Here is a 57,671-nt window from a genome sequence, read left to right as displayed (position 1 = left end):
ATAATAACATTGATATTACCAGAACGGTAGGATGGTTTACTACGTTATATCCCACATATATTGCTCTAAAACATCCTGAAAATAATATAAACCAATTAATTGAAGTAAAAGAAACTTTGCACAGAATACCTAATAAAGGCGTTGGATTTGGAATATTGAAGTACGTCCTGAAAAGTATAAAAATGGATTCTCCACAAATAACTTATAACTATTTAGGCACTTTTGGAAATGAAATTAATGATCAAAAAGGAGAAAATAACTTTGAATATTCTAATCAATATAAAGGACAAATTGTGTCTCCAAATATGATAAGACATTCATTACTTGATGTATCCGGATTGATTGCAAACGGAAAACTAACGATTGATATCGGGTATGATAAAAACCAGTTTTTTGAAGAAACAATCGAAAAATTGATTACCAGTTATAAAAAGCACTTGGAAAAGTTAGTTTTAGATCTTTCGTCTAATCAAGAAAAGGAATTAACGCCGGTAGATCTTACCTATAATAAATTGAGTATGGAGCAATTAAAAAAATTACAAGAATCATTATTTAATAATAACTGATTGAAACTCTATATAAATCATAAATAAAATAAAAATAAAAAGCAGAATAATGATAGAAAATATTTACAAACTAACTCCATTGCAATCCGGTATATATTATCATTGGATAACTTCAAATGATAATTCACTTTATTTTCAGCAAATGAGCTATAGAATTAATGTAGAGATTGTTGATCTTCTAAAGTTAGAAGAAAGTTTTAAAATGATAATTGACAGATATCAAATATTACGAACCGTTTTTACAAGAGAAATAGAAGATCAATTGCTTCAGATTGTTAAAAAAACTGGAGAATATGATGTAGAATACCTGGATTTTACAGAAAAAAATGCTCTTGATCTGGCTGATTTTAAGATAGCAGACAGAAATAAAGGTTTTAATTTAGAAAAAGGTCCTTTGATGCGCTTAAAAATCATCAAACTAGAAGAAGGCATTTTTGAATTTATATGGAGTTATCATCACATTTTAATGGATGGATGGTGCCATAGTCTTATCACAAAAGATTTTTTTAAGATATACAATGCGTTATTAAACGGCACTGAGATAGACTTGGGTGAGGTAGCCCAATATTCTAATTATATTGTTTGGCTTGAAAGTCTTAACAAAGAAAAATCACTAAACTATTGGGAAGATTATTTGAAAGGTTTTAATGCCTTGACAGGAATTCCTAAAAATCAGACTAACGCTCTTATAAATTCTGAACCAAAATATGTACAATTTGATCTCGAATTTACAGACAGACTTAGAGAATCGTGTAAAGAACTGGAGATAACGGAGAACATATTTATTCAGACCGTGTGGAGCATTTTATTAGCAAAATGGAACAACGCTACAGACGTTTTATTTGGCATTATCGTATCCGGAAGACCGGCAAATCTGGATGGTATAGAAAACATGATCGGTTTGTTTATAAATTCGATTCCGGTTCGTGTACAATTTGAAGCGGAGGAGACTGCTAAAAATATTGCATTAAAATTACATGATATTTCAATAAACTCACTCGACCATCATTATAACAGTCTGAGTGAAATTCAATCAAAAACCAATTTAAAAAGAGGATTATTTGATCACTTACTGGTTTTTGAAAATTATCCTGTTGAACAAATGACGGCACAATCAACAGAAACACAACATGATTTTAAAGTAAACCATTCAGAAGTTTTTGAGTACACTAGTTATGATTTGTCATTAGATATTTGCTCTAATCAGTTGATTGATGTTAGAATGAGCTATAATCCTGCGACTTACAGCGACAGTCAAGTAGAGCTTCTTAAAAGTAGATTTTTAAAATTAGCAGAAGAAATTCTGGATAATCCGGATGCCAAAGTACATGAAATTGAATGGGTATCAGAAGATGAAAAGAATGTTTTGGATATCTTTAATGATACACACAAAGATTTTGATAAGGAGAAAACATTCTTGCATTTGTTTGAATCGAAAGTTGAAAAAACGCCAAATGCAATTGCTGTAATCTTTGAAGATAAAAGCATTTCTTATTCTGAACTAAATAAGAAGGCAAATCAGCTTGCAAATTATCTGTCTGCAAATCATGATATAAAAACAGAAGATCTAATTGGAGTGCAGCAAGAGAGATCTGAAAAAATGATAATTTCAATTTTAGCGATTTTTAAACTAGCTGCAGCTTATGTTCCTATTGATCCTGAATATCCTCAGGATCGTATAGACTTTATAAAAAAATCATGTAAAATTGTAATTGATTCTGTCGTTTTTGAAGAAAAATGGCAAGAATCTCCAGCAGATAATCTGCCAGTTTCAATAGGTCCGGATAATTTAGCCTATGTTATTTATACTTCAGGAACTACAGGAAAACCAAAAGGGGCTATGATTGAACATCTTGGTATGATAAATCATATTCATGCTAAAATAAATGATTTAAACATTAGTGAGCAAAGCCGTATTGCACAAAATGCATCACAATCTTTTGATATCTCTGTCTGGCAGGCTCTAACGGCTCTGGTTACCGGAGGTACGACCATTATTTACAGTAAGGAATTAATAGTAAACCCTTCTGACTTTTTAAAAAGGATACAAGCAGACAAAACGACTATTTTAGAAGTTGTTCCATCGTATTTGTCAATGATTTTTGACCTTATTGAATCAAAAGAAGTAAATAAGCCAGATTTTTCTCAATTAAAATTTATAATATTGACCGGAGAAACATTAAAGTTTAATTTACTTGAGAAATGGTTTAACAATTTCCCTGATATTCCGGTCATGAATGCTTATGGACCTACAGAAGCTTCTGATGATATCACACATTACATCACGCATGAACTGTCAAAAACAGGTGCTGTCCCTATTGGAAAACCAGTTCAGAATTTTTCTATTTACATAGTAGATGAATACTTCAATATCTGCCCTGTTGGAGTTAAGGGAGAAATATGTGTGTCAGGAATTGGTGTTTGCAGAGGATATTTTAATGAAAAAGAATTAACAGCTAAAGTATTTGTCGAAAACCCGTTTAGAAAAGGAGAACGAATGTACAAGACAGGAGACATTGGAAGATGGTCTGAAGATGGTAATATTGAATTTTTTGGACGCAAGGATTATCAGGTTAAAATAAAAGGACACAGGATTGAACTTGAAGAAATTGAAGTAAATCTAAATCTAATGACGGAAATTAAGCAGGTTGCTGTTATTGAAAAAAGCAATGATAACCAAAATGTAGTTCTGGTTGCTTATTATTCAGCGAATCAGCCTGAGGATATTGCCGCAATGAGAAATCATTTGAAGCAAAATCTGCCGGCTTATATGATTCCGTCTTTTTTTATACATGTAGATAAATTTCCATTAACCCCAAACGGCAAAACAGACAGGGAAGCATTGAAAGCATTAAATCTTACAGTAGAGAGAGAAAATTTAGAAGAAGAGCTTATTATGACTGCTACCGAAGAAAAACTGCTTGGTATCTGGCAAGATATTCTGGAGGAGAAAAATATTCGTTTAGATGAAGATTTTTTTGAACTGGGTGGAGATTCTTTTAAAGCGATACGATTAGTGTCTAAGGTAAAAAATGCATTTACCGTAAATGATTTATATAACAATCCAACTATAAAAACACTGGCGGCTTTTATGGATAAGATCAGTAATATGGAATTAAGAAGTGTATTGCTTGAAAAAATTTCGAGTGCTTCAGATGCTAAAATTGCTTTTGTTTCAGTACCTAATTCTGCGGGAGAGCCATTTAGCTATAGAGATACGGCTTTTGCATTGCAGGATTTAAATAAAGAGGTTGATTTTTACGCGGTTAAACTTCCAAGAACAAGATTAAATAACGAAGAGATGTTTGAACAAAACAGGATTCGTCTTATTAAAGAAATTGTTTCAGAGATAGAAAGTCTTATTAAAGTTCCGGTTATTGTTTTCGGACAATGTAACGGTAGTCCGTTGGCAGTAGGAATTGCAGATTTATTAAGACAAAATAATTTTGATATACGTGCACTAAGTATTGGAGGTATGCTTGCACCTACAATGGTTTCAAACCAGCCCGATAAAAGAACTGATGCAGACATCATTGAGTTTCTTGGTAAAATTGGAGGAAAATATCCGGAAGTATCTCCTGATAAAGAGTTTTTTATCAACAATATAAGATTTGACAGTACTATTGCAACCTTAGGTTTTTATCATTACTGTAATTTAATAAAAGAATCAAACTTTAAGAAATTTGATTTTCCAATCTATTTCATTACTGGTGATAAAGATCCATTAACCAAAGGATATAGTAAAGAATATAAAAAATGGTACAATTACTCAAACGAAGTTGAGATACATGTTATACCAAATGTTGGACACTATTTACTGCGTGATGCCGCCATAGAACTGGCATTTATTTTTAACAACATAGTAGAGAAAACCACTAAAGAATTAGAAATCCTTAAATAAAATAAATCTAAAAATTAAGTTATGCCATTTGACAAAAAACAATTGCCTCTTATATTCCTTCATGTTCCCAGAACCGGAGGTTTAGCAATGAGTAAAATATTTTTCAAGCTTTTTAAGGATAAAGAAATGTTCCTGATGTATGTTGATAATCCGGAAGGAGTTTCAAAAGATTCAGTAGAAAAATTTATCAGTCTTCCTCAGTTAGAAAAGGAAAAGATCTTATACCTGGGGGGGCATGCGAGTTTTGGATTACATCGATACTATGACCAGTTTACCTATTTTACGATGATACGAAATCCTGTTAAAAGGATCATATCTGTATATGGACTGGCATTAGGAGAGCCAGAACATTATTTGCACAAAATGACGATATCAAATCAATGGTCGTTAACGGATTTTGTAGAAAGTAAAATTTCAACAGAATTTGATAATGGAATGGTTAGGATGTTATCAGGAATAGAAAATGTTCCGTTTGGAAAATGTACTAACGAAATGTATGACAGGGCAATTTACAACTTCGATAAATATTTCCCTACATTCGGAATAACAGAGAAATTCTACGAAAGTGTTTGTTTATTAAATCTGACTTATGGATTAAAGATCGACAAGTTTAAAGAGAAAGTAAACACTTCTAAAGTGAATCTTTCTGAGGCACAAAAAACGGACGAAGTAATAGAACTAATTACAAAATACAATGAATTTGATTTAAAGCTGTATCAATATGCTAATGAGAAATTCGAGAAGATAAAAGCAAAACATACAAATTTTAACCAACAGCTTGAAGAATTATATCTTTCAAATGCAAATTACAACGAGGAGCTAAAACCAACGCCGCTCAAGGCCTCACTATCTAAAATAAATAAACTCGTAAATGGTTTTTTCAAATGAAAAAAGAAAATAAGGGACTAATCTGGTTAACAGGTTACTCTTCGGCAGGAAAGACAACGATTGCCAACGAAATAAAGAAATCTTTAGACAGAGATGGGCATAAAGTTATTTTTTTAGACGGAGATGATTTGAGAGTGATTTTGGGTACTATAGGTGAATACAAAAAAATGAAAGAATTGATCTTGCAAAAATTTATTTCAGACTTGCAGATCACTTAGTAAGTCAAAACTATATTGTCATTATTTCTGCAATCGCGATGTTTGATTCTATAGCGGAATGGGTAAAAGATAATATCTTTAATTCGTTTCAGGTCTTAATCAATGTTCTGGCAGAAATAAGATTATCAAGGGATCAGGAATCTAAAAATATTTTTAAAAACGGAATTATGAACGATGAGATTTTAAGAGTTTCAATTAAGACAAATGCTGATGGAGAAGTGTATCAATCCATTAAAAGCAGTTCAGATTTTATTCCCAGTCTTACGGAATGGAAAGATTTGGTGTTGCCAGATATTATTGCTGCCTCTTGAAGTACATGTAATTGAAGAAACTGTTGTGATTAGGATTACGGCAGCAAAAAAGTAAAGGGTAACGAAAGTAAACTTTACGATAATAACATAAAATTCAAAAAGAATTTTATAATAGTAAACAGTAATAGAAAACCAATAATAAACCAATAAAAAATAATTATGATTTTTTTAGACAAAGCAGACGTTTTAAGAATTCCAAGACATTGGAATGAACTTCTTGATACAATAGAGGAAACAGTTCATATTTTATCAAACAATGATTTTTCGCAACCTATAAAACCTTATTTACGATTTGGTGATCCGGCTAACAGAATTATCGCTATGCCTGCTTTTGTTGGCGGTGACATCGATATGGCGGGGATAAAATGGATTGCGAGTTTTCCAAAAAACATTAATAAGGGAATTGCAAGAGCAAATTCAGTAACTATTTTAAATAATTCTAATACCGGAGAACCGGTTTGTATCATTAATTCTACTTTAATTAGCGAAGTAAGAACGGCAGCCGTGAGCGGTACCATGATTAGAAAGTTTTTGGAAGTAAGCAAAGAAGAGAAGCTTAAAGTTGGAATTGTTGGTTTTGGCCCGATAGGACAACGTCACTTAGAAATGATTGAAGCATTATTTTCAGATCAGATTGAAACCGTGTTTTTGTATGATATCAATAAAGTCGATGAGGAAAAAATTCCTGCTTCGATTGCTTCAAAAGTTGTCATCTCAAATTCCTGGCAAGATACCTTCAAAACGGCTGATATTTTTATAACAGCAACAGTATCAAGTGACAGATATATTGATTTAGTACCTAAAAAAGGCAGTCTTCATTTAAATATTTCGCTTAGAGATTACCAACCCGAAGTAATCAGTCATATCAATTATATGGTTGTCGATAATTGGGAAGAAATCTGTCGTGAGAACACTGATATCGAAATAATGCATAAAAAATACAATTTAAACAAAGAGAATACACTGAATTTAATTGATGTTTTTACGCAAAATGCGCTGTCTAAATTTAAACCAGATGAAGTAATTATGTTTAATCCTATGGGTATGGCAATTTTTGATATTTCCATTGCCAAATATTTTTATAAAAAAGCACTTTAGGCTTACTACTATGAAAGATAAATTTATAGAAACATCGAAGATTAAAAAGTCTTTTTTTATTTTGTTTTTCCTGCCTTTTCTGAGTTTTTCCCAATATACCATAAAAGGAAAAGTATCAGATAGCAATCAGGTAATTCCTTTTGCCAATGTTGTTTTTACAAGCACGGATAACAAATTAATAACTAGTACAGTAAGCAATAGTGATGGGGGTTTTTTAATTAAAACTTCCATTACACAAGGTATTATAACAGTTACTTTTGCAGGTTTTGAAGAGTGGAAAAAAGAAATTGTCCTGCAAGGTGATACAGATTTAGGCACAATTGTACTTAGTGAAGAGAAGATAGAGCTTGATAATGTAACAGTGAAATCAGAAAAAAAATTAATTGAAAGAAAAGTAGACAGACTAATTTTTAATGTAGAAAACAGTATTGCCGCTACAGGCAGTGACGGACTTGAAACGCTTCGTTTGGTACCGGGAGTTAAAATTCAGAACGGAATTATTAGTCTGGTAGGAAAAAGCGAAGTATTAGTAATGGTTAATGAAAGAGTTATTAAGTTAACCGGAGAAGAACTTGCATCGTATATTAAAACGCTTTCCGGAGAGGAAATAAAAAAAATTGAGGTGATCACAAATCCTTCAGCACGATATGATGCATCGGGAAATTCGGGGATTATTAATTTTGTTACCAAAAAACAAGCTCAGGATGCATGGAAAAATACAATAGTAGGTTCTTATGCCCAAAGGCAATTGGCAAGTGGTAACCTTCGAAATAATTTTACGTATAAAAAGGATAAAATAAGATTTTTGCTGAATCTTGATTATAATGAGGAGAACATGATTTTTAAAGAAGATATCTTTTCCGGTTTCGAAGAAGGAGAGTGGAGAACCTATCAACAAACAAAACGTCATAGAAATTTGTACACAGGAAGATTTGAATTTGATTATTCAATTACCAAAAACACAACTATTGGTGTGCAATATTATAATAATACAACTGATGCAAAAAAGAATATTAATGGCAACTCTTATATAATTGAAAACAGCCAGAATTATATCCTGAAAAACAATTCAAACTCTCATTTTGAGGCTCCTACAAATACATTTAACACGCATTTTACTAGCGTTTTAGATACTTTAGGACGAAAAATCGACGTTGATTTGGATTATTTTTACTATGGCTCAGATCAAAGACATGATTTTGATACAGACCGACTCGATGCCGATATGAATTTTATAAACAAAGATTTACTGGCAACGAATAAGACGATTTTGGATGTTGAAAATTATAGTGCAAAAGTTGATATATTTCATCCCACAAAATTAATTGAATTAACGTATGGAGGAAAAATTGGAATTACTAAAAACAATAGTTCAACCCAGTTTTTTGACAATATGAGTGGTACTCCCGTAATTGTTCCTGAAAATACAAATCAATTTAATTACAAGGAAAACATCGAAGCACTGTATGTTGAAGGTTTGAAAAAAATTGGTAAAAAGATTGAATTGCAACTAGGACTGCGTTTAGAAAACACACATATTGATACGCAATCAGTAAATCCGTTTACAGAAATCAACAGTGATTATTTAAATTTTTTCCCATCGTTTTATTTATCTTACGAAAAAAATGAGAACAATACGTTTTCTTTTAATTATGGAAAAAGAATCAAAAGACCGGGATTTCTTGTCCTGACTCCATTTCGTTTTTATACCAATTCGTTTATGTATTCAATAGGAAATCCATTCCTTTCACCTTCTATAAATCATAATTTTGAGTTTTCGCATACGTATAAAAACGATTTTGTAACCAATGTTTTTTATTCTTACCAGTCAAACGGATTTGACTTTATGCTGAATGGAAATGAAGAAACAAATGAAACGGTTTTAAAGATGGATAACTTTTTTAATCAATCTACTTACGGGGTTAGCCAATCTTATACGACAAAAATATTTCCGTGGTGGGAAACATCAAATAATGTTGATTACTATTATGTTTCATCAGAAGCCAAAAAAAATATTACTACGATTAATAATGTCGATCAGTTTAGTTTTAACGTAAGAACCGATAATACTTTTATATTAAACAAATCTAAAAGTTTAAAAGGTCAGGTAGGTTTTTGGTATAACTCTCCATTTGCAGAAAGCTTGTATAAAGTTTCAGGATCAAGCAGTCTTGATTTAATCATGAAATATTCTGTACTTGAAAACAACCTGAATTTTACAGCTGGTTTTTATGATGTTTTTAATAATTCTACAAGTTACAGAGTAGCCAATATAAACAATATCAGGCAAGAACAAAATTACTACGGATATACAAGATATTTTAAATTTTCATTATCTTACAGTTTTGGAAATAATAAAATGGGATCTAAAGAAAGAAAATTTGGTAATGACCAGGAAATAAAAAGATTGTAATTAAAGAATATCGTAATAGAACCGATGAGTGTTATTTCTATAAAAAATGTAATTTAAATAGATTAGTCAGGGATATTTTATAGATTATTTATTTTATAATCTTCAATAGAATCTAAAATAGCCCTGACTAATCCATTATTTTCTAATTTATTCCAACGCAGATCTCTTATTTGTTTTGGGCTTGTATTTTTATCATGAATTTGCCCTAAATAGGATGTAACTGCATCATTTGGAAGTATTCTTTTTGCATTTTCATTCCATACAAAAACATTGTCTTCTCCACTATTGCTTGCCGGAAATGGATTTGCCTGCCAAAATTCTTTAGTATAACATAAAGTTGCTCCATATACCCATGGTTTATGTTTTTCAGGATATACATATTGCCAAAAACTATCCTCATCTTTTTTATAAAAAACAGGAGTGGCAAGTCCGGTAATATCTAATTTTTTTTCTGTCAAAAATGATACTTGCTTTTGTAGCCAATCAGTAGCATAATAATCGTCATCATCGAGATGAATAATAATTTCACCTTTTGCTATTTGGCAAGCCATGTTACGTTTGCTTCCCAAATTTAGTTTTTCATTTAAATAGACATACTTAATAAGTTTCGACTCCGGAACTAAATTAGCAATTGAAATATCGCTGTCATCTATAATGATTAACTCTTTTTCTTCGTAATCCTGATTCAAAAACTGATTAATAGCGTCTACTATGAACTCAGGTCGATTATAAGTTGGCATGATGCAGGAAACCATTCTTTCTTTTTTATTTATAATTACTTCTTTATTAGTAATTTTAATACTTGATTTTAATGTTTCTGTAGATTTTGTTCCAATCATCTTTAGTGCAACTAAGCTATTTATTTTGCCCAAAGTTTGATAATTTCCATTAAAAATTAATTCGTTAACAAAATGAGTTACCCCTGGAAATCCTGTGTCGTAATCATGAAATAACAAAATACTATCTGGTTTTAAATGCTTTTCATAATTATAAAAATCTCTCGCCACATTAGCATAATCATGTAAACCATCTACTAAAAGCACATCAATTTCTTCTTTAAAATCGACTAAAGAAGATGTGTTTTTTATAATGGTGATCTCATTGATTATTTCTGATTGCCGCAATGTATGCTGGAATTTTTCAAAACTAGGAGCATACAAATCGATTCGGGTATCTTCGGCGCCTAATCGACCGCTAAAATCATCTATGGCAAATATTTTTGCTTCGTTGTTAATTTCTTTTACAGTCAAAGCCATTACCGCAGTAGCCTTACCGCAATAACTTCCTATTTCAACGAGTACAGGAACTTTTTTTGTTTGCGCTTTCGTATAACAAATAGTTGCTAACAACTCTATTTCATCTTCATACAGCCATCCTTCAATAGAATTGACTTTTTCCTTAATACTATTAAATAATGGTTCTAACTGAATAGAAGAGCTGGAAAAGGAATTCATAATGTAATCATTAAAGGCATTTCGAACATAAATTCGATTTTTATCATTGATTTTCCTCTCGACTGGATGAATCCAAAAAACATTTTCTTTTTGGATGGCTTTCTGTATTTCATTAGTTGCGTAAGAAGTTCGATATTTTACAAAATCATAAACACAAGGATTTTCGATTATTGTATACCCCAATGCAATGGTTAAAGTGGGCAACAGAATTTCTTCACTTGCCCATATTTTGGTTTTTTCTAAAATTGAATGTAGCTCTAAATCGGTTCTAAAAAGGTTAACTAAATCGCCGGCTGCAGCATAAGTAAAAGCTGTCGATGGCCAAAATGTCCAATATAAAAAAGCTTCTTTACCATTAGGGAGTTTTTCTAACAAAGGTTTCCATAAATCTTTTTCGGCATAAGCCGTAATAGCAGGATCTATTTTAGTATCGGCTTCAATGCGTGTTGCAACTTGCCCTAACATTCCTAATTTGGGATTATTATGAAAAGTATCTGCTACATAAGCCGAATAATTTTTGCCACATAACAATTGATCCGAATCAACAACGGTTATCAAATCAAAATCCAGATGACGAATAGCGTATTCCATGCAATCAATAGCAAAATCATGAAGCCAGCCCCATTTTAAAGGTTTAGGCGTTGGATGAATGATCACATTATATTGACCAAAAGGAAAATTATCAAATAACGTCGTATTGGTTCCACCATTATAAAGCATGATTCTTGAATCCGGGTCTAAATGGTGCAGGTTACGTACCAAATCGATAATGCAATCCTGGTTTTCATGCACCAAACACATGTATACGTTTCTTATAGGCTTCATCTGGGAGTTTGTTTGTTAATTAAGATTCTGTATTTGTGTCCGGACCGGTAAAACCTCTTGACAAATTATAGGTGTATTTTATCAAATAATTTATAAATACATTCGTCGGGCGGGTTTCTAACTGACTCACTTTTACAGTTGCTTGCCCAGGTTCGTTTGTAGGCGCGCCGGTTAATGCATTGGGGTTTATTGCTGCAAAAGCAGGCCCGGAATTTCCCGGACTAGCGCCTGTAGGCTCACTATAAGTATGTACATGCGTTTGTAAAGCGTCTGTTTGTGTAGAACCTACACCATTTACGTCACCATTTGGTGCTGCTGTTCTATTTTCGGTACTCGCACTATCTACGCCAATGCCTCTAAGAAATTGCCCTCTTAAATCAGGCAAATTAAAGGTAAGATTGCTTTCTGATCCTGAAGATCCGTACAGATCTCCCAAAACCGAATATAATTCCGGGTATTGATAGGCACTAAGTGCTGATCCATCACATACCATCCACCCAAAAGCCTCAATAGATTGCGTAGTAAATGGCTCAATTTGCCCTGAATCAGAAGGTTTTCCTATTTTGCCTGCAAAAGCAATAATAGATCCTACAGGAGTACTAATAGGAAGTAGATTAAAGTTAGAATTAAAATTAGGGTTACTCATGGTTTTGAATTTTTAGTGAATTATTTTTTTGTAACATTTGCATGGAAGTAGGAATTACTACTTCCCATGAATCTATCGTTTTTTCTATAAGATTGGGCTCTTTAAAAACATTTTTGAGTTCCTGAACAATAGTTGCCTGATCTGTACTTGTATTGTTCTCTATCTGAGAATCATCAAAACAAGGCGCAAAATGATCTGCTGATGGCCAAATAAATCCGGTACTTAAAAAATATAGAAATCCATAATTATATTGAGGTGTAACAGGAATAGTTACTCTGGCGTAAGCGGCTTTTAGAAAACCCGAAAAATAATCAGGTGAAAGTGATGAAACTGTAAACAATTCATTTTGACTATTATATTCATCTAAAAAAGTATATGTCATTTCGTTCCATTCTAAAGAGGAGTTTATATACTGTGCATTTTCAGGATAGTTGAAATTTATTCCGGGAGAAGAAATTTCATCATTATAATTAGGAGGTAATCCTACAGTGCTCATAATATGATTTTGCAATTGTTGACGTACTCCTTTTTCAAGTTCTTGTTTTACAATTAAATAATCTTTCAATGGGTTCACTCTTTCTTCTTTACCGTTTGAAACATTGCTTTTTTGATTGTAAATTTCATATTGTTCAGCATAAGCCGTACTTATCAGCTGGTAAATTGAAATTTGCCAACTCAGCAAGGTTTCAGCATTTAGCAAACTAATGATTTCAACAGATAATTGAAAATCTATTGCAGATGAAGGAGGCGACATCGTAATAACATTACTGGAAACAATTCCCACGGCAATAGTATTCTGTTCCTTATTCAGGTCAAAACTTTGTTTACCGGTATTTCCTTTAGACTGGTCAAAAGTAAAACTGCTTTTGCCAATAAATCCATTGACTACTGCGGTGGCGTTTCCTTCACCAAAAGCATAACTAATGGTAGCTTGTGAGGCTTCGTATCCTTTTGGAATACCTATTAATTTGCTTTCGCCAAGTTGCATAATATCCGAAATAACAAGCTGTGTATTTGGGGCAAGCGGAAATGTTTTTAGTTGATAATATTGGCACAAAGCCAAATAATTATCCGGTGTAATATCCTGATAGGTTTTTATATATAATTCTGCTGGCGAAAGTGGTTCTGTTAGATTATTACCTGCAATAATTTTAACCTGCGAAATATAATTAGCTGCAGGATTAGGAATCAAAAAAGTAAAAAGCATTCTATTGCCATAATTTACAACCTTAGCTTTATAGACTTTATTTAACCAACTGTACATGCCGTAAGCAGGATCTTTTCCGTTTGAGTTATCAAAAATACTTGTGGCAGTATCTTCTAATTCTTTCAGTTGCGTATGCGAACGTACTTTGTTTATCTTTTCAGAAATTCGTTGTGTAGTTAGATTAAGTACTTTTTTTGCATATAGGGTAATTTGCTTTTTCTCCGGCGTTTGAGTTGTTTGGGCTTTCGTATAAGAACCCATTATGGTAATGTTTGTCGGAGGGCCGTAAGTAGATACCAAACCGGGGTCTGGATAATTACTGGTTTGAGTGGTTTCAGCAATTGCTTTCCATAATTCTTTGCTAAAATCGTTACTCTTTTCGGTCGTTTTATTTTCAGAAGTACTTTCGTTATAAGTTGTAATTTCTTCTTTATCAGTTACACGATCTAGTTTTCGGTTAACGACTTTTCTTTTTTCACCGGGCATTACACTTGTTACATGAGCGAGTTCTCCCATTTCATAACGCTGTAATTTGTATTTTACCAATTGCAAATTGCCAATTGCATACGGTAAAATAGGAAGAGTAGGTGATTGTGGCGGTGATGTACTATATGGGGGCAACGGAAAAATAGCTTTGTCTAAAAGTATGGTTGCATGGAACAGATTAGACAAAGTCTCGCTTTGTAAAATTGTTGCAGTTTTTCTAGAATTTAGAGAACTAAAAACAGTTTCTAAATAATTACAAATAGTAAGATTTTTTATGATGGCTTCTAAATCCCTGCTTTTATAACCCATTTCGATCAATAGTGCAAAATACGAATCCCAAAGTTTTTCTTTGGATTCCTTATAAGCCGTTGAATTGAGATAATTTAATACTGAAACAACATCGGTTTTTAAGAAACTGCAAACCACAAAAACGATATTCTCACTTGATTTTGTTGTTTCGAGATGATTGTATAATGCTGTAAATGATCCAATATATCCGGATAGTTTTTTTACTTCAGCCACAAACTGGTTCTGGTATGGCGTTTTACCTTCCAGAAAAGCAATGGCTTCATTTTGCATTCCTGTTCTGTTTTCTGCTGACTTTAAAGTTTTTAACTCATCATAAAAAGTATTTGTTGGTGGGCTGCTATTTGTACTCACATAACCAAAAAAGTTATATTTTTTATCTGTTTCGGATATTTTTGGCCAGCCTGAAATATAGATATAAGGAAACAAATCACTGTATAAATTTGCTCCGTTTGAGGGTTTTAAAATAATATTGGGATCGATAGGTTCATCCTCTTCAATAATATCAATTGGGATAGGGGGTGGTACTATATCATCTGGTTTTTTTCTTGGATTAAAACTAATCAGAAACCCTTCGGTATGCCAGATATAGGTTTGAAGATCTTTTTTATAATATTTAAAATTACTCCATATTCCGTCTGTATCAATAATATTGGGATTATTGATTTTTTCCCACTGCAACATGCCAATAATAGTAATGCCATTTTTAAAAGTATAATATATATTGCTTTTAGAAGAAAAAACCAAAGGCGGTATTGAATAGCTATCACCTGGTGCATTTTTCCAAAACATTTCTGCAAATATTTCCCCTGAGTCTTTCTTGTCTGTAGAAACAGGTATTTTAAAAACGATAACAAGGCCATCTTTTATATCCGGAAAGATTTTATCCTCCCATTTTTTTTCTATTATCTGCATTTTATAGATTATTTATTGAATTAGAATAAAATTTTTATATTTAGTTTGCCACAATAATATTAACCTGCTCCTGTAATAACTCGGTAATAGCGATAGAGGTAAGTGGCATTCCCTCATCCCACAACGCAATGCCATTTCTATAAACATGACCATCTTTGTATTTGGGTTTTTCAGGATTGCTTCCGTTTACTTTTTGCACAAAGCTACGAGTTCCGTTAGGCAACAATATACTAATGCCCCAATGATCCCAACCATACCAGCTAGTACCACGCATGTGTAGCGCATAATCACCCAAAATAGGATCTAATACATCATTATGATTTACAACAAGATTAGTTACACTAAGATTGCCTATGGTAAAGCCATTAGCAATGGCACTAATTCTTAAAAGCGTTATACGAACTGCATTTTGACTGCTCTTATTTCCTTTGATTGCATCGGGTAAATTATCTTCTAATGCCATTAAAAGTATCGGAATTATAATTGGACTACTAATTGATAACTGATTTGCCAAACTACCAATATCAGTGTTTAAGCTAGTGGGGGGCTGATCTATTCCATTTCTCCATTTAAAAAGGTTTTCGTAGATATAAGGTGCTGAATTGTGATTGCTAACTGATAAATATCCACCTGTAAGCGCCCAACTCCAGCAAGCTGCATTATACAAACCATCATCATTACCACTCACATAACCGGGACCTGTTGGGTATCCGTTTCGGGTTAGTGGACCTAAATTTTGTAACGTAACTTTTTGAGTAATTGATAAAATTGCCATATTATTAATTTTATTTTTTGCCTACTCTGTTCCGTTTTTGGCTTCCCGGTTATTTTGTTTTATTCATATTTTCGTAAATAATTTAGATTCCTTTTCTGTTTATATTATTTTAAAAGGACTTACAAACTATATTTAGAATTAATAATGAATGTTGAGTTGAAGTATTTGATTGGCTAAAAACACGATCATGTTATAATACCAATCTGTTTCTCTGTCTCTTCCTAATGCTCTAATTTCGTTAACTTCTCTTATCAGGTTCCAAAGTTCTACTTGCCCTAATTCATCATCTAATGGACAAAAAGGATAATATTGAAAAATAGAATCATAGTTTTTTATTTCGTTATAATGAATATCTCTGCGTGCCTGATTTGCCTCTTCAAAATTGGTTGTCACAATAATATTCTGAATTTGTCTTAGATCATCATTAGAAAACTCCAGGTACAAAGTGGTATAATTGCTCCCTACAGTATTGAGTTGATTGTATAAAATATCATATCTCGAGGTATCAATTATTAAATTGTTTAAATTCAATAAACTCTGAGGTTGGTTGGCGGGTAGATAACCAAAACTAATTGCATTACCACACTCTTCCCTAAATTCTCTCAAACATCCTTTGAATGGCTCTTCACCAGAGTTGATTGCACCTCCTGGGAAAGCAAACTTACCCGGACCATTCGTAATAGGGATTCCATCTGGTGGGAAAATTGCAGATGGGCTTCCGTTAGAACCATGAAAAAAGAAAGCTTCTTCTCTTTTCTCAAAAATTAAAAAATTACCTTGTCTTGAATATAAAATGATATAACCTTGCATAATTGAATAGTTTTTAGTTTTTATTAATTGTTTAGTGCTTATTAAAGCAATTTTATTTTTTCGCTTTTATTAAAAAGCTTACCAATGTTCTGTTTTACGAATTGTCAATTCTCTTTTATCTTTGGTATGAACCAAAAACACATGTACGGCTTTAAGTCCTGTAAAGTCAAAACTTTGGATTGAATTTGCATTGTATTCCTGAGCATTTTTTTGTGCATCAGTATGTCTGTTTTCGACCAAAAAAATAGTGGTATCCAGATCAATTTGGGCATGATTTTGTGTAAAGGACTTTGTGGCTACCAGCAAGGATCCCCGATAGAGCTGCACTCCGGAATAGACATTGCCTTTGGTTTGTTCAAAATCAAAGACTTGTTTACCGTTTTGATAGTCCTGCATTACCGTTACAATCCCCTCTTTACTAATCAGTGTTTTTTTCTTCTGCTGAGCAGATATACTCCATAAAGAATGTGATTCTGAAATAGTTCCAGATGATTTTATGAAACAAAAATGAAGATCCCACGGTATCCTGAAAGTATGGCTCCAAGCGTATTGACAGCCGCTAATGACCTTAAATGGAGTTTCTAATGAAATTACTTTTGAAATATTTTGAGAAAAGCAAATATCATTATCCGTTAATGTGGGGCCTAAATTTGTAAAATAAATATCCGTAAACATGACGATCCTTATTTAATTAACACTCTACCTCAATAATCTCAGCATCATTTCCTGGTGTGTAAGTCTCTGAAAATTTCATAATAAAGCCTAACTCTTCTCTCTTTCTATCTACCGCACCATAGCAAAACTGAATATTTAAGTAAATTCCCTGAGAGGTAGTTGTGAGTTGTATTTGTCCCAAATCGGAATTGCCTGTACCCGAAACTGTAAATTTGAAATTGGGCTGCGGAGGTGATATACTCGTGTCTTCAGGAATTGGAATATTATTCCAGCCACCTCTTGTTAGTGTCAATTGGCTGGAAACACCATTTGGATCATAAGTATAATCAACCACATCGATCAAAACCGATGAGAATTTTTGTGCAGTTGGCGGACTTGTAACAGGACCATAATTGGGCGTAGCAGAAATTGTTAATCCATTATAAGGGACTTGGAGATCATTTACTGGTTTCCAGTCCCCAGAATACCATGTTTTCTTGTCTAATTCATTCATAATGTTTCGTTTTTTATATAGATCTAATAGTAGATTTCTAAATTTGAGATTCTGAATAAGAAGAAACACAGTAATAAACTATTACTGCGTTTCTTTTTTCAAAAAATATTATTTGTTTATGTTTTCTAAAGTGAAATTAAACGCAGTAGAACCTTTACCTGGTCCGCCACCGGTCATTACAATATCAGCACTTGAGATACCAAACAAATTAATTTCTGAATTGAATTGAGAAATAATAGCTGAATTCATTACAGTTCCTTCGGTAACCTGAGAAATAACACCTATGTAAATACGAGGATGAAATTCAAAAACTGCTTTTTGGCTAGGAGCTAAACCAGTTTTTGTAGCCAGTAAACTACCATCTTTATAGCAATTAGCATTGATCGCACCTGTACCAAGGTTATTTCTTATTTCAACCTCTGTAGTACTGGTTGAAGGAGTTGAAGATAATTGAAGAATGTCTCCGGAAGTGCTTTTTACCATATCAAAAGCCTGACCATCAAAAGCATCAATTCGAGGTGTGAAGTTTCCGTAAGAATCACTCGCCGAAACTTTAAAATTTAATGGGTAATCGAAAGGATGGTTATCCAGTCGTCCACAATTTTCGATTACTTTCCATGCAACTGCAATTTCTCCAAAACTTTCAGCCACATTTTGCTGAAAAATTACTACACTACTGTTGTTTGTATCTCCAGATCTGTTAACAAAATTTAATTTAATTTTATCCATGATTTATTGTTTTTAGTTTCGAACATTCTATATCCTGCAATTGGCGTGATTTATTTGTCTTTTTATAAATATGAAGTAGACTTCGGTTTTTATCAAACGCATATTTGATTTTTGATTATTGAAGAATCATAGTTAAAAAAAGAAGCACCAATAGAACAGAATTTGGTTTGATGTTCTTGTTTGTTAGTTTATATGAGGATCGCTCCTTCGTTTTTTAAAGTGGGTTCTGCTCCACTATTTGTAATTAACCGTCCGTTACTGTATCACAAAGTATGGATCCTTAATGGGGTTTATTTTCAGGATTTCATATTGTTTTTATATTTATGATGCTGATAAATACTCGGTATTACTGCGTGTTTGCGGCAATTGGTCATTAATTATTTCCAATATATAATCCTTTGATGAGCCGTCAATTTCAACTCTGATAGGACCAACTCGTCTAACATTTTCGGCCTCGAACCCTAATTCATCTATGCAGAAATTATAGGTTTGAGATGTTGTTGGAGCACTGCCCGTATAGTCAAATTCAATTTCATAGAATGGCATGATAATTCAATTTAATTGTCCCTACTCTTTAGGCCTTTCAGGTTTTGCCTCGCATTATTTCCTGAATGCGAACAGTTTGTTTTTTTAAGTGGTTTTTACTCCACTGATATGCATATCTTTATTTTACCTGAGAAATCTGTTTATACATTCTTAAACAATAAAACTGTTCTTTTTTCTATTCGAGATAAAAATCTCACGTACACTGTTGAGTAAGATTTTACTTTCAGATGACTTATGGTTTTCTCATTTCCTAATCTGCAGAATCAGTTAATGAATTTGTTTTTTTAGAATCTCAGTGTGCACCTGATCAATTCTGTTAAGCCAAAATTACAGTGATATTTCCTATTCATTTTGTATGAAACGTGCAACTATTTATCAATTTGATTCATCGATCGTTTTTTAATTTATCTATAAAAGAAAACTCCACATTTATCTCTCTATAATCATTAGGTGAACATCCAAAAGTTTCTTTGAAATAGCGCGAAAGATGAGCTGCATCATAAAAACCAGACAATTCAGCAGCTTCATTAACCGATTTGTCTTCTATATTAAGTAATTCTGATGCTTGCTGCAGTCTTAGATCGCGTATCAATTTCAAAGTAGAAAATCCAAACATGCGCTGTACTTTACGATTTAGATTTGATGAACTCATAAATAACTTATTAGCTAATTCTTCTACAGAAAACAAATCGTTATCGAGATTGTCAACAATGACAACGAACATCTTTGCCAACCATTTATTTTTTTTTTAAGTTCTATGAGTTCATTAAAATAATTTTCACTCATGGGAATTTTCCAACTCCATACTTCAGATTTTTGGTTTAATGCTTTTTTGCGATATTCAGACGGATTACGACCAAACTCTTGCTTGAATTTTCGACTGAATCCAGTCAATCCGTTAAATCCGGATTGATAGGCTATTTCTTCTATAGAATACAAATCCGAATTCAACATTTGCTTTGCTAATTCCATTCTATGAAGCAAAATGAACTTCGCCGGAGAGTAACCAATCTGACATAATCTACGATTAAGTGTCAATTTACTTACTTGTAGTTCTTCTGCCAGTTGTGGTACACCAAAGGAAGAATCCGTTTTTTTTTCTGAATAATGGTATTAACTTGATTTATAAAATCTTGATTGTTTATACTTATTTTATCTTGTGTTTTTTTTTTAATCTTAACTCTGGCATTTTTTCTATATGATATGTTTGTTAATTTTTAAAAATAAGAAAAGGCAAAAGGGAGTAATTAAGGATCTCTTTTGACTATAAATTGGCGCACTTAATCATAGATTTTGATAGCTATTTTCTTATAGTGCGAAGTAAAACTACAGTATGATTATAAGAGAAATAAAAAAAGATTCTTCAATAGACAATTTAGTGCTATGAAGAGGGAATTTTCTGTTATGAAAGAAAATATCAATGTTATTCTCCTCTGAAAATAAACAGCTTGAAAAAGTAGTAGAAATATATTATAGTATTATATAAGAATTCCACTATCAGCAAAATCATATGTTAATATTTGATTTTACCGATAGTGGAACTGTATTTTTAAAACCTATTTAAAGATTCGTATTTTATTTTTTAATATTGTAAAGACAAACCTCCTTAATTATTTTGTGAATGAAAAGCTATAAGGTTCATTAATTATAAACCAAAGATTTCAAATGGTAATAATTATAAAGTGCTATTGTAAAGTATTCTGATTATCTAGGAAGTTTGGAAAGAAATAGTAATATATCAGCGCCAATATCTGTGCAATGAGTTTCAAGGGCAAAATGACCTGTTTTATAAAATTTTACAGTAGCATTTGGATTATCACGTTTATATGCTTCTGCTCCGGCAGGAAGAAAATAAGGATCCTGACTACCCCAAACCGCTAACATCATAGGTTTTTTGTCTCTAAAATAAGATTGGAATTTAGGATATAACGCTACATTGGTTCTGTAATCTTTTAACAGATCAAGCTGTATTTCGATGTTTCCAGGGCGATCCAGAAAGTGCTGATCTAATGTGTAGGATTCAGGTGCGATAAGTGAAGCATCAGAAGCACCTTGATGATATTGAAACCAGGTCGATTCTTTAGAAACAAAATCCTTAAGTGCATCTCTGTTAGCCTGCGAAGGATCTTTCCAGTATTTTTGAATAGGATTCCATCCCGTACTTAATCCTTCTTCGTAAGCATTACCATTTTGTGATATAATGCCTGTGATTTTTTCGGGATTAGCAAGAGCAAGCCTATATCCGGTGGGTGCACCATAATCGAATACGTAAATCGCAAAACGTTTTAAACCAAGCTTATCGATAAATCCCTGCATGGTATGAGCAAGATTATCAAAAGTATATTGAAAACTTAGGTGATCCGGCGAATCTGAAAATCCAAAACCAGGCAAATCCGGAGCTATTACATAATAGTTTTTACTTAGAATAGGAATAAGATTTCTAAACATGTGAGAGGATGTAGGGTAGCCATGCAGCAACAATACAGTCGGTGCGTCTTTAGATCCCGCTTCACGATAGAAGATTTTCAGTCCGTTAACTTCAATATTATTGTAATGAGTAGACTGAATCTCAATGTTTTTGTTTGAAGGCAGACTGTTTTTTGCTTGTGCCTCTACATTAGTTTGTGGTAGCATAATTATACTTAGAATTAGTGTTAATGATTTAATTGTATTTTTCATATTTTCAATTGTTTAAGACAAATTTACATCCTATATTTGATACCTGAAAACGATTTATAACGATGTAATAAATCACTAATAGTGATACTATGAATAGTAATGACCTTAAAATATTTGAAGCAGCAGCAACACTGGGAAGTTTTACAAAAGCTGCAGAAGCGACATTTACGGTGCAGTCGAATGTAACGGCACGCATAAAAAATCTCGAAGATGAATTTGGAGCAGAACTATTTAGGAGGGTATCCAGAAAAGTTGTTCTAACTGAGGCAGGCGAAACACTTTTGCAATATGCTAAAAAAATAGGGCGATTATTAGATGATGCAAAAAGTGATATACAGAGTGCAGAAAAAATAGGAGGAACAATACGTATAGGATGTATCGAGACGACTATGGCTCTTAAAGTACCTGAAATTATCAAAGATTTTGAAGAACTTTATCCTAATGTAGAACTTGAGTTTCATTCTTCAATGTTGTCTGCATTAATACAGGATGTACTAAGTTATAAACTGGATGCTGCTTTTGTTGCGGCGCCAATAAATATTCCGGGTTTACAACAATTAGTTGTTCGTGATGAGCAACTGGTCATAATTGCAGGTAGCGATGTTAGCAAGCTTTCTGTAGTATTAAAACAAGAACCCTTAAAAATTGTGGTTTTTGGACAGGGCTGTTTTTTCAGGGCGAGACTTGAAACGTGGCTTGGTTCAAAAGGAATACTGCGCTATAAATGTACTGTAGTTAATTCTATAGAAGGTATTATTAATTTTGTAGAAGCAGGTCTTGGTATAAGTATACTTCCTGTTGAAGTGGTAAATCAGTATTATAGCAATAGAAATATAAAAATATTTCCGGTAACAAAAGAACTCGCTACAATGACTACTTTGTTGATTTATAGAAATGATGAAATACCTTCAAAAGCTTTAAATATATTTTTAAATCAGTATCGCAATTAATAAGGTAAAACTTAAAACTAAAATTTTAGAATTTGGCATATATAAAATCCTCAATCAAATAATTGATTGAGGATTTTATATCAACTTTTCACCAAAGTTTAAAAAGTATTAAAATAAATTTTATTTTTTGCGCTCAATGGTTTCAAAACCCAAATCCATTTCGCATTTACTATTGAGTACGTCACCCAAATAAACGGGGTATTCTTTTTTATTTTCATCATTATTGTACATAAAAAAATTGCCGAAATTAGCCTCTTTTAATAATGAAAATTTTTTTATTTTGTACTCCTTCGTCTCAAATGCATCGGGCTCTGCTGTGAGTTTATTCCATTCTTGTTCAGCAAAACTTATCGGAATATTTTTCTTCGTTTTAACTATAAACAGTGTATCTCCATTGATACGCATTAACTTAACCAAAACACCTGTAGATAAATTGTTTTCATACCAGGTTGATTTATAAATATCTCCTGGCTTCGGATGCATTAAAAGTTCTGCATATTCTTTAGCTTTTTCGTCAGTGTTCTTTTTATTAATGGAGCTAATTCCAAGTAATACCAAAATAAGAACAGGAATAACAAACCAGATAGACCAGGGATAGACTAATTGCCATAACGTTCTTTTATGATTTGCCCGAATATCCTTTATCTCTGCAGCAACATTCTGGGAGTATTTTTTTCTTGCAAAGATTGAACTATGGGGATTTTTAATAATAGTGCCACAGCTGGTACAAAGGACTCCGGTGCGTCTGCCCATTCCAAAGAGAGGTATTCCCATCGAAATGTATTTCATGTATAGTGTTAATTCTATGCTACCTGTTTTGCTGCAGGTAGGGCAAATTTCATCAGGAATTATTTTTGATGTTAGTGGTTTTGTTATGATTTGATAAATAAAAACGATCATCTATTTGTTTTTTGTTTTAATGATAAATATCTGGTTAATTGAATATTTTATTATAACAAACATAATCTTTTTAGAAACATTAAAAATAGAAATTAGAAGATATTCTGCTCGTTTTTCTCATTCGAAACCAAAAGCTTTCAATAGTGAATTTATAGCATAAAATCTCTTCGGAATCAAAAAGCTGATATACTGGGAATTGTGTAAAATCCTGTTGAAATTAAATACTTCTTAAACACATCTCATTTGTACCTTTAATATTAAATCAAAACTATTATATAATCAAAAAAAAATAAGTTATGGCAGAAATTAAAATTGAGAAAAAGAAGCCAATATGGCCATGGATTGTAATCGTCCTGCTGATCTCAGCACTTGTATACTATATCTTTTTGAAAGATAACGAGACGCAAAATGAAAATAGCGTAGAAATTGAAAATACTACGAGTACAGACAATACAACAAATTAGCCTTAAAAAATGCAGGAATGAAAAAACCTCTTTCGGCAACTATTTAAATTTATTTGCACGACAAGTAAGAGTAGAAACAAAATTTTTCTGCAGTAAGACTATAGAAAAGAATTTATAATACTAAAGAAATAATTATGGAAAATAAAGATAGAAATTTATATAAGTTAGACGAACTTTCTGATTATAAAATTGCTTCGAACTATTCTGACGTACGAGGTTGGAAAATAGTAGATGCTGACAACCGTACTATAGGTACAATTGATAATCTCTGGGTTAATAAAGATATGAAACGTGTTGTGTATCTGGATGTAAAAGCTGACAAAACACTAATTGAAGATAGCAAGAACGAAGTCCATAATGCAATTGCGAAAGACAATGGCAGGGAGTTTATCTATAAAGACGGAGACAGCCATGTCATAATTCCTATTGGATCTGTCAGCATTAATAAAGATACAAAAACGGTTATGGCTAATAGTATAGGATATGATACATTTAGAAACACCAGCAGATATAATAGCCAGAACAATTTTGACAGGGAATATGAAAGAAGAGTAATGAAATCCTATTATCCTGAAAACGATCCTGATTCTGTGTACTATAGTGATGATGACTCATTTTACGAACGCAGGGAATTTGACAACAAATAATACCTTTATTAAATATTCTACAACAGAAATCCGACATTTTTATTAAAAGAAAATAATTAAAAAGATCAAACGTTTAACAATGTTTGATCTTTTTTCTGGATTTTAGTTTCAATTTAATCATAGGGAAGCAGTCTATATTAAATCATAGGGAAGCAGTCTATATTAATAGTATAAAAAATTACTAAAGCAAAAACTTCGAGTTTCAACAAACTAAATTTTTGGATTATGAAAAAACAGTTTAAAACAATATTAGCATGTGGCCTCATTTTAAGCGGCCTTATGTTTTCTTGTAAAAAACAGGATGGATACAGTGATGAAGTTATAACCAATCAAAAAACATCAGACAGCACTCAGACTTCAACAGATTCTTCAGCTACAAATGACACCACAACATTAAGTAAAGGTTCTGTTGGAGGTGCAGCCGGAGATGTTGTCACTCCAAATACCGGAGCAGAAAGTACAAATGCAGCAGAGCAGGGAACAGGAGGCGATCCTAATAAAGCAAAAGGAACTGGAACCGGAACCGGACCAGGACCAAGTGCTAAAGATGGTGCTGCATATTCAGGTCCTTCAGATCCGCAAAACGAAACAATAAAAACAACAAAAAGCAAAACAACTCCAAAAAAAGATAAGTAGTTCAGGAAATTTATAAATAGTAGAAAGCAATGTTGTGTTATTTGGGATGTTACTTTCCTGAGTAATAATTGCATACTTATATTTTGATCAATATCAGTTCTTTATTGTTAATTTTTGTAAATTGACATAGATTTTAATTAAACATTTTTTACCCATACGAACCCTGTTATAAATAATATTGTATATGGAAAATTTAAAAGCATCAATAACTGCGATAGACAGTTTGTTTACAGATGAAAGCCTTATTCCCGATGAATATAAGATTTCAGAAATTCACCAGCGTGAATACCTTTTAAACGGTCAGTTAGTGCCCTGGAACGGCGAAATTACAGAAGTTTTTTCTCCAGTCTTTGTTGGGGAAGGTAAAGGATTATCGCGTAAACTTGTTGGAACAATTCCGCATACAACAGTCAAAGAAGCAATGGAATCGCTTGATGCGGCTGTTGCGGCATATGATAACGGGCAAGGTGTTTGGCCTACAATGAGTGTGGAGGATCGTATTGCCTGCATGCAGAAGTTTGTATACTTAATGATCCAGCAGCGTGAGCTTGTTATTAAACTGTTGATGTGGGAAATAGGCAAAAGCCTTGGAGATTCTACCAAGGAATTTGACAGGACTGTTGAATACATTAATGCTACAATAGACGCATTAAAAGATCTGGACAGGCAATCTTCAAGGTTTGAAGAATCAGAAGGAATCCTGGCCCAGGTAAGAAGGTCATCCTTGGGAGTGGTGCTAAGTATGGGACCTTTTAATTATCCTCTTAATGAAATTTTTACCACACTTATACCGGCATTAATTATGGGTAATACTATTTTGTTTAAATTACCCAAACATGGTGTGCTGGCGCATTATCCTTTGTTGAATGCCTTTAAGGAAGCTTTTCCTCCGGGAACTGTAAATACATTATACGGTCGCGGGGCAGAAATCATTTCTCCTTTGATGGAAAGCGGAAAGGTGAATGTACTGGCTTTTATCGGTTCGAGCAAAGTAGCCAATAGCCTGAAGAAACTGCATCCAAAAGCAAACAGGCTGCGCTCTATTTTAAGCCTTGATGCCAAGAATGCGGCAATCGTAACCAAACATGCCAATTTGGATGTAGCGGTAAATGAGTGCCTATTAGGCGCCTTATCATTTAACGGGCAACGCTGTACTGCACTCAAATTAATTTTTGTTCAAAGAGAAGTTGCTGAGGAATTTGTTGCAAAACTAAGTGATGCCGTTGCAGCTTTAAAACCGGGACTTCCATGGGATAAAGATGTAAAAATTACCCCTCTTCCAGAAATGGATAAACCCACATATCTTAAGGAATGCCTTGATGATGCTTTAGCGAATGGCGCTAAAATTATCAATGAAAATGGTGGACATACCAACAATTCATTTGTTTTTCCTGCGGTTGTATATCCGGTAAATGATAAAATGAAACTTTACCACGAAGAGCAGTTTGGACCTATTGTACCTGTGGTTCCTTTTGACTCTATTGAAGAGCCTATCGCATATCAAATTAATGCCTCACACGGAATGCAGGTCAGTATTTTTAGTGAAGATCCTCAAGAAGTTGCAAGTCTTATCGATCCCTTTGTAAACCTGGTAAGTCGTGTAAATATTAATTGCCAGTCGCAGCGCGGTCCGGATGTTTTTCCTTTTACAGGAAGAAAAGACAGTGCAGAGGGAACTTTGTCGATATCAGATGCATTACGCTCTTTTTCTATTCGTTCACTTGTAGCTACAAAGGCTACAGCCTCTAATAAGACTTTATTTAATTCGATCGTACGAGACCACGATTCAAATTTTCTTAGTACAGATTATATTTTTTAAAACTTTGAAAATATATAAAAGAAAGACAGCTCATTGCTGTCTTTTTTATTTACATTAAGTATCGAAAATTTCTTCCTGTTTTATGTTTATGATGAATGTTGAGAAAACTCGTGAAGTCTTATTATAAAAGGCTTTTGTATTAACTGAGAAATAATACTTTAGTGAAGATGAATAATAAGCTGTCAATGGAAAGCCGTAATAATGTCTTGTTAAATAAAATCACTTTTGATTAGAGTTATGCAATTCTATTTAAATATTTAAATTTAAAATAAATGACTTTTAGTCCCATAATTGAATCATTTTTATATTGAGGAGAAACAATGATAATAAATTAACTGATTATTTAAAATTGTAAGCCGTGAGAAAAATTTATATTTGTAAATACTGTTTTTTACAATACATTGTTTCGCACAGGATGGGTTTCTAATTTATAATTGATGATATGGTTAATTAAGAAATTAAGAAGGTAAACATTTTTTTGAGATGTAAAAAGAGAGTGAGGATGATGCAAGGAGTGTGGTGCCGATAATCAATTATGGCATGCAAATGCTTGTATCTCACTAGAAATTTCTGTTATTTATATAGCACCAATTACTAACTTCGGGCAAGCAAGCAAAGTTTAAAAAAGATTTACATAGGGATATATATAGATATTTTAGTTCCTGAATTAATTTTACTAGATGCCTTTATCATACCGTGGTGATTGTCAATTATTTTCTTTACAAGCGTAAGTCCAAGACCACTGCCTGCATATTGACCTGTGTTATGTAATCTATAAAAGGGATCAAAAATTCTGGCAGCAAATTCTTCATCAAAACCAATTCCATTATCTTCGATGATAATTTTCACATAATTAATTTTTGGATCAACTTCAATTTCATCAATTTCTTCCTTAGAAACTTCGGCAGTCTCTATTCGGATTTCAGGAGCGACATCTTCTCTGCTGTATTTAATCGAGTTCGAAATCAGATTGTTGAATAATTGCTGTATTTGAAATGGAATTACTTTTAAAGAGGGTAATAAAGGAACAGATATCACAGCTTTTTTCTCTGTTATTTGATCTTTAAGATCATGTAATGTCTTTTTTAAAACCACATTCAAATCACTTTGCTTAAATTCATTTTCGGTAAAATTAATTCTGGAATAATGAATAAGATCTGCAATTAACTGCGACATATTAGATACTATAAAAATAACGCGTCCTAGCGTAGAAACTCCTGTCTCACTTAAATTAGCTTCATTTTCCAGCAGCCTTTTGCAAAACATCTGAATTTTACGAAGCGGTTCCTGCATATCATGACTTGCAGCCGAAGAGAAATATTCCAATTGCTCGTTATATTTTAGTAACTCATTATTTCTTTCGTTAAGCTTTTCATTAGTATTTACTAAATCTGTAATATCTTCAAGTGCCAAAAGAATCATTCCCTCGGGCTTTGAATTTACTATTTTGCGTGCATTTACTATAATTGATTTTTTGCCAATCCCTTTACAGATTATGTCAAGTTTTAAATCTTCAATTACAGTCTTTCCGGCAGCCATTTTTAGAATTTGTTCCTTAAATTCAGGAATATTCCACTGACAATTTCCTATTTCAAAAAAAGAATGACTTTCTGTTTCATTCTCATTAGTACTAAAATACTTGTAGAATGCAGGATTTGCGCTTTTCACCGTAAAATCTTTATCGATAATAAGCAGTGGTTCCCTGATAGTCTGTATGATAGATTCAGCATAATTACGAGTTGAAAGAAGCTGCTCCTGACGATCCAATAATTCATCATTTACACACATCAATTCTTCATTATTAGACTGCAGTTCTTCTGTGGCTGTTTCCAGTTCTTCATTTAATGCCTGAAGCTCTTCGTTACTGCTTAATAATTCTTCACTTGTAGTTTGCAATTCTTCCAGAGCAGTTTGCTGCTCTTCAGATACTCTTTTAGTATCGTCACGCATTTGAGCGAGCTCCTTTTCGAGTTCAGCAATACGAAGCTGATCTGCACTGTTTCCGTTTATTGAAATTTCAGAATTTACTTCAGGAAGATCTTTTTTATAAAAAAGAATCATCAGATTATCATAATCATTTTGCAATGGCAATACTTCAAAAGAAATACTGTACGACAGACCGGCAACCTGTATATTATCTTTACGTAAGCGTGTTTTTTCTTTTTTAACCTGTATTACCGCATTTTGCAATTCAAAACTAAGACTTCCCGGTGCCATTTTCAAAATATTGAAATCGGGTTTTCCGGGAGATGGAGTTAGATACGGTCTTATATCACCATGAAAATGAAGTATTTCCATATTGTTATTTATGACAACACTTGATGGCGTAAATTGCGTTAGCAAAACTTCAGAAGCAATTTTTTTGATATCAGCCTGAATAGAAATATTTGTTTCAGGCGTTTTTATTTTATCCCTTACACCATTATTCGAAGGGCTAAAAGCCTGTGGTATATAGCGACTGGAAGCAAACTTTCGCACATAAATTTTTTCATTCTTACCTAATACTTCATAGAGATTTTGCGCATTGGCAACAGTTTCTGATTTACCAAGGAATAAAAGTCCGTTTTGCTTAAGAGAAAAATGAAAAGATCCCAGAACCTTGCTCTGTAACTGTGGGTTAAAATAAATCATAACATTCCTGCAGGAAACCAGATCAATTTTGCAAAAGGCGGATCATTGATGAAATTATGCGTTGCAAAGACACACATATCTCTTATTACTTTATTGATATGGTATTGTCCGTCTCTTTTTATGAAATAATTTCGAAGCCTTTCTTCAGAGATTTGCTGAACGTCCTGACTCGTATAAACGGCAGCTCTTGCTTTTGTGATGCATTTTTCAGAAATATCAGAAGCAAAAATTTGAACCTTTGCATTGGTATTTGTATTTAATAAGTATTCATGCAGGCTTATAGCCAGAGAATATGCTTCTTCACCTGTTGAACAACCCGCTATCCATATTCTAATGTTATTATTTGTAATATTTTTAACCAGCAAAGGAAAAGCAGTAGTACTCAAACTTTCAAAAAAGGCCGGATCTCTAAAAAAATAAGTAACAGGAATAAGAAAATCGTTGAAAAGTAAATCTTGTTCCTCTTTATTGTTTTTTAAATAATGGTAATATTCCTCTATAGAGTGGCGTTGTACAACAACCATCCTGCGTGCAATACGTCTTCGCAATGTTGGCTGCTTATATTGTCTGAAATCATTGCCAGTTCTTAGAAATACAAGGTTAATGATTTGATATAAAGTTTCTTCATCATTTTTAGGAATATCTTCTTCCTCAGTGTATGCATGATTGGTAATGTAGCTTTTTTGTATTTCGAGTAATTGTTGCGGAATATTTTCTGGGGCCAGCACGTAATCTACAGCATCTGCGTCAATGGCACTTTGCGGCATACTTTTAAATATCGTCGTTTCCGGATCCTGCGCAATTGTGGCACCACCAAATTCTTTTATTATTTTAAAACCTGCAGTTCCATCAAAAGCAGTTCCAGATAGGATAATCCCTATGGCATAAGTTTTATGAACTTTTGCCAGTGACTCAAAAAATATATCTATTATATTATTTCTGTTTTCACTGCGGTTTCTTTCTTTAAGCTGTAAATAACCATTACTGGCAACAACTAAATTGTTTTCAGGAATGACATAGATATGATTAGGGACTAAATCAATATTGTTAACTATTTCGAGTACAGGAATTTTGCTGTGCAGTGCTAATAGTTGACTTAAACTGCTTGGGTGATCAGGAGAAAGGTGCTGTACAATAACATAAGCCATTCCGGAATCTTCCGGTATGGTCGAAATTACTTTTTTAAAGGTATCTAATCCTCCCGCCGAAGCACCGATTCCAACTACTGGAAATTGAGAGATATTTTGCACTTGATTTTTTACTGCATTCATCTATTCTAAAATTATAATAGCTATTGTAATTAAATAATTCAATACAGTAATAAAGTGTAATACCAATATTTGGATTAAGAAAAGCAATATTTTCTATAAATATAAAAAAATTTTGATGATAATTAATGCACTCAAACCGGCAAATGTTATTATTTAAATATTAATTTATGTATCCGGTTCTGTGTTAATTTATAACGATAAAAACATTTCTGCATTTTTAAGTTGAAGATAAATTTATACTAAAAGATTTGGTACATTTTTTTCATAAACTATTTTAAGAAACGGATTTTTTTAGATGTTTAAGATATAGATACTCCGTTTCTAATATTTGTCTATTATTTATTCATAGCAATGTATTCAGAAGGTGTCATCGAAAAATGTCTTTGAAAATTTCGTCCAAAACTCGTTTGTGATTTATACCCCACTTTTTCGGCAATTTCATACATCTTAAAATTCTCGTTTAATAGTAGTTCTGCCGCTCTTTTTAACCTAACAATATTAATCAGTTCATTTGGGCTTAAATTCGAAATGTCTTTAATTTTTCGGTATAAAGTCGAACGGCTCATATTCATAATTTCCGCCAGAGATTCTACACTTAAATCAGGATCTGTTATGTTCTTCAAAATTTCATCGTCCAATTTTTTAAGGAACTTTTCATCGGTTTTATTGTGTGCGATACTTTTAATATGCGAAAGTGGGGAACTCGCATAATAATTCATAATTTGTTTTCTGTTTTCGATTAGATTATTAACCTGAACTTTTAAATAATCCATCGAAAAAGGTTTTGCAATATAAGCATCGGCACCAGCTCCAAGACCATCAATTTGAGACTTTAGCGAGTTTTTCGCCGTAAGCAGAATAACCGGAATATGACTCGTTTCAAGATTAGCCTTAATTTCTTTACACAAAGTAATACCATCCATAACAGGCATAGAAATATCGCTTATAATTAATTGAATATTCTCATTATGAATTATTTTTAAGGCACTTTCCCCATTATCAGCCATTAAAATAGTGTAAAAAGCAGATAACTCTGTAGCTATAAAATTCAATAAATCTTCATTGTCTTCTACAATCAAAAGTTGTGGTCTCTCATTTTTATTTTCATTTTCAATAATTTTTGATTCATTTTCAATTTCTTCGTTTTCATGTTCATTATAAAACATAAATTCTTCTTCCTGACGAAGCGGAACAACAAGTTCAAAAATATTCACTTTTGAATCCGCAATCAGCTGTAAGTTTCCGTTATGCAATTGCGTTAACGAATGCGCCAGCGAAAGCCCAATTCCTGTTCCGGAAGTTGTATCCATATTATCAACTCTGAAAAACGGTTCGAAAATTTTATCTTTTAAATGAAACGGAATTTGATTTCCATCATTTTTTACCATTAAAGTCAATTTTTTTTCATCTCTAAAAAGCGTGATCGAAGCTTTATCTTTAGAATATTTAATAGCGTTGCTCATCAAATTGCTCAGGATTTTTTTGAAAGCTTCTTTGTCTACAAACGCAAAAATATCTTTATCGCCCAATTCCAGTTCAAATTCAATTCCTCTTTCTTCAATCAATTGGCTGAATCTCAAATGTAAATTCCGAACCATCGAAGAAATATTTGCTTCCACGAAAGTGAGTTTTAATCCGCCAATTTCAGATTTTCTAAAATCCAGTAATTCATTCACCAGTTTTAATAAACGCGACGTATTTTTCTTCATTATAGAAAGATTCTGAGGAACTTCCGGCAGAACGTGTTCCATTACCAACAGCTTTTCCAAAGGTCCTTTTATAAGCGTTAAAGGCGTTCTGATTTCGTGCGCTACATTGGTAAAAAAGTCAATTTTTGCCTGATAAATTTCTTTCTCCTTTTCGTCGTTTAAATGTTTTATTTTCCGGTTGTTTTTAATTTGTGTTACGTTTTGCGAATATTTAATGATGTAGTAAAACGAACCGCAAATGAGTAAAAAATAGAAAAAATAAGCATAAGAACTTGCCCAGAACGGAGGAAGAATCCTGATTTTTAACTCAATTTCTTTACTCCAAACCCCAAAACTATTTAGCGACTTTACCTTAAAAACATAATCGCCCGGAGCAAGTTCTGTAAAGAAAACTTTATTGTTTCGTTCCAGATAAACCCAGTCATTGTTTACGTTTTCAAGCTTATACCAATATTCTGTAAGTTCGGGCGCTGTATAATTTAACGAAGCAAATTCCAGATTAAACGATGTTTGATTATTGTCAAGTTCCAGTTCATCCAGATGTGAAATTGAATTTTTAATTGGAGAATCATTTTTGTTGGCAACAATATCTTTATTATTGATTTGAAGATTAGTAATAAAAATGGAAGGCGTGTATTTGTTTTTGGTAAAATTCTTCGGGTTGAAACTAATCATTCCGTTTAAATTCCCAAAATACATTGTTCCGTTCGAATCTTTAAAAGCCGATGCATAATTAAACTGATCACTAAGTAAACCATTTGCCGTAGTATAAATTTTTACGCCTTTATCATTCGGACTAAATTTCACCAGACCTTTAGAAGTTGTGAGCCATAAATTTTTTGCATCATCTTCTAAAATCGAATACACAACATTGCTTGGAAGTCCGTCTTTGGTCGTGAATTTCTTAAAAGTCCTTGTTTTTTTATCGAATAAATTAAGTCCGTTTTCTGTTGCAAACCATAAATTTTTAGCACTGTCCTCAAAAATATAATTGATAGAATTATTACTTATTCCGTTTAGGTTTTTATAATCATAAACAAAAACCTCTTTCTTTTTGGTTTTGGGATTGTAGTAAAACAAACCATCGCGATAACTTCCTGCCCAGCAATTTCCGTCGCTGTCTTCCTGATAATTCGTATAATGTATTGTTTCCGGAAAAGTTTTCAGAATATCAAAATTATCGGCAGTTTCATTGTATCGATAAAGTCCCATTGTGGTAATAACAATCAGTTCCTCTTTTTTAGTTTCATAAAAAGAAAAAATAAAATTACTGTGCAATCCTGATGATGGATTATTGGCGCTGTAATGTTTTATGACTGTGCCCAGGTTTCGGTCTAAAACATCTAAACCATGTTCAAAAGTTCCTACCCAGATTTTGTCTTTTCGAGGCATTAAAGCATGTATATTATAATACGAAACACCACTTTTACTTCCGTTTGGCAAATACGAAGTAAACTGTTGCGTTTTAGGGTTAAATCGATTTAATCCTGCATCTTCAGTTCCAATCCAAAGATCACCTTTATCATCCTTATGAATTTCCCTTACGGCGCTTCCACTAATGGAATTTTGTCCTTTTTGCGGAAAATATTTCTTGAATTGCGTGTATTGTTTTTGATGGTAATTAATACCTCCAAAATAAGTTCCAACCCAAATTCCGTTTTCTTTATCGATTGTTATGGAATAAGCAGCATTATCTGAAATTGCATACGGATCGTTGTAATTTTTTCTAAGATTGACGCTTGATTTGGTTTTCAGATTATAAACATAAACCCCAGATTCGCTGGCAATCCAGAGTTCGTCGTTGTCTTTCTTTTTAAATTGACGCACATAAACCGGATTTTTGGTCGAAAATTCTAAACTTGAAGTCGTTTTATTTTGAATATTATAAATCAAAACACCATCATCCTGAGTTCCAATAACAATATTATTTTTGTCTAAGGCATATATAATAGTAATTCTAAAATTACCGGAAGCTTCCGGATGCGTAATCGGAATATTCTCAAATGACAGATTCTCTTCTGAATAACGGTAAATTTTATTTAAAGACGAAGCCCAGATTTGTCCGTTTGCATCTCGTGAAATCGAAGTAGCAACAAAATATTTATTAGGGTTAAAAGTTTTCGTTTCCTTTTTTGTTGTTGAATATTTATAAAGAATATTTCCGGAAATAAACCAGATATTTCCGTTTTTATCATGATTAATATCGTTGATACGGTCGTTAATCGCTTCGTTTAAAACTGTAAACTGATCTGTTCTTTTATCGTATTGATACAAACCTTTATCAGTTCCTACCCAAATTACACCTTTATATTCGTGTAAAGACTGAATATAATTGCTTCCTAAACTATGAATAGGGTCGGCATTACTTCTATAAGTTTTAAAGCGATAACCGTCAAAGCGGTTTAAACCATCTTTTGTACCAAACCACATAAAGCCATCTTCATCCTGTAAAGAAGTCAAAACTGTGTTGTTTGAAAGTCCTTCTTCAACCTGAAAATGTTTAAAATAATATTCTTGAGCCTGAATAAAATTTATCGAAAAAAGCGAAAAAAATAATAAAAGAAAGAATTTACGCATAGTTGTGTTTTTTAGGATAAAACAACAGCTTATTCAAATCGTGTCAATATTCAACAAAATGTTGCAAGCCGCTGTATCTCTGATCTTTTTTATACAATTTGAATCATTTGAGATAGAAATTGACACAAATGAATCATTTTATTTTGAATTAAAATCATCTACTTTGGATTTTTAAATAAATGAATTTGATATTTTTTCTGCTAAAAAAATAGAGTATCAGTAAAATAAAGTTTAAAAAAATAGACCATTACTAATTTTGAATTAAAATGAACACATTGTTACAATGGAGCAATATTAATTATTTTTTTGCTCGCATCAGAGATGACTAGAAGTATTGAAAAAGAATTTTTAAAACCAACCAAAAGAAATGAAAACTATCTAAATGACAAATCAATGAAAACAAAGATCACGCAAATTTTAAAGCAGAGATATTACCTCTTGTTTTTCTTTAGTTTATTATTACAACAAACGTATGCACAACAGCAAATAACCATAACGGGAAAAGTAACTTCTGCAACAGGAGAACCGGTACCGTTTGCTAACGTGGGCATCAAGAATACTAAAAACGGCGCCGTTACAGATTTCGATGGAACTTACAAAATAACCACAGGTCCGGATCAAACACTGGTTTTTAGTTCGCAGGGTTATAAAACAGTCGAAATCGCGATTAATGGTAAAACGACAATAAACGCATCCTTAGCAGAAGACGCTACAAAACTGGATGAAATTGTAGTAGTAGGTTACGGTTCGCAACAGAAAAAAGATCTTACAGGAGCAGTTTCGCTCGTTAAGGCAGATGAAATTCAAAAACGTCAGGTTACAACTGTGGCAGATGGACTTCAGGGTTTAGTTACCGGAGTTAAAGTTCGTGGCGGTGGTCGTCCGGGACAAGAAGCGAATATCGAAATTCGTGGTTTAAAAAATCTTCAAAATACCAATCCATTATATGTAATTGATGGTTTGGTGACATCGGCAAACAGAGATTTTAACCCAAACGATATTGAAACTATTCAAGTGCTAAAAGATGCATCGGCAGCAGCAATTTATGGTTCCAGAGCAGCAAATGGTGTAATTATCATCACCACTAAAAAAGGTAAAAAAGGACCGCTTAAAGTCGAAGCTTCTGCTAAAAGCAGTATTACAACTATGCCAAGATATGATTTAATGGGAACTCAGGAGTTTGCAAAATTAAATAATCAGGCTTATGATAATGCCGGATTTCCAAGGCAAAACTTAAATATGGCAGTAGATACAGACTGGCAGGATGCAGTTTTTAGAACCGGAATGATTCAGGATTACAATGTTAGTGTTGCGGGCGGGGGAGATAACTCAAGCTTCTTTATGTCAGGAAACTATTTTGGAAATGAAGGAACTGTTGTTGGAACTGATTTTGACAGAATTTCATTCCGTGTAAATTCAAGCGGATCTAAAGGAATTTTCAGCATTGGAGAAAACATCGCGATCAGCAATTCTAAAACAGATGAAATGGCTGGAAACCCAATCATTGATGTTTATAGAATGACTCCAACAATTCCGCTTTATGATGCTGCAAACCCTGGTGGATATGGTTATGGAAAACAAGGAGTAGCAGATACATTTGGTACAAATCCTTTGGCAATTTCTGATTTTGCCAATACAATAAATGAAAATTTTAGAATTAGAGGAAATATCTGGTCAGAATTAAAACTCGCATCGTGGCTAAAATACCGTTTCAATTTTGGATATGAAACCAGTTTTGACTCGTATAAATTTTTAAGAAAAGTAGGGAACTGGACATTAAATCAGCCAGTAGATCCTTCTATTATTGATCAAAATAAAGGAAGATCTGAAACGACATTATTTGAAAATACATTGAATTTCAAAAAGCAATTTGGAAAACATGATTTGACAATTTTAGTTGGGCAGACTTTTCAAAAAGACAAATATGAGCAAATTTACGGAACAAAGAGAAATATTCCTATAAACTCAGGAACAGGACAATATTATGAGGTTTTAAATCAGGGAGATTCGCCTGTAGTTGGTGGTTATATTAACGAAGCTTCTTTGGCCTCTTATTTAGGAAGATTAGAGTATAATTATGATAACCGTTATTTATTTAATGCTGTTTTGAGACGCGACGGATCATCAAGATTCAGCGATGAAAACAAGTGGGGTAATTTCCCTTCTGTTTCTGCCGGATGGAGAATAAATAACGAATCTTTCTTTAAATCTAAATTTATTAAAGATTTAAAATTAAGAGCAAGTTATGGGGAACTAGGTTCTGGTAATATTGGAAATTACGAATACAAAAGTTTCGTGAATAATTTTGGACAAACCGTATTAGGAACTTCGCAAGGTTTATATCCTTCTGCCACTCAGATTAAATTATCAAATGCTCAGTTACGTTGGGAAAAATTAAAACAAACCAATTTTGGATTAGATCTGGGAGTTTTAAATAATGATTTACGTCTTACGGCAGATTATTTTATTGCTCGTACTGAAGATGTATTATTTGGTTTCCCAATTTTATTAACGACAGGAAATGATGGTGGAAATCCAATATCTAATGCTGCAACAGTTGAAAACAAAGGTTTTGAATTGGAATTGGCGTACAATAAAAAAATTAATGACTTCTCGTTTAATGCTTCTGTAAACTTTACAAAAGTAAATAACAAATTGGTCTCTTTAGGTAACGGACAAAATGAAAACATTGTTGGAAATACAATGACAAGGGCAGGATCTCCTGTAGGAATGTGGTATGTTTTGCAAACAGATGGTTTGTTTCAAAATCAAGCTGAGATATCCAACTATAAAAATGCTGACGGAAAAGTAATTATGCCCGGTGCAGTACCCGGAGATATCCGTTTTAAAGATGTTAACGGCGACGGACAAATTACAAGTGATGATAAATCGATTGTAGGAAGCCCTTGGCCTGAATTTGAAATGGGCTTAAACGCAGGAGCAGAATATAAAGGCTTTGATTTTTCTATGAACTGGATTGCTTCTCACGGCGCTACTGTTTATGATGGATTCAGAAGTGTTGTAGATCGTTTTGATGACAATAGTAATTACAGAGCAGGAATTCAGCCCTGGACACCAGAAAATCCAAATACTGATTTTCCAAGAGTAACAAAAGGTTCAACATTAAACTCAAGAGGAGATAGCGACCGTTTCTTAGAAAGCGGCGATTTTATCAGACTTAAATACATTGGGTTTGGGTATAATCTTCCTGGAAGTATTTTGGATAAATCCGGAATTACAAGAGCAAGATTAACATTATCAGCACAAAATATTATTACCATCACTAAATACAAAGGCTTAGATCCTGAGTTTACAAACGGAAATATTTTTGAAAGAGGTGTTGATAATGGATCTTTCCCAAATCTTAGAACATATTCTCTTGGTGTTGAATTTAGCTTTTAATTAAAAAAATAGGATAATGAAAAAAATAATACTAACAACCGTAGTTTTTCTAGGTCTCTTTTTTGCATCATCTTGTGAAAATGATTTAGATCTGAACAGCCCAAATGATATCACAGTAGATCAATATTGGAAAACGGAAAGTGATGCACAAGCTGGTGTTAATTCAATTTACGCCATGTTTTATAAAGATGGATTATGGGCAAGATGGATTTATTTCCGTCTGGATTTAACTTCTGATGAAGGATTTAGTAATAGCCCGTGGACAGAATTAGCAGACTGGACGAGATTTAATTATATCAATTATAATTTCTGGGAAGGAAATGCAGTAACATGGAGAGATACCTATAAAGCCGTATTTAGATGTAATCAGGTTTTGGCAAATGTTCCAAATATTACTTTTCAAAACGAAGATGATAAAAAGCAAATTATAGCGCAGGCTAAATTTTTTAGAGCCTTGCATTACTATTATGCAGCAGTTATTTGGGAAAATATCCCATTGGTTTTAGACCCGTCTACGCCAGCAGATTTACCTCAGCAAAAAAATGTGACCGAAGTTTGGGCACAGGTCGAAAAAGATTTAAATGAGGCTTACGCCGATTTGCCGGCAACATGGGCAAGTGACCAGGCAGGCAGACCTGATAAAGGTGCAGCAAAAGCTTTTCTGGCTAAAGTGTACATGCAGCAACACAAATGGGCTGAGGCAAAAACCGCTCTTGAATACTTAATTACAGGTTCCGGGGCAAAATACAGTTTAGCTTCAAATTACAGAGACAATTTTACTGATATACACGAAAACAACAGCGAATCGGTTTTTGAAATTCAGTTTGGAGATCAAAGAAAAGGAGGAACGGGAGAAGATCAAAATGCTGCGGTTTCTAGTAATCGTAATCAATTTTTTGCGCCAAGAGGCATTGGATGGTCTGACGGACAAGCGCGTTTTTGGTTGGTAAATGCTTTTAAACAGGAAAAAAACAAAAGTGGAAATCTAGATGATCGTTTAAGATGGACTTTATATTATCCGACTTTATTAGCAGATTTTGGCGATAAAACATATGGAAAAAACTGGGAATGGGGTAATGACGAAGCCTGGTTTAGAAAAGGAAGCCGTGATTATTACAGAAACAACGAAGATTATTACAATCAGGTCAATTACAGATTGGTTCGTTACGCTGACATTTTACTGCGATACGCCGAAGTATTGAACGAAACAGGAAATACAGCTGCCGCTTATCAATATGTTGATTTAGTACGAGCACGTGTAAACATGAATACTTTAGCAGTGGCTCATCCTGAAATAGGTAATGATCATGATAAATTTTTAGAAAGATTAAAAACAGAAAGAGTTTTAGAATTGGCCGGAGAAAGTGTTCGCTGGGAAGATTTAAAACGTTGGGGAGATCTGGATTCTCAGGCTTCTGTTGATAAAATCGCAATTCGTGATCCGGATTTTAAAAACTTCACAGTAGGTAAAAATAATAGAATGCCAATTCCGCAAAGTGATGTAGATAATAATCCAAACTTAGATCAAAACCCACAATATTAAAACATTTTAAAGGGAATCAGATTTGCTGAATCTGATTCCCTTATTCAAAAAAACAAAATTTATAATGAGAAAAGTAAAATTGTGTCTGACATTTATGTTGGCAGGATTAGTATTGCTAAGCTGCAACAACAAAAAAAGTACTACTGAAGAAAATAAAAATGAAACTACTGTAACCGAAAAAAGAGAAATCTGGACAAAAGATCAGGCCAATAAATGGTACGCAGAACAACCCTGGCTTGTAGGCGCAAATTATTATCCCAGCACAGCTATAAACCAATTAGAGATGTGGCAGGAAGATACATTTGATCCAAAAAGAATCGATCAGGAATTGGGCTGGGCAGAAAATATTGGCATGAATGTAATGCGGGTTTACCTGCATGATTTACTGCACCAACAAGATGCAGAAGGATTTTACAAACGTATGGATCAGTTTTTAGCAATAGCAGATAAACATCATATCAAAACCCTTTTTGTTTTATTTGATTCCTGCTGGGATCCGTTTCCTGCTTTGGGAAAACAACGCGCTCCAAAACCGCATACACACAATTCAGGCTGGGTGCAGGGACCGGGACAAAAAGTGCTTCAGGATAAAACACAATATCCTCGTTTAGAGAAATATGTAGAAGAAACAGTTGCTCATTTTAAAGATGACAACCGTATTTTGGGTTGGGATGTCTGGAACGAACCGGATAATATGACGGGACCATCTTACGAAAAAATCGAAATCAAAAACAAAGTCGATTTGATTTTGCCGCTTTTAAAAGATGTTTTTACCTGGGCAAGAGAAAGCAATCCTTCACAGCCATTAACTTCTGGCGTTTGGGTTGGAGACTGGAGCAACGAAGCCAAAATGCAGCCAATGCACAAACTACAGATTGAACAATCAGACATTGTTTCTTTCCACAATTATAATACGCCTGCAGATTTCGAAAAAGTAATCAAACAATTGCAACGTTACGGAAAACCTTTATTGTGTACAGAATATATGGCAAGACCAAACGGAAGCACATTTGAAGGCTTTTTACCAATTGCCAGAAAATACAATGTTGGCATGATCAATTGGGGATTTGTTGACGGAAAAACGCAAACCAAATATGCTTGGGACAGCTGGATTAAAACATACAATTCAGAGCCAAAATTATGGTTTCACGAAGTACTTAAAAACGATGGAACGCCGTACATAAAAGCCGAAACAGATTTGATTAAAAAAATGACTTCTGAGGCGAATAAGAAGAATTAGATAATTAGATAATGTGTCAATTAGATAATTTTTATTAGCCACAGATTAAACAGGTTAAACGGATTTTCGCGGATCATTTTGCAGCGTAACATTAAAAAAAAATCTGTGAGAATCCGTTGAATCCGTAAAATCCGTGGGCAATAAATAAAACTTGAAAGCAATGAAAAAATACACAATAAAACAGCTCTTTTTTCTGCTGATAATTCTGGCTGGAATTTCTGCGAAAGCGCAACAGCCAGATCCGCCGGGACAAGTTAAGGGCAATGTAAAACCTAAAAACGAAGCCTATCTTTTTGCGCACATGACGCATAACGATTACGGCAGATTATATTATTCTGTAAGTCTTGACGGTTTGCATTGGGAAAACCTCAACAACGGAAAACGGGTTTTTGAAGACTACAAAGGACATCCCGATATCTGTAAAGGACCGGACGGAAAATACTACATCGCAGGAAATACAGGAGACGACGCAAAAAGTATCAACATTTGGGTTTCGGATGATTTAATAACCTGGAAAAAGCATTCAGATTATACGCCCGATTTAAAAAGTACGCCCGATTATTCTAATGCTTTACAGCGAATTGGAGCTCCAAAATTATATTACGACAAAGATTCTGAAAAGTTCATTATGACATGGCACACGCCACATTTGGAAGGAACAAAAGATGACGGCGAACGGTATTGGGCAAGTCAGAGAACTTTGTATGTTTTGTCTAAGGATTTAAAAACTTTTGAAGGAACTCCAAAACGTTTATTCGATTGGGATATGGGAACGATTGATGTTTTTATCCGTAAAGTTGGAGATTCTTATTATGCCGTAATTAAAGATGAAACTTATCCAACTTTGTATTGGACAACCGGAAAAACCATCCGAATTGCGAAATCAAAATCCCTTTTAGGACCTTATTCTTTGCCCCAGCAATCTATCAGTCCAAACTTTAGAGAAGCGCCAATGTTGATCTCTTCTCCGGATGATAAAATATGGTACATGTATTATGAACAATATCCGGGAGTTTCATACGGATTATCAATTGCAGATAATCTAAACGGACCTTGGTTTCAAGCCTCAGGCTACACTTTTTTCTCGGACTGGGATAAATACAGTTTCCCTGAAAAAGTGCGCCATGGCTGCATGGTTACAATTTCTAAAAAGGAATACGACAGTTTGGTCAATAAATTTGGCATCGTCAAAGATGTAAAAAGTAAAAAGTGAGAAGTAAACGGTTAGGTGTTAGAGTCCTGTTTTTTGAGTTAATAGTGAATGGATTATTTAATCGGAAATATATAGTAATCCATCTAACATCTAACCTTTTAGACCTTACTGATAAAAATTTGGTTAGTAAAGTTAGTGTTTGAAATTACCAGGCCATGTGGATATGGTCTGGTAATTTATTAGTAAAGAAAAAATAGCAATAATCGAGGGAATTATTGCATAAAACGATATAGAATGAATAAGAAAACTATAGTTCTGGTGGCGCTTTTTTTAAGCTGTCTGGTTCATGCACAATGGAAACCGCAAGGTGATAAAATCAAAACAAAATGGGCTGAACAGGTTGATCCCAATAAAACATTACCAGAATATCCCCGTCCGATTATGGAACGTGGCCAATGGAAAAATCTGAATGGATTATGGAATTATGTCATTCAGGAATTTGGCAAAACAGCACCTTCAAAATATGATGGGCAAATTTTGGTTCCGTTTGCGGTCGAATCTAGTTTGTCTGGCGTGATGAAAGAAGTTGGAGCAAAAAAGGAACTTTGGTACGAAACTAATTTTTCAATTGAATCAAACTGGAACGGAAAAAATATTCTGCTGCATTTTGGAGCTGTAGACTGGAAAACAGAAGTTTTTATTAACGATATAAAAGTTGGCTCACATACGGGAGGATATACGCCATTTTCATTTGATATTACACCTTTTATTCAAAAAGGAAAAAATCAAAAATTAGTCGTAAAAGTTTGGGATCCATCAAATGACGGACCTCAGCCAAGAGGAAAACAAGTTAAAAATCCCGAAGGAATTTGGTATACGCCCGTTACAGGAATCTGGCAGACGGTTTGGATTGAATCTGTAAATGCTAAAAATATAAACGAAGTAAAAACTACTCCAAACATCGATCAAAATACAATCAGTATTAAAGCCGATGTAAACGGAGCAGAAAAAGGAGATTTAATCGAAATTTCTGTTTTCGATAATGGAAAAGAAATTGCAAAAGAAAAAGCTGTTGTTGGTGAAAGCAATGATATTATTATAAATTCTCCAAAGTTATGGTCGCCAGAAAATCCGTTTTTGTATCAGACAAAAATCCGTTTAATCAGCAAAAATAAAGTAGTTGATGAAGTGAAAAGCTATTTTGCCATGAGAAAAATTTCATCAAAAAGAGATGAATACGGAATCATGAGGATGCAATTAAATAACAAAAATTATTTTCAGTACGGCCCGTTGGATCAAGGTTGGTGGCCAGACGGATTATACACAGCACCAACCGACGAAGCTTTAAAGTACGACATCATTAAAACAAAAGAATTAGGTTTTAATATGATTCGTAAACATGTAAAAGTAGAACCGGAACGCTGGTACACACATTGCGATCAATTAGGAATTTTGGTTTGGCAGGATATGCCAAGTGGAGACGATCAGCCGATTTGGCAAAACACAAAATATTTTACCGGAACAGAATTACAGCGTTCTGCAAAATCAGAAGAAATCTACAAAAAGGAGTGGAAAGAAATAATGGATCATTTGTATTCGTATCCAAGTATTGTAGTTTGGGTTCCGTTTAATGAAGCCTGGGGACAATTTAAAACGGTTGAAATTACAGAATGGACCAAAAATCACGACCCAAGCCGATTAACAAATTCATCAAGCGGGGGAAATCATTTTCAAACAGGAGATATTTTGGATTTACACAATTATCCAGGACCGGAAATGTATTTGTATGACGCCAGAAGAGTTACGGTTTTGGGTGAATATGGCGGTATCGGACTTCCGTTAGAGGGACATTTATGGAGAGCAAACGACAATTGGGGTTACGTTAAATTTAAAAATGAAGCTGAGGTTACAGCGGAGTATATTAAATATGCCCAAATTCTGAAAAATTATGTCAAAACAGGATTTTCGGCAGCAGTTTATACGCAAACAACTGATGTTGAAGGCGAAGTAAATGGTTTCATCACCTACGACAGAAAAGTAGATAAAATGGATTTTAAAGCCATAAATAAGATCAATACTGAAGTTATAAATGCTTTGGATAAGTAGATAAAAGTTCTAGTTTGTCATTTCTACGAAGGAGAAATCTCACTCGGGATTCGACAAAGATTGAAGATTATTTGCGCGGAGTTTCTATTGCGATTTCTCCTTCGTCTAAATGAGAAAAATGGGTTTATCAATTTGTGCTTAAAAAAACGCCCAAACAAACAATAAAATAAAATGAAAAAATACATAATTCTGTTTTTACTGATGCTTATTTCAGCCGGATATTCACAGCAAAAAACATTTACAAATCCTATTTTACCTTCGGGCGCAGACCCTTACAGTACATATTTCAACGGATATTATTATTACACCCATACACTTGGAAATAAATTGGTTTTATGGAAAACAAAAGATTTATCAGATATTAAAAATGCCGAAAGCAAAGTGATTTGGACTCCACCACAAAACACTAATTATTCTGCCGAGATCTGGGCGCCGGAATTTCATATTATAAACGGAAAATGGTATTGTTATTTTGCTGCAGATAATGGCGACAACAACACGCACAGAATGTATGTTTTAGAAAATAAATCTTCAGATCCTTTTAAAGGGAATTTTGAATTTAAAGGAAAAATTGCTGCCAAAACAGATAAATGGGCTATTGACGGAAATGTTTTTGAATATAAAAAACAACTTTATATGATTTGGGCCGGTTGGGAAGGCGATACAAATGGTCAGCAAAATATTTATATAGCAAAAATGAAAAATCCACTTGAAATTGACGGAGAACGCGTAATGATTTCGGCACCAAAAAACGATTGGGAAACGCATGGTGCATTAAATGATGATGTAAATCCGGCTCAAGTAAATGTAAATGAAGGCCCGCAGTTTATAGAAAGAAATGGAAAAATATTTATCGTGTTTTCGGCAAGTGGTTGCTGGACAGACTTCTATTCGTTAGGATTATTATCTTTTAACGGAGGAGATAGTTTATTAGAGGCATCGGCATGGAAAAAATCTGTTGCCCCCATTTTCAAACAATCAGAAGCAAATAAGGTTTATGCACCGGGACATAATTCTTTCTTTAAATCACCTGATGGAAAAGAAGACTGGATTTTATACCACGCCAATTCAAATCCGGGGGAAGGCTGCGGAAATAAAAGAGCACCAAGAATGCAAAAAATTAATTGGGATGCAAACGGATTTCCGGTTTTAGGTGAGCCTTTAAGTGAGGAGACGAGATTGGCAATTCCTTCAAAATAGAACTTAGAAGTATTAATCAGAGGATGAGATTGCTTCGTTCCTCGCAATGACATAAAAATGAAAAATATTCAAATAGCTGCGGTTGTTTTACTGGCACTTTTTCAATTCAATTGTAAAAACAATAAAAAAGAAAATGTATCAAAAGAGGTTTCAGAGATAAAAACGGATTCAGTTGAGAAAGTGCTGGAAATTAAAAATTTTGACACCATAATTGACAATAAAAAAGTCAGTTTGTATTGGATAGAAAATAAAGGAATTAAAGCTGCTTTTACCAATTACGGAGGAAGATTGATTGGACTTTGGGTTAAGGATAAAAACGGAAAATCAACAGATGTAGTAGTCGGAATGAATAGTGCAAAAGGTTTTAAAAATTCAACAGAACCTTATTTTGGAGCTACAATTGGAAGAGTTGGAAACCGAATTGCAAATGGAAAATTTACATTAGAAGCAAAACAATATCAAGTTCCGTTAAACAATGGGAAAAATGCTTTGCATGGCGGTGTAAAAGGTTTTCAGGATGTGGTTTGGGATGCTGAAAAAACAAATGAAAATACTTTGGTTTTTAACTATGTTTCGCCAGATGGCGAGCAGGGTTTTCCTGGAAATTTGTCTGTAAAAGTTACTTATACAATTACAGACGATAATTCAGTAAAAATGGAATACGAAGCCACAACAGACAAAATAACTTTGATAAACTTAACTAATCATGCTTTTTTTAATTTGAATGGGGAAGGAAGCGGTACTATTTTAAATCATGAATTACAGATTTATGCCAATGAATTTACACCGGTTGACGAAGGTTTGATTCCGAGTGGAGAATTAAAAGCAGTAAAAAACACGCCTTTTGATTTTACTTCAAAACATACTATTGGTGAAAGAATCGAAACTAAAGACGAGCAGTTGAAATTTGGAAAAGGTTACGATCATAATTATGCCTTAAACGGTACAAAGAAAAACGGACTCAATCATGCGGCGACAATTTCAGGAGATAAGTCCGGAATCATGCTGGACATTTTTACACAGGAACCGGGATTACAGTTTTACAGCGGTAATTTTATGCAATCGAAAAACACTTTTAAAGGTGGCTCAAAAGATGATTCTAGAACTGCTTTTGCATTAGAAACACAACATTTTCCAGATGCACCAAACCAGCCAAAATTTGCGCCAATTGTTTTAAAGCCAGGGCAGAAGTATCATACGGTTTCTTATTATCATTTTTCTGTAAAATAGATTATTTGTGAGATGTGAAATGAAAAATTCGAGATTGTTTTGTCATCATGAGGAACCAAGGATAACAATAGAAACTCGACAAGATTGGAGAATTACTGTGCGGAATCTCTTGTGTGATCCTTGGTTCCTCAGGATGACAGAATAAAACCTATAAAATAAAATGAAAAAAATACTAACTTTAATAACATCACTTTGCGTTTTTGCAGCCTGTTCGCAGGAAAAAAACACAGAGAAACCCAAAGAAGTCAAAACCAGTACAATTTTATTGGCAGATCCTACCATTTTTTACCATAACGAAATGTATTATTTGTACGGAACCACAACAGGAGATATTCCCAATGGGGAAGGTTTTCAGGTTTATACCTCGACCGATTTAAAAGACTGGAAAGGACCAAATGGTGTACAGAATGGTTTGGCTTTGAAAAAAGGAGATGCTTTTGGAGACAAAGGTTTTTGGGCACCGCAAATTATGTCGTATAAAAATAAATTTTATATGATTTATACCGCAAATGAAAATATTGCTGTAGCAACCAGTGACAGTCCGCTTGGACCTTTTAAAAGTGAGTCAAAAGTACCCATTATTAAAACAGGAAACCAGATTGATCCATTTGTTTTTATTGATGATGATGGTAAAAAATATTTATATCATGTTCGATTAACAAACGGAAACCGAATTTTTGTGGCAGAAATCAATGACGATCTTCAAAGCATAAAATTAGAGACTTTAACAGAATGTATTTCCGGAACTTTGCCTTGGGAGAATACGCAAAATGTTTCGTGGCAAGTTACAGAAGGACCAACGGTTTTAAAACATAACGGTTTGTATTATATGATTTATTCGGCAAACGATTTTAGAAATATTGATTATGCTGTAGGTTATGCAACTAGTAAAAGTGCGCTTGGACCTTGGAAAAAGGCAACAGATAGTCCAATTATCAGTAGAAAAAATACCAAACAAAACGGAATTGGCCACGGTGATGTTTTTTGGGATAAGGAAAATAAAATGCATTATGTTTTACATACTCATTTTAATGAAAGTGCTGTTTCACCAAGAAAAGCAGCTATTATTGATATTGAATTTTTTGGTAATGAATTAAAGGCAGTTAATAATACTTTTAACTTTTTAGAAAATAAAAAATAATTTTAATAAAATTCAAATTAGCATCGAATAGGATTTTCGTATAATTAGTTGAATGATTTCAATTAACATTTTAAAAGGCAGATTTGTATAAAAATGCAGAATAGAAATAAACTCTTTTTAAATTGTTTTAAATATAAGAAAAGCGCAACACTATTATCATATAGGTTGCGCTTTGATATAAAAAGGGCATAATTATAAAGAAGACGCTACTGGAAAATTCACAGAGATTTTAGTAATAGCAAAAACGTAGTTCGTAAAACTTCTCAAAGTGATATTGATTGTTTTGTCCTTTATTTTTAATTCAATCTGTCTAGAAATTCAAATAAAAACCGCCTTAGTTTTTTTGTATCAAAAACATATCTACTCCAAAACGTTAATTCTTTTTTGCCGCCAGTATAAAGGCTGTCCCAAAAGCTAGTCCGGCAATTACTGCTAAATTGAAATTGTTAGATCTTTTTACAGGTATTTTACCGTGTATTCTTAGAGGTTCTTTCGAGTTTGTTAAAACATTTCCACTATCATCATTCTTAAACTTATTACCTTTCATTTTCATTCGGACAGCCGCAGATGCGGCATTTATTAAAAGTTTAGGGAATAATCTGTAAGTGTTAGTAAGTACTGTAGATCTGAAATCTGGAAACACGTCTTTTTTTGGATGCAATGCCATTTTAACCATTACAGCGGCGGTATCAAGTGGATCAGAGGCAATAAATGGAATTGTCATATCAAAACCAGAATACTTAGCCGAATGAAGATTGCCTGTTGAATTTTGTAATTGAGGATACAAATTACAAATATGGATATTTTTATGGTTTGATATTTCTCCCTGCAGGCATTCCATCATTCCTCTAATTCCGTGTTTGGTACCGGAGTACACAGCACTGTAGGGAGCCGGCATATATCCGCCTATAGAAACATTATTGATTAATATACCATGATTTTGCATCTTAAAGATTTTGATGGCGTTGTAAGCTCCATGCATGTATCCAAATAAATTGGTTTTTATTACCTGTTGGTGAATTTCCATTGGAATTTCTTCAAATTTGCCACTGGCCATCACTCCGGCGTTATTCACCCAAATATCGATTTTTCCATTCATTTCCAAAGCCTTTTCAACTATATTCTCTACATCTTCAGCAATCGACACATCGGCACAAACACCAATGGCCTGAATGCCTAATTCTTTGCAATAATCTACTACATTATCTATACCTTTTTTTCCTCTTGCTACTGCAACGATATTGCATCCTTCTTTTGCAAAAGCCTCTACAGCTGCACGGCCAACACCGCTACTAGCCCCTGTAATAACAACAAGTTTTCCTTTTAGACGGTTACTAAGTATATGTGTATTTTCCATTTTCTTAAATTTATTTATTTTCAATTCTTAATTACAGTTATTGGTTTGAATTACGCAAAGGAAGTTGTTGTAAAAAAAAAATGTTTGTTCTGTGTGCACTGATTTTTAAATATTTATGTTGTAAGTACCTGCGTTAAATATTCTGTTTTGTTGTCTAGAAAATTGACAAAAACAAATTGCGTTTACTCTATCGAGTTTTTTATACAACATAAAATTATACTAAACCCTAATAAGTATAGTTATATAATCTTACTTCTTAATTGCTTAATTAACAGTGGCGATGATTTCTTGCGGACAAATTAACTTTTGGTTCTATAATTATCTTGTAGTCTGAAAAGCTGGATTGTATAAAGCAAAAAAATTATTGAATTTAAATTCCGAATTCACGTCTTACTTAGGTAATTATATACAAGAAAGAAAATGTATTATTCAGAGTGGATAAAAGGAATAAACTTTTGTTTTCTCTTGCTTTAGAGAGAATGTATAGTTAATTTTACTTGTGTCATTGCAGCTCAAAGAATATTGCTGTAATATTTATATTAATATACATGAATAGAAAAATTATTTTACTGGTTGATGATGATTGTGACGATGCAGAATTCTTTAAGTGGGCAATGAAGGGAACAGAAGAAACTTTTGCAGTTAAATTTGTTAATAGCGGTGATGCAGCCCTGAATTTACTTTCTGAATTGGATGCACTTCCGGATTTAATTTTATTAGATGCCGGAATGCCGAAAATGGACGGTTGGGAACTATTGAAACTTATTAAACTTGATTTGAAGTTTGGAAATGTACCTGTCATTATGATGGCAACTTCTAATGGTCCGAAAGGTATAGATGAAGCACATTCTTTAGGTGCACAAGCATATATTGTTAAGCCTTCTGACTTTGGTGCATTAAAACTGATAATGCAGCAGCTTTGCGTTGGAGTACAGACCAATTTGAAAAGTACACTGGAAAGCATGCACGCCAACTTGCCCGAAAACATTTATACATTTACATAGATACATAACAAATCATTTTGAATACATTATAATGATACTATTGTACTTATTATAAAACACTACAGGTCAAGTTTATATATGTAGTGTACCTTCTAAATTTACGTACTTAATGAAGATTAAAGATATAGTTAACCGTGATCTGGTTACATTAACCAACTGCGATCAAGAACCCATACATATTCCCGGAAAGATTCAACCTCATGGTTTTTTAATGGGACTTACTACTGATTGGATAATCGACTACTGTACCAGTAATATTTCATCTTTCATTGATGTAACTCATATACAGGTATTAGGGAATAAATTTGAAACTATTTTTGGTAGCAAGGCACAAGAACGGATTTTTAATTATATAAATTCAGATACCTTTCAAGATGTATTTCCACTGGAAATAGAATTGTTAAACAAAAAATTTCAGGTCAATATTCATAAGAGTGATGGTATTTATGTTTTAGAGGCTGAAGCTCAGTTTGATAAGCAGATTTTGGCAGACATTTATACCCAGACTATTCAGTTTGTAACACAAATGAATAATACAAAATCACTAAAAGATCTATGTGCGCTTGTAGCAGAAGGTACAAGGGAAATAACAGGATATGACCGTGTAATGATATATCGCTTTGATGAGCAGTATAATGGTGAGGTTTATGCTGAAAGCTGTCGGAAAGATCTGGAGCCATTTCTAGGATTGCATTATCCCCATACCGATATTCCAGTGCAGGCAAGGGAATTGTACATCAAGAATCTGCTTAGGCTCATTGTCGATATTAATTATGAACCCGTTCCAATATTTACTATTGATAATAAGGAAGATAAAAACCTTGATTTAAGTCTTTCGATTTTAAGAAGTACATCACCTATCCACGTGCAATATCTCAAAAATATGGGTGTGGGTGCAACGCTCACTATTTCGCTTATTCATCACGACCGTTTATGGGGGCTAATTGCCTGTCATCATTATTCAGAAAAGAATATTTCACCAGAAGTACGCCTCGCTGCAAAACTTCAGGGTCAGTTTATCACCTCGCAAATTGATATTCGGGAATCAAACGATGAAAATATCGATGCTAAGAAGTCAATTGATGCATTAGAGCATTTAACAGCTCTTGATCTTCCACTTGCAGAAGATTCGTTGAATACGATAATCAAAATGCCAGAGTTATTAACTCTCTGTAATTCTGGAGGAGTTTCAATATTGTTTAGAAATAAAATTTATAAAAATGGTTTAACCCCAGAAGATCATCAGATCGAAGCTTTTGTGGAACAGGTAGAGAAAAGGAAATTCTATGAGTCGTATACGACGAGAAAAATAAGTGATGATTTTCCTAAATTAGAAAGTTGTTCCAATTTTGCTGGAGTAGTTTATCATTCTCTTGGCAATTCCAATCATATAATGTGGTATAGACCAGAAACCGTCTCAGAAATTAGCTGGGCAGGTGATCCGGAAAAAAGCATTGTTAAAGATAAAGGAGGTCTTCATCCAAGAAATTCATTTAATATCTGGAAACAGATCGTTAAAGGGCAAAGCAGTATTTGGAAGCAATATGAAATCAACGCAGCTGCAAAATATGCACATCACTTCATAACAACTTGATGATGATTTTGCTGAGCGAGGAAGAAGAAAAATACAGGTTGCAAAGCGAAATTTTAAGGGAAACCAATTCTGAATTGGAAAATATAAACTGGATTAGTACGCATGATCTTCAGGAGCCTTTAAGAAAAATACAGATGATTACTTCTAAGCTCCTTACGGAAAAAAGCAGTAACCCTGAAGACCCCGATTTTGATTCGCTGGAACGCGTCTCAAAATCTGCTGCAAGAATGCGTGAACTTCTGCAGGATATTTTGAAATATACCCGTATTAAAAACACTGGAGAAGCTGCTGAACAAATAGATCTTAATCAAATTTTTGAAGGAACAATCGAGGAGTTCACAGAAGTAATTTCAGAAAGTAGTGCGATAATTGAATGTGAAAAACTTCCAGAAGTTAAGGCTATAGCGTTTTTGATGAAGCAGTTATTCTCAAATATTATTCTAAATTCCTTAAAATATGCTTCACCGGACCGATCACCTGTAATAATAATTACAGCCTCTAAGGAACCAGTAATTATAAACAATCAGGCTGATGTATATTTTAACTGGGTTAAATTTTCGGATAATGGAATTGGATTTGATCAAAAGTACGCAGGATCTATTTTTAAAGTTTTTACACGTCTTCATACTCAGCAGGAATATAGCGGATCAGGAATTGGGCTGGCATTGTGTAAAAAAATAATGCAGACATTAGGCGGAACAATTACCGCTGAAGGAAAATTGGGACAGGGGACATGTATTACTATTTATTTTCCTTGTAATACCGAAGATATCCCTACATAAAATCCAGTTTATGTAGTAATGTTAAATTTGCAATGATTCAGAAATAATTGATGAATGTAGTTACAAATTTTTTGTCCTATTTTAAACTTAACCAAAAAGATTAATTCCATTTAGTAAAGGATGTAAACCGATTGATTATTTCTAATTAATATTAGATGCTTAAAAGTAACTTGACTCAGGATAAGAGGTAATAGATATCTGCATTCCTGATTATCCCTATAAATAGCGATGAAATTATCCTCAGATTGTAATTCATCTATATTTTCTTGTTCAGTAAAGTCTTACGCATTAGTTAAAAACTCACAGTCAAAATCAGGTTCATCTTCATTTTTGTAATATAAGTCGTTTAATGTAGTAAATTGTTGTTTGTCAGAATAAGATTCTATATTTCTAAAATTCGTATCAGATGAAATATTAAATCTTTCAACTGAGTTAAATATGTTATTAGTAGCTGTGTTTGAATTCATGATTAATTTATTATAAGATTTATAGGTTTTATTTCTTAATCAAAATTACATTAGCCAACTGCATTCGTAATTATAGAATTTTGCGCTGAATTTATATAATTTAAAAGTGTTGTTTTAGGATATGTTTTTTTTTTTTGTTATTAATTCAGAAGTAAAAAATTAGGATTGCGGTTAAAATATGCTTCGTCATTTACTTAAAAAATTTCGGAATCCTTAATTAAGTAATTTAGGATTAATTATGATCATCATGCTTTCTTTACTTGCATATAACTTTTCATGGTTATATGGTTAGTTTTTTTTAAGTTATCATAAAGCTATTTTTCAGATTAAACGATAAACTAAAGTCTTTAATTACTTAACTATGCGTGTTCCGGCAGCAATAAGCCGGAATAAAGGTTCATATTTTTTATATGATGATCGAGATCCTGATTTAGTTCAGCAGGACCAATACTTCCCTGTACACAGTATAGTTTATTGTTGTGGGCTAACATAAACTGTAGCATACGTATTTTTTTCTTAATATTTGATAAATGTAAAATTTCTTCCACTTCAACCATTATTCCAGGCAAACCATCTAACGCTATCGCCTCTGTGCGTATAAGACTGCTTTGAGGAGGTATCATTTCAGCGAAAGACTTCTCGTTAAGTACAAGGTTCTGCTGTTCTTCAGACAGATCATGAATTACGACTAGGATTTTCTCATTCCCTTTTCCGTCATAGCTGGTGAATCGCTGTATAGTTGCTGACATTTCTGGCGTCTCAGCTTTCCAGCTTTTGGGTATGGAAAGTCTCAAAGCTGGCTTTCCTGCTTTTAAATAGTTTTTTGCTATAAAATTTATAAAATGACTATCAACTATTCCGATAGAAAATAAGCGGTCGATTAAATTACAGCCTGCTGCTGTTTAATTGTGTTATTTTCAGATAATTCCCTCCAGTGTGTCACCTTGGAAGCGGTATTAAATCTGAATGCATTAAAATTTTCGCTGGGAAGGTTTATAGCTACCGGGCGCAGCGCCATTTGTTTCATCACGGGTGCATTCATCTTCTCGAAGCTCCTCACTGCCAAGCTGTCCAATTTCGAATTCCCTGCTCACGGGGTTGTCCTGATCCGGTTCAATGGTTTTAAAGGTATCGCTTTCAGCCTCATCGCTCCCAGAAGTATCAATGTCAGTTTCAAACCCTTCAGAAGGATCATTATGTATAAGATCCTTTTCAATTTCCTTCTCGGTGATATCTTTGGACTCACTGTCCGATTCATTGTCAAGGTTCTCTGAATCATATGGGTTGCCAATCTCATCGGTGCTTAGATCATCTCCGTAATCGGGCTCGGCATTATCTGTAATGGGATGGCCTGCAGGAGAGGAAGCTTTATGCTGTCCCTGATTCCCTTTGTCTGCTTTTTGAAAATTCTTGTCATCCTGACCGTTATTTTCGTGTGTATCTGAATTCATGATTTTATTTTTTTAGATTACATTTTACTATTTTTTTTTAAAGGAGTGGTCGTGAAAAGACTGCTGGTATTTCCGCGTTTGTCGGCATTTTACCCTTCTCTAACCTTTATGCATTGTCCTTTATCAAATTTAAAGAGGATAGTCACGATTTTTTTTACAGAATTATGATTTGCATTTATAAAATAGCTACCAGATAATTATGTAGGTTTTATTATTGAAAAAATGTTGAAAAGTATAATTTTTCAGATTTAATGGTAATTGCGGAAAATCGATTGAATAAAAGTAGAAAGACCAGCATAATACAGTTTCGAACCTACATTCGGCAGAACTTAATTTTGCTAAGTTTCTTTTTTGCACAAGATCTTCTGCTACGATTTTGCCACAGAGAATTTGTTCGGTTTAAAAAAAAATGAAAAGCAGTATAAAAGAAAAAAACTGCGAATCCTGGGATTTGCAGTTTTTACTATATTTTTTCACGAGTTTTTTAAGCATAAAAAAAGTCCTAATTTTCATTAGGACTTTTTGTGGGGAGAGCAGGATTCGAACCTAAAGCTCGAAACCTTTGTATTCACTGCATTTATTTATTTTTTTAACCTATGTTGCCACGATGTTGCCATGAAAATAAAAATACAAAATTTTAACTGTTAAGTTGTTGTATTTTAACGGTTTAAGTGTTTATTTTTTTACTATTTTTCTTTATGCTGTAAATTTAAGTGATTTTTTATGAAATTGATTGTTTTGTCCTGTATTTTTACTTCATTCTTCCTAGAAATTCAAATAAAAACTGCTGTAGTTTTTTGTTTCAAAAAGGTATCCACTCCAAACGCCGCTTGCAATGATTCTGCCACAAAACTTTAAAGTTGAAATATTTCTAAAAAAAACTTAACTTTTATAGCAAAATTGAAGGTATATGTAATACACTTCATAAAATATAATAGTATTGCAATTTATTTAAATATTTCTTTCCGCCTTAATTAAATAAAAAAGAGCAAGTATTAAAACTTGCTCTTTTCATTGCTTTCAAAAATTGTAGCCATGATGTTATGGATGAATCTTAAAGGCTTATTTTATGTGTTAATTTACACAGGCATATAAATCATGTAAATTACGTTTCTGTTAAAATGCAATCAACACATTACCAAAGATATAGTAAATAACTCGCATTAAAGAATTTACTTACACAATTTTTAAATATTTTCTTGTATTTATTTGACTTTCATCAGTAAATGAATTTAGAAAAATTAATCCTTCACTTTCTAACACTATAATTGTGTCTAAAATTCTAGCTTGATTTTCCCTTTTTCGTGGTGTATTATTTAAACGCTCAGATGAATTATTAATAACAATAGCAGTTAACTCTTCCAATGTAAATGTTTTATCATGATTTTGTGTAAGTATTTTTAATATTTTATTAGATAATTCAAACTGTGATTGCATAAATAATTTTTAATTTTTTGTGAATTAATTAGCGAGCCAAATCTATCATCTCTATAATTTGTTTTTTGCAGTTTTACATTGTAGTCAATTTCTTACTATTTTAGTTTTAAGCTTTTCAAATATAGCAAATTGAAGTCATCATTTATGAAATGACTTGTAAACTTATATTAAATACAGGTAAATATTTTGTGTGTTAGCGTACATATAGTGTAAATCATTTTTTAAATCGTCGGTATTATTTATATGAAAGGAAAACTATGTCTAAACGACCTTGTAAATCGTATTAAGAGTTTTTGTCAAGATGTTAATGATATATCGTAAATCTCATAAGAATGTTACCCATTTAATTTGGAACTATGTATTTTAACAAAGGAATTTTAATTAAACAAAAAATTACAAATTAATATAAAAGAAATATTCCGTTTGGACGTTGTTAACACGAAAGCTAGAGATCGCCATAGGGAAAAAGAAACTACATTTAAAAAAAAGTAATCGTATCGTACCTATTTATAAATTATTCTACGGCTAAAATTATTCAGAAAAAAAACGATATTTTAATAAGATAATTATTATATAAACGTACTAAAAAAACTGATATTTTAAGGATTACCCACAGTCTAATATTGGCATAATGATTATAATTAATAGTTTTATATTTGAAATGGTGTAAAATCTTAATTCTTCTTTACAATAGTAGATAAACCTAATTCACTCATGTATTTTCTTACTGTTCTACCAGTTATCTTATATCCTGAATTTTGAAGGTCTACTGCAATTCTTGCACTTCCGTAACATCTTTTAAAATGATAGAATACTCTAGTTATTTCTTTTTGTATTAATATTTTCCTTTTTTGCGTCTCATTTAAAGGCTGTTTTTTCCATCTTTGATATTCTCTTCTGTCAATACCTAAAGTGCAAATTCCGGTTATATTGATCACCCCATTCCGTTTTAAAGTGAGCACCTGATTCCAGTTCAAAATGACCACCTAATTCCGGTGCAAAGTGAGCACCTCCGTTTT

General features: G+C 33.1%; 45 protein-coding genes (1 of these 45 running past the window's edge). 23 read left to right on the top strand and 22 right to left on the bottom strand.

The genetic code is table 11. From position 1 onward, the window contains the following. The 7 genes from ASF10_RS08625 to ASF10_RS08595 form a co-directional block, all read left to right on the top strand. Positions 1-566, top strand: partial view of a non-ribosomal peptide synthetase gene (locus tag ASF10_RS08625; protein WP_056247708.1) — the 3' portion only. 4,150 nt of this gene lie to the left of the window's left edge; the window shows 566 of its 4,716 coding nt (coding positions 4,151-4,716); its start codon lies off the left edge, out of view; it ends in the stop codon at positions 564-566. A gap of 49 nt (positions 567-615) precedes the next feature. After that, the gene (locus ASF10_RS08620) at positions 616-4,467 is read left to right on the top strand and encodes a non-ribosomal peptide synthetase (RefSeq protein ID WP_082472405.1); all 3,852 of its coding nucleotides are present in this window, start codon (positions 616-618) and stop codon (positions 4,465-4,467) included. A gap of 21 nt (positions 4,468-4,488) precedes the next feature. Next, on the top strand, positions 4,489-5,355 hold the full coding sequence (locus ASF10_RS08615; protein ID WP_056247704.1) for a sulfotransferase family 2 domain-containing protein: 867 nt from the start codon (positions 4,489-4,491) through the stop codon (positions 5,353-5,355). After that, a complete protein-coding gene (locus ASF10_RS08610) occupies positions 5,352-5,573 on the top strand; it encodes an adenylyl-sulfate kinase (protein WP_056247703.1) in 222 nt (73 codons plus the stop codon). The genes ASF10_RS08615 and ASF10_RS08610 overlap by 4 nt, the downstream gene beginning before the upstream one ends. Before the next feature lie 38 nt (positions 5,574-5,611). Continuing rightward, positions 5,612-5,884, top strand: coding sequence for a hypothetical protein (locus ASF10_RS08605; protein ID WP_056247701.1), 273 nt, complete (start codon positions 5,612-5,614; stop codon positions 5,882-5,884). A 159-nt stretch (positions 5,885-6,043) separates the two neighbouring features. Then, on the top strand, positions 6,044-6,982 hold the full coding sequence (locus tag ASF10_RS08600) for a 2,3-diaminopropionate biosynthesis protein SbnB (protein ID WP_056247698.1): 939 nt from the start codon (positions 6,044-6,046) through the stop codon (positions 6,980-6,982). 10 nt (positions 6,983-6,992) lie between these two features. Beyond that, entirely contained in the window at positions 6,993-9,395 is a 2,403-nt protein-coding gene (locus ASF10_RS08595; protein ID WP_056247697.1) for a TonB-dependent receptor domain-containing protein, read from the top strand. A 77-nt stretch (positions 9,396-9,472) separates the two neighbouring features. On the opposite strand, the gene ASF10_RS08590 is transcribed toward ASF10_RS08595, so the two are convergent. From ASF10_RS08590 to ASF10_RS08535, 12 genes are all read right to left on the bottom strand, one after another. Then, positions 9,473-11,674, bottom strand: a complete 2,202-nt coding sequence (locus tag ASF10_RS08590) for a glycosyltransferase (RefSeq protein ID WP_082472404.1) — start codon at positions 11,672-11,674, stop codon at positions 9,473-9,475. A 19-nt stretch (positions 11,675-11,693) separates the two neighbouring features. Then, positions 11,694-12,320: a tail fiber protein gene (locus tag ASF10_RS08585; RefSeq protein WP_056247694.1), complete on the bottom strand. Its 627-nt coding sequence runs from the start codon at positions 12,318-12,320 to the stop codon at positions 11,694-11,696. Then, entirely contained in the window at positions 12,313-15,234 is a 2,922-nt protein-coding gene (locus ASF10_RS08580) for a hypothetical protein (RefSeq protein ID WP_056247692.1), read from the bottom strand. Before ASF10_RS08580 ends, ASF10_RS08585 begins: the two co-directional genes overlap by 8 nt. 40 nt (positions 15,235-15,274) lie before the next feature. After that, entirely contained in the window at positions 15,275-16,009 is a 735-nt protein-coding gene (locus ASF10_RS08575) for a hypothetical protein (protein WP_056247690.1), read from the bottom strand. A gap of 138 nt (positions 16,010-16,147) precedes the next feature. After that, complete coding sequence (locus ASF10_RS08570) at positions 16,148-16,819, bottom strand: NUDIX domain-containing protein (protein WP_056247688.1); 672 nt, start codon at positions 16,817-16,819, stop codon at positions 16,148-16,150. Between the two features lie 78 nt (positions 16,820-16,897). Beyond that, a complete protein-coding gene (locus ASF10_RS08565; protein ID WP_056247686.1) occupies positions 16,898-17,494 on the bottom strand; it encodes a hypothetical protein in 597 nt (198 codons plus the stop codon). A 16-nt stretch (positions 17,495-17,510) separates the two neighbouring features. After that, positions 17,511-17,987: a hypothetical protein gene (locus tag ASF10_RS08560; protein ID WP_056247685.1), complete on the bottom strand. Its 477-nt coding sequence runs from the start codon at positions 17,985-17,987 to the stop codon at positions 17,511-17,513. A 108-nt stretch (positions 17,988-18,095) separates the two neighbouring features. Further along, positions 18,096-18,716 carry a hypothetical protein gene (locus tag ASF10_RS08555; protein ID WP_056247683.1) on the bottom strand — a complete coding sequence of 207 codons (621 nt, stop codon included), beginning with the start codon at positions 18,714-18,716 and terminating at the stop codon, positions 18,096-18,098. A 321-nt stretch (positions 18,717-19,037) separates the two neighbouring features. Next, the gene (locus ASF10_RS08550; protein WP_056247681.1) at positions 19,038-19,262 is read right to left on the bottom strand and encodes a hypothetical protein; all 225 of its coding nucleotides are present in this window, start codon (positions 19,260-19,262) and stop codon (positions 19,038-19,040) included. Positions 19,263-19,647: 385 nt separating this feature from the next. Beyond that, positions 19,648-19,914, bottom strand: a complete 267-nt coding sequence (locus ASF10_RS24085) for a helix-turn-helix domain-containing protein (RefSeq protein WP_056247679.1) — start codon at positions 19,912-19,914, stop codon at positions 19,648-19,650. Positions 19,915-19,937: 23 nt separating this feature from the next. Then, positions 19,938-20,300, bottom strand: a complete 363-nt coding sequence (locus ASF10_RS24080; protein WP_157849057.1) for a helix-turn-helix domain-containing protein — start codon at positions 20,298-20,300, stop codon at positions 19,938-19,940. Positions 20,301-20,966: 666 nt separating this feature from the next. Beyond that, entirely contained in the window at positions 20,967-21,941 is a 975-nt protein-coding gene (locus ASF10_RS08535) for an alpha/beta fold hydrolase (RefSeq protein ID WP_082472403.1), read from the bottom strand. 89 nt (positions 21,942-22,030) lie between these two features. Here ASF10_RS08535 and ASF10_RS08530 point away from each other — a divergent pair, with 89 nt between their 5' ends. Then, positions 22,031-22,891 (top strand): LysR family transcriptional regulator, encoded by an 861-nt coding sequence (locus ASF10_RS08530; RefSeq protein ID WP_056247674.1) that lies wholly within the window; start codon positions 22,031-22,033, stop codon positions 22,889-22,891. A 120-nt stretch (positions 22,892-23,011) separates the two neighbouring features. On the opposite strand, the gene ASF10_RS08525 is transcribed toward ASF10_RS08530, so the two are convergent. Continuing rightward, a complete protein-coding gene (locus tag ASF10_RS08525; RefSeq protein WP_056247671.1) occupies positions 23,012-23,791 on the bottom strand; it encodes a hypothetical protein in 780 nt (259 codons plus the stop codon). A gap of 296 nt (positions 23,792-24,087) precedes the next feature. On the opposite strand from ASF10_RS08525, the gene ASF10_RS24320 reads away from it, so the two are divergent. From ASF10_RS24320 to ASF10_RS08510, 4 genes are all read left to right on the top strand, one after another. Continuing rightward, positions 24,088-24,255, top strand: coding sequence for a hypothetical protein (locus tag ASF10_RS24320; RefSeq protein WP_198529575.1), 168 nt, complete (start codon positions 24,088-24,090; stop codon positions 24,253-24,255). A gap of 134 nt (positions 24,256-24,389) precedes the next feature. Beyond that, on the top strand, positions 24,390-24,902 hold the full coding sequence (locus ASF10_RS08520) for a PRC-barrel domain-containing protein (RefSeq protein ID WP_056247669.1): 513 nt from the start codon (positions 24,390-24,392) through the stop codon (positions 24,900-24,902). Positions 24,903-25,127: 225 nt separating this feature from the next. After that, complete coding sequence (locus tag ASF10_RS08515; RefSeq protein ID WP_056247667.1) at positions 25,128-25,538, top strand: hypothetical protein; 411 nt, start codon at positions 25,128-25,130, stop codon at positions 25,536-25,538. 184 nt (positions 25,539-25,722) lie between these two features. Next, positions 25,723-27,357, top strand: coding sequence for an NADP-dependent glyceraldehyde-3-phosphate dehydrogenase (locus ASF10_RS08510; RefSeq protein ID WP_056247666.1), 1,635 nt, complete (start codon positions 25,723-25,725; stop codon positions 27,355-27,357). A gap of 630 nt (positions 27,358-27,987) precedes the next feature. On the opposite strand, the gene ASF10_RS24615 is transcribed toward ASF10_RS08510, so the two are convergent. The 3 genes from ASF10_RS24615 to ASF10_RS08495 all read right to left on the bottom strand — a co-directional run bounded on the left by ASF10_RS24615 (position 27,988) and on the right by ASF10_RS08495 (position 35,545). Beyond that, a complete protein-coding gene (locus tag ASF10_RS24615) occupies positions 27,988-29,988 on the bottom strand; it encodes a sensor histidine kinase (protein ID WP_056247664.1) in 2,001 nt (666 codons plus the stop codon). Further along, on the bottom strand, positions 29,985-31,259 hold the full coding sequence (locus ASF10_RS08500) for a chemotaxis protein CheB (protein WP_056247662.1): 1,275 nt from the start codon (positions 31,257-31,259) through the stop codon (positions 29,985-29,987). Before ASF10_RS08500 ends, ASF10_RS24615 begins: the two co-directional genes overlap by 4 nt. 335 nt (positions 31,260-31,594) lie before the next feature. After that, positions 31,595-35,545, bottom strand: a complete 3,951-nt coding sequence (locus tag ASF10_RS08495) for a hybrid sensor histidine kinase/response regulator transcription factor (protein WP_056247660.1) — start codon at positions 35,543-35,545, stop codon at positions 31,595-31,597. Between the two features lie 393 nt (positions 35,546-35,938). On the opposite strand from ASF10_RS08495, the gene ASF10_RS08490 reads away from it, so the two are divergent. The 8 genes from ASF10_RS08490 to ASF10_RS08455 all read left to right on the top strand — a co-directional run bounded on the left by ASF10_RS08490 (position 35,939) and on the right by ASF10_RS08455 (position 48,560). Then, positions 35,939-38,947 (top strand): SusC/RagA family TonB-linked outer membrane protein, encoded by a 3,009-nt coding sequence (locus ASF10_RS08490; protein WP_056247719.1) that lies wholly within the window; start codon positions 35,939-35,941, stop codon positions 38,945-38,947. Positions 38,948-38,963: 16 nt separating this feature from the next. Next, positions 38,964-40,490 (top strand): RagB/SusD family nutrient uptake outer membrane protein, encoded by a 1,527-nt coding sequence (locus tag ASF10_RS08485; protein WP_056247657.1) that lies wholly within the window; start codon positions 38,964-38,966, stop codon positions 40,488-40,490. Positions 40,491-40,554: 64 nt separating this feature from the next. After that, the gene (locus ASF10_RS08480) at positions 40,555-41,730 is read left to right on the top strand and encodes a cellulase family glycosylhydrolase (protein WP_056247655.1); all 1,176 of its coding nucleotides are present in this window, start codon (positions 40,555-40,557) and stop codon (positions 41,728-41,730) included. A gap of 160 nt (positions 41,731-41,890) precedes the next feature. Next, complete coding sequence (locus tag ASF10_RS08475) at positions 41,891-42,943, top strand: glycoside hydrolase family 43 protein (RefSeq protein WP_056247652.1); 1,053 nt, start codon at positions 41,891-41,893, stop codon at positions 42,941-42,943. Between the two features lie 234 nt (positions 42,944-43,177). Continuing rightward, the gene (locus ASF10_RS08470; protein WP_056247650.1) at positions 43,178-44,989 is read left to right on the top strand and encodes a glycoside hydrolase family 2 protein; all 1,812 of its coding nucleotides are present in this window, start codon (positions 43,178-43,180) and stop codon (positions 44,987-44,989) included. A 171-nt stretch (positions 44,990-45,160) separates the two neighbouring features. Next, positions 45,161-46,189, top strand: coding sequence for a family 43 glycosylhydrolase (locus ASF10_RS08465; RefSeq protein ID WP_056247649.1), 1,029 nt, complete (start codon positions 45,161-45,163; stop codon positions 46,187-46,189). A 57-nt stretch (positions 46,190-46,246) separates the two neighbouring features. After that, positions 46,247-47,419 (top strand): aldose epimerase family protein, encoded by a 1,173-nt coding sequence (locus tag ASF10_RS08460; RefSeq protein WP_056247646.1) that lies wholly within the window; start codon positions 46,247-46,249, stop codon positions 47,417-47,419. A 160-nt stretch (positions 47,420-47,579) separates the two neighbouring features. After that, positions 47,580-48,560 (top strand): glycoside hydrolase family 43 protein, encoded by a 981-nt coding sequence (locus ASF10_RS08455; RefSeq protein WP_056247644.1) that lies wholly within the window; start codon positions 47,580-47,582, stop codon positions 48,558-48,560. Between the two features lie 373 nt (positions 48,561-48,933). Here ASF10_RS08455 and ASF10_RS08450 read toward each other — a convergent pair whose 3' ends face one another. Further along, on the bottom strand, positions 48,934-49,917 hold the full coding sequence (locus tag ASF10_RS08450; protein ID WP_056247642.1) for an SDR family NAD(P)-dependent oxidoreductase: 984 nt from the start codon (positions 49,915-49,917) through the stop codon (positions 48,934-48,936). A 548-nt stretch (positions 49,918-50,465) separates the two neighbouring features. Between ASF10_RS08450 and ASF10_RS08445 the strand changes: the two genes are divergently transcribed. The 3 genes from ASF10_RS08445 to ASF10_RS24505 all read left to right on the top strand — a co-directional run bounded on the left by ASF10_RS08445 (position 50,466) and on the right by ASF10_RS24505 (position 53,297). After that, a complete protein-coding gene (locus tag ASF10_RS08445) occupies positions 50,466-50,921 on the top strand; it encodes a response regulator (RefSeq protein WP_056247641.1) in 456 nt (151 codons plus the stop codon). 109 nt (positions 50,922-51,030) lie between these two features. Next, entirely contained in the window at positions 51,031-52,515 is a 1,485-nt protein-coding gene (locus ASF10_RS08440; RefSeq protein WP_241774933.1) for a GAF domain-containing protein, read from the top strand. Then, positions 52,515-53,297, top strand: a complete 783-nt coding sequence (locus ASF10_RS24505; RefSeq protein ID WP_241774932.1) for a sensor histidine kinase — start codon at positions 52,515-52,517, stop codon at positions 53,295-53,297. The genes ASF10_RS08440 and ASF10_RS24505 overlap by 1 nt, the downstream gene beginning before the upstream one ends. 281 nt (positions 53,298-53,578) lie before the next feature. On the opposite strand, the gene ASF10_RS08435 is transcribed toward ASF10_RS24505, so the two are convergent. The 5 genes from ASF10_RS08435 to ASF10_RS08415 form a co-directional block, all read right to left on the bottom strand. After that, on the bottom strand, positions 53,579-53,764 hold the full coding sequence (locus ASF10_RS08435; protein WP_056247639.1) for a hypothetical protein: 186 nt from the start codon (positions 53,762-53,764) through the stop codon (positions 53,579-53,581). 359 nt (positions 53,765-54,123) lie between these two features. Continuing rightward, positions 54,124-54,513 carry a hypothetical protein gene (locus ASF10_RS08430; RefSeq protein WP_131726521.1) on the bottom strand — a complete coding sequence of 130 codons (390 nt, stop codon included), beginning with the start codon at positions 54,511-54,513 and terminating at the stop codon, positions 54,124-54,126. A gap of 222 nt (positions 54,514-54,735) precedes the next feature. Next, entirely contained in the window at positions 54,736-55,215 is a 480-nt protein-coding gene (locus tag ASF10_RS08425) for a hypothetical protein (protein ID WP_056247635.1), read from the bottom strand. Positions 55,216-56,391: 1,176 nt separating this feature from the next. After that, a complete protein-coding gene (locus ASF10_RS08420; RefSeq protein ID WP_056247633.1) occupies positions 56,392-56,652 on the bottom strand; it encodes a hypothetical protein in 261 nt (86 codons plus the stop codon). 674 nt (positions 56,653-57,326) lie between these two features. Then, a complete protein-coding gene (locus ASF10_RS08415; RefSeq protein WP_157849056.1) occupies positions 57,327-57,590 on the bottom strand; it encodes an IS3 family transposase in 264 nt (87 codons plus the stop codon). Positions 57,591-57,671: the final 81 nt, after the last annotated feature.

This window comes from Flavobacterium sp. Leaf82 (assembly GCF_001422725.1).
Classification (GTDB): Bacteria; Bacteroidota; Bacteroidia; order Flavobacteriales; family Flavobacteriaceae; genus Flavobacterium.
This window is presented reverse-complemented; position numbering and strand designations above follow the sequence as displayed.

Coding starts and splice junctions, on each gene's coding strand:
- ASF10_RS08620 (WP_082472405.1), top strand. CDS start 616: ATGATAGAAAATATTTACAAACTAACTCCATTGCAATCCGGTATATAT.
- ASF10_RS08615 (WP_056247704.1), top strand. CDS start 4,489: ATGCCATTTGACAAAAAACAATTGCCTCTTATATTCCTTCATGTTCCC.
- ASF10_RS08610 (WP_056247703.1), top strand. CDS start 5,352: ATGAAAAAAGAAAATAAGGGACTAATCTGGTTAACAGGTTACTCTTCG.
- ASF10_RS08605 (WP_056247701.1), top strand. CDS start 5,612: ATGTTTGATTCTATAGCGGAATGGGTAAAAGATAATATCTTTAATTCG.
- ASF10_RS08600 (WP_056247698.1), top strand. CDS start 6,044: ATGATTTTTTTAGACAAAGCAGACGTTTTAAGAATTCCAAGACATTGG.
- ASF10_RS08595 (WP_056247697.1), top strand. CDS start 6,993: ATGAAAGATAAATTTATAGAAACATCGAAGATTAAAAAGTCTTTTTTT.
- ASF10_RS08590 (WP_082472404.1), bottom strand. CDS start 11,674: ATGAAGCCTATAAGAAACGTATACATGTGTTTGGTGCATGAAAACCAG.
- ASF10_RS08585 (WP_056247694.1), bottom strand. CDS start 12,320: ATGAGTAACCCTAATTTTAATTCTAACTTTAATCTACTTCCTATTAGT.
- ASF10_RS08580 (WP_056247692.1), bottom strand. CDS start 15,234: ATGCAGATAATAGAAAAAAAATGGGAGGATAAAATCTTTCCGGATATA.
- ASF10_RS08575 (WP_056247690.1), bottom strand. CDS start 16,009: ATGGCAATTTTATCAATTACTCAAAAAGTTACGTTACAAAATTTAGGT.
- ASF10_RS08570 (WP_056247688.1), bottom strand. CDS start 16,819: ATGCAAGGTTATATCATTTTATATTCAAGACAAGGTAATTTTTTAATT.
- ASF10_RS08565 (WP_056247686.1), bottom strand. CDS start 17,494: ATGTTTACGGATATTTATTTTACAAATTTAGGCCCCACATTAACGGAT.
- ASF10_RS08560 (WP_056247685.1), bottom strand. CDS start 17,987: ATGAATGAATTAGACAAGAAAACATGGTATTCTGGGGACTGGAAACCA.
- ASF10_RS08555 (WP_056247683.1), bottom strand. CDS start 18,716: ATGGATAAAATTAAATTAAATTTTGTTAACAGATCTGGAGATACAAAC.
- ASF10_RS08550 (WP_056247681.1), bottom strand. CDS start 19,262: ATGCCATTCTATGAAATTGAATTTGACTATACGGGCAGTGCTCCAACA.
- ASF10_RS24085 (WP_056247679.1), bottom strand. CDS start 19,914: ATGAGTTCATCAAATCTAAATCGTAAAGTACAGCGCATGTTTGGATTT.
- ASF10_RS08535 (WP_082472403.1), bottom strand. CDS start 21,941: ATGAAAAATACAATTAAATCATTAACACTAATTCTAAGTATAATTATG.
- ASF10_RS08530 (WP_056247674.1), top strand. CDS start 22,031: ATGAATAGTAATGACCTTAAAATATTTGAAGCAGCAGCAACACTGGGA.
- ASF10_RS08525 (WP_056247671.1), bottom strand. CDS start 23,791: ATGATCGTTTTTATTTATCAAATCATAACAAAACCACTAACATCAAAA.
- ASF10_RS24320 (WP_198529575.1), top strand. CDS start 24,088: ATGGCAGAAATTAAAATTGAGAAAAAGAAGCCAATATGGCCATGGATT.
- ASF10_RS08520 (WP_056247669.1), top strand. CDS start 24,390: ATGGAAAATAAAGATAGAAATTTATATAAGTTAGACGAACTTTCTGAT.
- ASF10_RS08515 (WP_056247667.1), top strand. CDS start 25,128: ATGAAAAAACAGTTTAAAACAATATTAGCATGTGGCCTCATTTTAAGC.
- ASF10_RS08510 (WP_056247666.1), top strand. CDS start 25,723: ATGGAAAATTTAAAAGCATCAATAACTGCGATAGACAGTTTGTTTACA.
- ASF10_RS24615 (WP_056247664.1), bottom strand. CDS start 29,988: ATGATTTATTTTAACCCACAGTTACAGAGCAAGGTTCTGGGATCTTTT.
- ASF10_RS08500 (WP_056247662.1), bottom strand. CDS start 31,259: ATGAATGCAGTAAAAAATCAAGTGCAAAATATCTCTCAATTTCCAGTA.
- ASF10_RS08495 (WP_056247660.1), bottom strand. CDS start 35,545: ATGCGTAAATTCTTTCTTTTATTATTTTTTTCGCTTTTTTCGATAAAT.
- ASF10_RS08490 (WP_056247719.1), top strand. CDS start 35,939: ATGAAAACAAAGATCACGCAAATTTTAAAGCAGAGATATTACCTCTTG.
- ASF10_RS08485 (WP_056247657.1), top strand. CDS start 38,964: ATGAAAAAAATAATACTAACAACCGTAGTTTTTCTAGGTCTCTTTTTT.
- ASF10_RS08480 (WP_056247655.1), top strand. CDS start 40,555: ATGAGAAAAGTAAAATTGTGTCTGACATTTATGTTGGCAGGATTAGTA.
- ASF10_RS08475 (WP_056247652.1), top strand. CDS start 41,891: ATGAAAAAATACACAATAAAACAGCTCTTTTTTCTGCTGATAATTCTG.
- ASF10_RS08470 (WP_056247650.1), top strand. CDS start 43,178: ATGAATAAGAAAACTATAGTTCTGGTGGCGCTTTTTTTAAGCTGTCTG.
- ASF10_RS08465 (WP_056247649.1), top strand. CDS start 45,161: ATGAAAAAATACATAATTCTGTTTTTACTGATGCTTATTTCAGCCGGA.
- ASF10_RS08460 (WP_056247646.1), top strand. CDS start 46,247: ATGAAAAATATTCAAATAGCTGCGGTTGTTTTACTGGCACTTTTTCAA.
- ASF10_RS08455 (WP_056247644.1), top strand. CDS start 47,580: ATGAAAAAAATACTAACTTTAATAACATCACTTTGCGTTTTTGCAGCC.
- ASF10_RS08450 (WP_056247642.1), bottom strand. CDS start 49,917: ATGGAAAATACACATATACTTAGTAACCGTCTAAAAGGAAAACTTGTT.
- ASF10_RS08445 (WP_056247641.1), top strand. CDS start 50,466: ATGAATAGAAAAATTATTTTACTGGTTGATGATGATTGTGACGATGCA.
- ASF10_RS08440 (WP_241774933.1), top strand. CDS start 51,031: ATGAAGATTAAAGATATAGTTAACCGTGATCTGGTTACATTAACCAAC.
- ASF10_RS24505 (WP_241774932.1), top strand. CDS start 52,515: ATGATGATTTTGCTGAGCGAGGAAGAAGAAAAATACAGGTTGCAAAGC.
- ASF10_RS08435 (WP_056247639.1), bottom strand. CDS start 53,764: ATGAATTCAAACACAGCTACTAATAACATATTTAACTCAGTTGAAAGA.
- ASF10_RS08430 (WP_131726521.1), bottom strand. CDS start 54,513: ATGTCAGCAACTATACAGCGATTCACCAGCTATGACGGAAAAGGGAAT.
- ASF10_RS08425 (WP_056247635.1), bottom strand. CDS start 55,215: ATGAATTCAGATACACACGAAAATAACGGTCAGGATGACAAGAATTTT.
- ASF10_RS08420 (WP_056247633.1), bottom strand. CDS start 56,652: ATGCAATCACAGTTTGAATTATCTAATAAAATATTAAAAATACTTACA.